This is a genomic window from Streptomyces sp. YIM 98790 (genome assembly GCF_011421595.1).
Taxonomy (GTDB): Bacteria; Actinomycetota; Actinomycetes; order Streptomycetales; family Streptomycetaceae; genus Streptomyces.
Genome location: NZ_WTLH01000003.1, coordinates 1 through 57,671 on the forward strand (window position 1 = coordinate 1; position 57,671 = coordinate 57,671).

Consider the following 57,671-nt stretch of genomic DNA (forward strand, 5'->3'; position numbering starts at 1 on the left):
GGCCTCGGTGGCGGCCGGGCTGGCGGCCGGCCTGGGTGCCGCCGTCGCGGTCGCCGCCATCGCCGCCGGAGCCTGGTGGCTGGTCGGCCCCCGCCCGGGGGCGGGCCAGGCCTCGGCACCGCGAGCGGTCCAGCTGACGGTCTACAACGCGGAGCAGGCATGCCGGCCGCTGCGGGTCATCGAGTGCGGCCTGCACCTGGCCGCCGACCCCTACGGGGTGTACGCCGATCCGGACAACCACGCCGGGCGGGTGTGGCACGGCGACCGGGTGGCGGCCCGCTGCGTGGTCCCGGACGGCACCCTGCTGACCGACGAAAGCGGCGTCTCCTCCCGGCGCTGGTATCTGGTCACCACCGGGGACGGCTCGGCCGGCTGGCTGCCCGGAGCCCGCACCCGCAACACCGTCGAGGTGCGCACCTGCACCGAGAAGGAGATCGCGGCGGCCGTTCCCTGACTCCCGGGCCCCGGATATTCGCTTCCGCCCGCGCCCCCGCCCGGGGTAGCTTCCCCGCGTCCGTCCGCACCGGGCGGGCCCCGCGGAGCGGGAGCCGGCGAGCATCAGGGAGGAACCCGATGGGGCGTCACCTCGGAGACATCGAGTCGCTGTACGGCCACGAACCGACCTCTGAGGACCGCCTTGCCCCGAAGGACTCTGAATCTCGGCATCCTTGCCCACGTCGACGCCGGTAAGACCAGCCTCACCGAGCGGCTGCTGTTCCACAACGGTGCCATCGAGGAACTCGGCAGCGTCGACACCGGCAGCACCCGCACCGACACCGGTGAGCTGGAGCGCGAACGCGGCATCACCATCCGCTCCGCGGTCGCGCCGTTCGTCACCGGGGATCTCCAGGTCAATCTGGTGGACACCCCGGGCCACCCGGACTTCATCGCCGAGGTGGAGCGCGCGCTGTCCGTGCTGGACGCCGCCGTGCTGGTGCTGTCCGCGGTCGAGGGGGTGCAGGCGCAGACCCGCGTCCTGATGCGCTCGCTGCGCAGACTGCGCCTGCCGACCCTGCTGTTCGTCAACAAGATCGACCGCACCGGCGCGCGCTGCGCGGACCTGCCGGCGGAGATCCGCCGCAGGCTCTCCCCGCACATCGTCCCGCTGGCCGCCGTGACCGGCGCCGGCACCCCGGCCGCCCGCGCCGTCCCGGTCCCGCTCGGGGACCACGCCGCCGAGGTCCTCGCCGAGCACGACGACACCCTGCTGGCCCGGCTGGTCGAGGGCGGACCCGCCCCCGCAGCCGCCGAGCTGCGCGGGCTGCTCGCCGACCGGACGGCCGCCGGCACGGTCCACCCGCTCCTCTTCGGTTCCGCGCTCACCGGCGAGGGCACCGGCGGCCTCACCACCGCCGTCCGCACGCTGCTGCACCCGCCGGTTCCCGAGCCGGACCGGCCGGCCTCCGGCAGGGTGTTCGCCGTCGAACGGGCAGCCGACGGGGGCAAGGTCGCCCTCCTGCGGCTGTTCTCCGGCCGGGTACGGGAGCGGCAGCGCCTCACCTTCCACCGCCGCCCGCCCGGTGGCACCGCCCAGCGGTACACCGGGAGGATCACCCGCCTCGATTCCGTCTCCGCCCCGGCGCCCGCGCCCGCTCCCGGTACGGGCCGGGGGCCGGAGGCGGGGCCGGCCGTCCGGGAGCTTGCCGCGGGCGGCATCGCCCGTCTGCACGGGCTGCACGGCATCCGGGTCGGCGACCGCCTGGGCCCGCCACCGGTCCGCGCCGGGGCCGGCGGCGGGGACGGCGGCGGGGACGGCGGCGGCGACGGTTTCGGGGACGGGGAGCAGCACTTTCCCCCGCCCGCCCTGGAAACCGTGGTCCGGCCGCGCCGCCCGGGCGAGGAGCCCCGGCTGCACACCGCGCTGACGGCCCTGGCCGACGAGGACCCGCTCATCCGCACCCGCGCCACGGCGGACGGCGGCCTCTCCGTCCAGCTCTACGGCGAGGTGCAGCGCGAGGTCGTCGCCGAACGGCTGCTGCGCGACTTCGGTGTCGAGGCGGACTTCGCACCGGCCACCCCGGTCTGCTTCGAGCGGCCCGCCGGTACCGGCGAGGCGCTCACCGAGATGGACCGCCGCGGCAACCACGACTTCTGGGCCACCGTCGGGCTCCGCGTGGCACCGGCCGAGCCCGGCTCCGGCGTCACCTTCGTGCACGCCGCCGAGTGGGGCATCATGCCGCGCGCCTTCCACCGGGCCGTCGAGGAATCGGCGCTGCGCACCCTGGAGCAGGGACTGTACGGCTGGGAGGTCACCGACTGCACGGTCACCCTGACCCGCGTCCGCCATCACGCGCCCAGCAGCACGGCCGCCGACTTCCGCGGGCTGACCCCGATGGTGCTGATGCGAGCCCTGCGCTCCGCCGGCACCCGGGTCCACGAACCCTGCCAGTCCGTGGAGATCGAACTGCCGGACGACACCCTCGGCGCCGTCCTCCGCCTGCTCGGCGCGCTGGGCGCCGATCTGCTCCAGGACGTCGGCCAGGGCGCCGTCCGGCTGCTCACCGCCGAGCTCCCCGGCCGCCTCGCCCAGCGCCTGACCAGGGAACTGCCCGCCCTGACCCGCGGTGAGGGGGTGCTGTGGTCACGGCCCGGCGGGGACCGTCCGGTACGCGGCCCGCTCCCCCGCCGCGCCCGCACCGACGGCAACCCCCTCCACCGGGAGGCGTATCTGCGCCACCTCGCCGCTCCCGGACTCGCGGACAACCGCCGCTGTCAGTCCCCGCGGCTACCGTGATCGTCATGGCTTCCCTTCCCTACGACCGCTACTGCCACGAGGTCACGGCCCAGGCGGCGCTGCTGGACGGCCTGCTGGCCGGTGCCCCTCCGCAGACGCCCGTGCCCACCTGCCCGGGCTGGACGCTGGCCGAGCTCTCCGTCCACATCCGGGGCAACCTCGCCACCCTGGAGCAGGCCGTGCGCGGCTCCGCCCCCGGCGAGGTCCCGCCCCGGCTGGCCGACTGCGCCGAGCGCTTCGCCGCCGCTTTCCGTTCCGCCGGGGCGGAGGCCGTGGCCGAGGCCTGGGGTCTGAAGCAGCCGGCACGCTCCTGGGCCCGCCGTGCCGCCCACGATCTGGCCGTCCACCGCGCCGACGCCGCCCTCGCGCTCGGCGCCCCGTTCGAGCTCGCGGGCGATCTCGCGGCCGACGGCCTGGACGAGCTGCTGGACATGTTCGCCGGCCAGGATCTGCCCGGCCTGCGGGAGCTGGCCGGGCAGACCCTCCATCTGCACGCCACCGATGCCGATGACGCGGAGTGGCTGATCACCTTCACCCCGCCGGGCTTCACCTGGCGCCGCGCCCACGAGAAGGCGGCCACCGCGGTCCGTGCTCCGCTGACCAGCCTCCTGCTGCTCTGCTACCGCCGCCGCCCGCCCGGCCACGAGTCCGTCCAGCTCCTCGGCGCCCCCGCCCCCCTGTCCGGCCTGCTCGACAGCATCGCCCTCACCTGACCCGAGACCTGCCCGCTATGCCCGGTTCACCACTTGACATCCAGATTTGTCGTACTACCGTGGAAAGAGCCTACGGGGCGAGCGAGGGAGCTCGGCCGAAGCGGGCATCGACGGGGTCCGAACCCGGAGAGAACCGCGGAGACCGGGCTGAGAGGCCGGAAGGCCGAAAGGCCGGACGGCGACCTCCAGAACCTGATCCGGACAATGCCGGCGCAGGGAGCCCACCTCGTAGGCCCTTCGTCGTCCGCGCGGCGCCGAGAACGTTCCGGCGCGGATGCGTGCAGCAGAAGGCGGCGGCGTTCGCAGACGGCGGATGTTCCGGCGCAGCCCAGACGTGCGCGTTCCTGCTTACATGCAGGCCGTCGTCGGTCCGGCCGTGCCCCCGCCAGCAACCACCATAAGTGCCGGGCCAGTCCTGCCTTCACAAGGAAGGAACTGGGCTGTCCCGCCCAGGAGACATAAAGCTGCTCACGGGCACGAGTGCAGGCAACGAACAGCAGGCAGCGTTCGCTCATCGGATCCGTCTCGTACTGGATGCGATCGGTCTCCGCAGGGGTGACGGCTTTCGGGAATGGAAGGGCGCTGTCAAGCGCTCCGTGCACTGCGACGCAGCGGTACTCCAGCCCTTTGAATGCATGCATGGTGCCCACCGAGACGGTCTCAAGGTTCTTCGTGGATTCCGAGCGCAGCGTACGGACCGGGATGGTCTCCTCCTTCAGCCGCGAGACCACCGCGTCGACCCCCTTGTTGAAGCGCGTCGCGACACCGATCTCGCCCAGCGAGACTCCTGCGGCCCTCCATGCCCGGATCTGCTTCGCCAGGGCTTCGAGTTCCTCCTCGGCCGTGCGCGCCGCGAACCCCAGCGGGACAGAGCCGTGCAGCGCCGACTGGTAATCGAAGAGCGTTTCGTTCCGCTCCGCAGCGGACAGCTCCCCCACCGGCCGCCCGGCAAGCAGGGCCACGGACCAGCGCAGAATCTCCTGGGTGCTGCGGTAGTTCTTGCGCATCCTGGTGGAGCGGCCCGTGATCTTGATGCCCAGTGTCTTGAGAGACACGCGCGAGTCGTAGATCCGCTGGTGCGGGTCGCCGGCGATGAAGAGGTCGTCGGGACGCTCCGCCACGGCGGCTCGCAGCACCCGCCACTGGGCCGGGTGCAGGTCCTGCACCTCGTCGACCACCACATGGCGGTGGCAGGGACCGCCCGCCTCCAGGGCCCGGGCAGCATCGGCCGCCCGCTGCAGATAGGTGCAGCGCTGGTCTCGGGCCAGAGCGGCGCTGAACCTCTCCACCGCACGCCACAGCTCGGGCCGGCGCCGCTGCGGAACCTGGCTTCCCCTGCCCCGCCGCTGCGCGGCACGGTAGGTTCCTCGTCCCTGATGTCCTGGGCGAGAACGATGTGCCGGTACTCCTGCGCCAGAAACTCCGGTCTCCACGGCAGCCCGCAGTCCTGGGCGACCCGCCTCCAGTAGCGCAGTTCCTCACTGCCCCACAGCGGCTTCAGTTCCGGACGCCCGGCGGCGATGAGCACCCGGTGGGCGAAGGAGTCCACGGTGTGGATGTCCACCCGTTCCCGCAGCACCGGATCGTCCACCAACTGTGTCAGCCGCTGCGCAACGCCACCACCAGCGCGTTGGTGTAACTGGTGAGCAGTATGCGTCCCCGTCGCGCAGGTGCCCGAGCAGATACCGGACCCGGTGCAGCGCAACGACGGTCTTGCCGGTTCCCGGACCGCCGGAGACCTGTGCGGGGCCCGAGTAGCTGGTGCGGTAGGCGACCGGGTGCTGTGTGGGATGGAGGAAGACGCGCCAGGCGGCGAATGGCTTCTCCAGGATGTCCCGCAGCTCCTCCGGGGCGTGACCAGTGCGATCCGGGATCGCGTGTGCCGGATCGCGGTCTCGTAGTCGGCCGGATCGACCGGCCCGGCCGCTGCCGCCGGAACCCGGTGGCCACGATGTCCCGCCACACCTCCTCCACCGTGAATCCCTCGGCGAGGTATTGCAGCACCTCGCACTGATCGGGCGGAAGGTACGGGGCGGAGAGTTCCAGTTGTTCCTTGTCGGTGAGGGACATGGCACGGCGCAGGGTGTCCTCGTCGATGCCCAGGGAGGCCAGTGCCTTGTCCGGGAGGTGGTCGAAGAGGCGGTGTCCGGGCGGCCCGATGGCGAGGTGCTCGGTGGCCGGGGCGAGCGCGTCCAGCGTCCCGACGTCGCGGATCTCCACTGCCCGGGTCACGGTGTTGATGCTTGCCCGCTGCTTCTTCGCCCAGGCGATGGCATCGTCGTGCGGCAGAACCTTGAGCAGCACGAACAACTCTCCGGTCTCCGGTGCCAGCACCACACCGCGCCAGAAGCGGTCTATCCGGACGGTGCGGATGTGCGGATCACGTGCACTCTTCAGCTGTTCGAGCCGCACCCCGCTCCCCTCGGCCATCAGCTGGGGCAGGCTCAGCTCCTCGAACTTCTTCCAGAGATCGAACACTCCGTTCTTGGCCTTCTTCTCCAGCTTGTGCAGCTCCTGGCAGAAGCCGATGTCGAGGGCGAGTCGCGGCACAGGGCCTCCCGTTCTCCCGTTCCCGTAGGCCGGCCGCCTCCTGAGCCGGCGCGCGCTGGGCGGCACACGCTCATGCTCCGGCGGCACCCCTGCCTCCGCGGCCGTCCGGGCTGCCGATACTGCCTGTCCCGCCGGTGAGTTCGATACGGATCAGCAGGTCGCGGATCTCCCGGGCCTCCGGGTGCTCCGGTCCGTGGTCGGCGGTCAGTTCGGCCAGCAGGGCCCGGAAGACGTGGGCGGCCTCGCGGATGCGATGTGCGGCGAGCAGCAGGTCACCGATCCGGCGGCGCAGCTCGCCGACGCTGCCACCGCCGGGCGTCCCGCCGCGCTGCTCCGCGAGCGACAGCAGCGCCCGGTACTCGGCCAGCGCGTCCTCGGTCTCGCCGAGAGCGGCCAGGCAGACCGCCGCCTGCTGCCGGTACTCCACAGCCCGCTCGCTCTCCGGACCGTCGATCCGCGACCAGGACGCGATCAGGGCCCGGAAGGCCACCAGTCCCCGGCGGTAGTCACGGCCGAGCACCAGGGCCGCGGCGTGGGTCTCCCGGATCTCGAGCATCCGAGGATGGTCCGGCCCGACCGGCGAGGCGGCGATGACCTCCTCCAGCACACCCACTGCCTGCGAGAAACGCTCCTCGTCGATCAGGGCGAACGCGTGCTCCTCGGCCTCCTTGAGCTCCGCCATCGCCACGGCGGGCGGCTGCTCGGGAGGCGTCGACGGCTCTGGCCCGGGCAGGGCCGACGCGGCGGGCCGCACGGGCTGCTGCCTGGGGGCGAGCGGGCGGCGGTAGGGCCGGGTGGGGTCCGGGACACCCGTCACAGCAGGCGCCACCGGCTCGGCGGCCTGTCCCGGTCCGGGCAGGTACGGGCTGAGCCGCCGGTGCACCTCCTCCGCCGAGGCCGGCCGGTCCTCCGGCGCCTTGGCCAGCAGATCGAGGACCAGGTCCTCCAGTTCCGGCGGCACCCCGGGGTTGAGGACGCGCAACGGCACGGGTTCCTCGTGCACATGCTGGAGGGCCGGGTCACTGGTGCCGTCGAAGACCTTGCCGCCGCTGAGCATCTCGTGCAGCAGGCAGCCGAGCGCGTACAGGTCGCTGCGCGGGCTGACCCCCACGCCGTGGAACTGCTCGGGTGACATGTAGTCGCGGGTGCCGACCATCTGACCGGTATCGGTGATCTGCGTGACGTCCGTGCCCAGCACGGCGGCCACGCCGAAGTCGAGCACCTTCACATGGCCGGTGTCATCGATCATCACATTGCCCGGCTTGAGATCGCGGTGCACCACCGGCACCGCGTGGGCGAAGGAGAGCACCGAGCAGATCTGGGCGGCGATCGACACCGCCCACGCCAGCGGCAACGGCTCGCCGTGCTCTGCCAGGATGTCCCCGAGGGACCGGCCGCGGACCAGCTGCATCACCAGATAGAGCTCGTCCAGCGCGTTCTCGTCCGCCGGGTCGCGGTCGATGGCCGCGTCGTAGACGGCGGGCACACCGGGATGCTCGATCCTGGCGGTGACCCTCGCCTCCCGTTTGAACCGCTGGGCCAGCTCTGCCCGTTGACCAGGGGTCCGCGCCTTCTCCGCGCGGATCCGCTTGACCGCGACCGGACGGTCCAGCACGGTGTCGTAGCCCTCCCAGACCACGCCCATCCCCCCGCCGTCCAGCGGCGCGCTCAGCTCATAACGGTTCGCGATCCGCCGCGACCGATACTCCATCGCCGGCCCTTCCCCGAGATCGTCCGGCGGCCAGTCTGCCCCGGTCCGACCCACAGGTCCAGAAAGCGACAGCACCACATTTCACGCCGCGTGCACAACCGGGACCACGCCGTAGGATGTACGGCCACGCGGCACGCACGGCAAGGGGGCACGGCAGAGCATGAACGGCGGCGCATCGGGAAACAGGCGGCCCCCGGTCCGGGTCGGGCACGTGCGTCAGGCACTGCTCCGTGACTACCGGGGGCTGATTCACGAGGACGATCTGAAGGGTTATGACCAGCACGGACGGGAGCAGCGATTCCTGTCCCGGGCCCTGACCGCGGCGGCGATCCGGCTGGTGACGGGCTGCGACCACGCCGCCGCCGGTCAGGCAGTGATCGACGGCGAGCTGGACCAGGGCATCGATGGTGTCGCCGTCAGCGACAACTCCCGGGACGTGTGGCTCGTCCAGGCCAAGTGGAGCGACCGGGGCACCGGCAAGCTGGACCTGGACGCGGCCCGGGCACTGACCAACGGGTTCCGGCTGATCGAGCAGCACAGCTTCGACCGCTTCAACGACCGGCTGGACGATGTGATCGCCGCCCGGGTGAACGCGGCGCTCAGCGACCCCCGGCTGCGGGTGATCATGGTAATCGCGGTCATGGGCCCCGGTGTCCTGTCGGACGAGGTGACCGCCCACCTGGAGGACGTGCGCAAGGACTTCAACGACCTCGGCCCGCTCCTGGAGTACCGGGTGCTCGGCGCCGAGGACTTCCACCGCCAACTGCGCGAGGACTACGCGCCCGACCCCATCGACGTCAGTCTCCGGATGTCCTCCTGGATCAAGCGGGACACCCCCTTCGAGGCGTGGCAGGGCACGGTCGCCGCCGATGAGATCGGCCAGTGGTATGCCGAGCACGAGGGCCGCCTGTACGGAGAGAACGTCCGTTCCTCGCTCGGTCTCACCCGCATCAACCGGGGCATCAAGCAGACGCTGCTGAAGGAGCCGGAGAACTTCTGGTACTTCAACAACGGCATCACCGTCCTGTGCGACGAGATCAAACCGGAGTGGCTGGGACGGCGTCACCCCAACGAGCCCGTCAGGCTCCACTTGAAGGGCGTCAGCGTGGTCAACGGTGCCCAGACGGTGACGGCCATCCATGACGCCTTGCGGGAGAACCCCGACACGGTGATGGACGCGGACGTCACCGTCCGGGTGTTCTCGCTGGGCGACCGACGCGCGGACTACGCACCCAGGATCACCGAGACCACCAATACCCAGAACGACGTCTCGGAGCGGGACTTCATCGCTCTGGATCCGACGCAGGCACTGATCCAGGAGGAGTTCCGGCTCTTCCTGGACAAGCGGTACGTCTTCAAGCGCGGCGAAGCCGATCCGTCACCCGACACCGGGTGCTCCGTGGTGCAGGCAGCCACCGCGCTGGCCTGCGCCTACCGCTCCCCCGAGCTGGCCGCCCGCGCCAAGACGGACACCGATCTGCTCTGGGAACGCGGCCCCAAGGGCGCGTATCCCCGCCTGTTCGGCGAGAACCCGGGCGCCCTGCGGATCTGGCGGTCCGTACAGGTGTACCGGCAGGTCGGCGCCGCGCTGGAAGCAGAACGCAAGGGGCTGCACGGCCGGGCGGCCGACATGGCCCGGCGCGGCGACCTGCTGGTGACCCACCTGGTGTTCCAGCTCCTGGACCTGGAGGAGATCGACGACCCCGCGGCCGGCTGGGAACCCGTTCTGGCCCGGATTCCCGCACTGACCGCCCAGGTGCTGTCCTGGGTGATCCATCACGCGGACGCCGCATTCGAGAACTCTTTCCTGACCAAGACCTTCGGCAGCGAGGAACGCTGCAAATACCTGGCCGGACTGGTGCTGGCCGATGTGCGCCGCGGCGGCACCGTGCCGGTACTGCCCGAGGACTACCGGCCGCCGGCCCGCCGGCCACGCAGGCCGCGCCGCCCGAACGCCGTGCCGACCCTGGTGAGCGCGGGCCGGCTGCCGAACGGCTACCCGCTGCGCTACCAGCCCAAGTCGGAGGGCGAACGGGCCGCCATGGCGGCCTGGATCGCCCAGGACCCGCGCCGGGCACGGGCGACCTGGATCAACGACCGGATCAAGTGCCTGCTGTGGGAGTACGACGAGGAGGTCTACTCCGCCAGCGGCCTGGTCACCCGCATGTGGGAGCTGGCCCGCTACGAGAACGCGCCCGCCGCGGTACAGGGCCCGTCCCGTTGGAGCGACGGCGAGAAGACCCTCTGGGAGCTCGCACTCGACGTCCTCGCGGACGAGGACGATCCCGAGGTCGACGACGCCTGAGCCGGTCACCGGCGGCAGCCTGGGCAACGGGTTTGTCACCGGCCTCGTTCCCCGTTCCCGGCAGGGGGCGTTCTCCCCGTGCCCGGCGCTTCGGCGACGGCCCTCCCGTCCGGCTCCGGTTCCCGCCGGGAGACCTCCGCCCACACCGTCTTGCCCGGCACCGGGCCGGCCCAGCGCAGCACGCCCCAGCAGTCGGCCAGCGCCGTGACCAGCTTCAGCCCTCGGCCCGACTCGCAGTCCGACCCGGCTGCGCAAGGCGGGAGGAGCGGCAGCCGGTCACCGCGCCGGTCGCTGACCTCGATGCGAACCCGGGGAGCCGATGTGACGAGTATCCCGACTCGGAAGTCCCGCCCCGGCACGAAGCCATGAGTGACGGCATTGGCGGCCAGTTCCGCGACAATCGTGACAGCGGCCTGCGAGGTCTCACTGTCGTATGGAATGCCCCACTCGTGGAGCTGCTGCTCCACGAGGATGCGCGCCAGACGCGCACCCCGAGGTGTGGGGCTGAAGTGCTGAAGGAAGAGCCGCAGATCGAAGGCATGGTGGGCGGAGGGGGGCGGAGGGACGTGCATGAGACCTGAGGTTCCCGCGGCCGTGCGGCCCTCACCAGCCACCCGGACCGTACGCTCTGTTCAGGTACGCATACCCTGAGTGCCCAGTACGGGCCTCGTCGGACCCCGGCTCTCCTTACCGTACGTTGAGATACGCGAAGCGCTTGGTTACGTTGGGGCGACGCCACATGGCAAGGCACCGCTATGGGGGGAGAGCGTGATGGGTCGTGCGTCGGACTGGTCACCTGTGGATATGGACGGGGACCCGACTCCCGGAGATCCGTCCCGTATCGAGCAACTGGGCAACAAGTTCACCACCTTCGCCGATGACGTCTACGACGCGCTTCAGAAGGTCCGCACCCTGGGCGAGGACGGCACCCTGGCCGCCTTCGTCGGAGAGTCGGCCGACGCTTACCGGGAGAAGTTCGACAAGGTCCCGCCGAATCTGGAGAAGCTGCACACGTCCTACGACCTGGCCGGGCAGGCGCTGCTGACCTACGCCCCCAAGCTGGAGGAGGCGCAGCGGGATGCGGACCGGGCGCTGACGGATGCGGAGGACGCGCGGGCCGAGCTGTCCACCGCCCAGTCGTGGCTGGAACGGGCGACCTCGACGCTGGAGGACGCCGAGGAGGAGGCGGAGCCGCCGGACGAGGGTGAGGTCTCCGCCGAGGTCCGCCGCGCCCTGTCCGACGCCCAGCTCGACGCCGGCAACGCCCAGACGGCCGTGGACGACGCCCGCGAGAAGCTCAACGCCGCGATCGCCCTGGCCCAGCAGGCGCGTGAGGCCCGTGAAGAGGCCGCGGAACGCTGCAAGCGTGACCTCGAAGAAGCCTCCGACGCGGGGATGCAGAACAAGAAGTGGTGGCAGAAGGCCGTCGACTGGGTGGTGGACAACTGGGACACCATCGTCCAGGTGGCCAAGATCATCGCCGCCGTCGCCAGCATTGTCGCCCTGGTGCTCGGCGGGCCGGTGGTATGGGCTGTTCTCCTGGCCGCGTCTCTGGTCATCCTGGCCGATACATTGATCAAATACGCCAACGGCGAGGCCACGCTGTGGGATGTCGGCTTCGCCGTGCTGGACTGCATCCCCGGCGGAAGGATCATCGGCCGGGGAGCCTCAGCCGCCCGGACCGCCGCCCGCAACACAGCGCAGAGCGTGCGCCGCGAAGGGACCGACCTGGCCCAGAACAGCCGGCCGATGGCCAACCGATTCACCTCCACGGACCCGGTCGACTTCGCCACCGGAGAAGTGGTGCTGCCCGCCATGGATGTCGAACTCCCCGGTGTGCTTCCTCTCACGCTGGAACGGCACCACTTGTCCACCTACCGCCACGGCCGGTGGTTCGGCTCCTCCTGGGCCTCCACCCTCGACCAGCGGCTGGTCCTCGAGGAGTACGGCGTACGGTTCCTCTCCGCCGACGGCATGGATCTCCATTACCCGGTGCCGCTGCCGGACCCGGAGACCCCGGTGATGCCGGTCATGGGCCCGCGCTGGGGCCTGGCCTGGGACGGCCGTGCGGGCTCGCCGCTCACCATCCGGCAGGGCGCCGCAGGCCGCACCCTGCACTTCGCTCCGGTGCCGGGCCGACCGGGCAACGAACTTCCCCTGGTCGCCGTCACCGACCGCAATGGCAACCGCATCGACTTCCGCTACACCGCGGCCGGGGACCCCGCCGAAGTCGCCCACTCCGGCGGCTACCGCATCGGCGTCGCCGTCTACGACGGCCGTGTCACCGCGCTGCGCCTGCTGTCCGACCCGGCCGAGCCCCTGCTCCTGGCGTACGACTACGACCACCTCGGCAACCTGGCCAAGGTCTACGACTCGACCGGCGTGCCTGTCCAGTTCGCGTACGACAACGAACACCGCCTGGTCCGGTGGGAGGACCGCGGCGGGTTCTGGTACCGCTACGAGTACGACGGAGCCGGCCGCTGCATCTTCGGCACCGGAACGGACCGGGCCCTGGAGTGCCGCTACACCTACGATCCGGACAACCACCGCACCACGGCGATCAACTCCCTCGGACACGCCACTGTTTACCAGTTCAACGCCGGCTTCCAGCTCGTCGCCGAAACGGACCCGCTGGGCAACACGACCCGCCGGGAGTGGGACCCCTACGACCGTCCTCTGGCCGTCACCGATCCTCTCGGCCGCACCACACACTACGAGTACGACGACGGCGGCCAGATCGCCGTCGTCACCCGGCCGGACGGCGCACAGACCCGCATCGAGTACAACGAACTCGGCCTGCCCACCGAAATCGTCGAGCCCGGCGGGGCCGCCTGGCGGCAGGCGTACGACCGACGGGGCAATCTCGTCGCCGTCGTCGACCCTGCCGGACACCGCACCCGCTATACCTACGACAGCCACGGCGCCCCCGCCTCCGTCACCGACGTCACCGGCAACACCACCACCTTCCGCCACGACGCGGCAGGGCTGCCGTCCGCCATCACGGACCCGCTCGGGGAGACGACCCGCTACCGGCGGGACGCCTTCGGGCGCCCGGTGGAGATCACCGACCCCCTCGGCAACATCACAAGGCTCACCTGGTCGCCGGAAGGAAAGATCCTGCGCCGGGTGGACGCTCTCGGCTCCGCCGAAACCTGGGAATGGGACGCCAAGGGAACCTGCCGGGCACACACCGACGAGAACGGCGGAGTCACCCGCTTCACTTACGGTCCGTTCGGCATACTCACCGGCCGGACCGGCGCCGACGGGGCCCAGTACATCTTCGGCTACGACACGGAACTCAATCTCCTCCGCGTCACCGGCCCGGAGGGCCGCTCCTGGGAGTACACCTACGACGCCGCGGACCGCCTGACCGCCGAGAGCGATCCTGACGGCCGCACCACCGCCTACCTCCTGGACAGCGCCGGCCGGCCGGTCACCGTCACCAACGCCGCCGGGCAGACCGTCACCCACACCTACGACGCCGCGGACCGCCTGATCCGGAAGGAGACATCGGACGGCACCGCGGCAACCTACGACTACGACACGGCGGGGCGCATCGTCCACGCCACGGCACCGGGGGTGACGCTGACGCGGCGCTACGACGCCATGGGCAATCCGGTGTCCGAGACCATCAACGGCCGTACCCTCACCCTCGCCTACGACCCCCACGGCCGCCCGCTCTCCCGGACGACCCCCACCGGCCACACCAGCACATGGACCTACGACGCCGCGGGCCAGCCGCTCAGCCTGGCCGCCGGCCGGACCGCCCTCACGTTCGCCTACGACCCCATGGGCCGCGAAACCACCAGAACCATGGGCGGTTCCCTCGCCCTCACCCAGCAGTGGGACCCCGTGGGCAGGCTGACTGGGCAGACGCTGACCGCTGCGGACGGCCCCGGCCGCAGCGACGGCCGCAACCGGCGGCTCCTGCACCACCGCTCCTACCGCTACCGTACCGACCACTACCTCACCGCCCTCACCGACGGCACGGACACCACCCGCTTCACGCTGGACGGCAGCGGCCGGATCACCGAGGTCACCGGCCCGGACCGCACCGAGAAGTACCTCTACGACACCGCCGGCAATCAACTCCTGGCCCACTGCTCCGGGTCGGTGGGCCAGATGTCCGCCGAGGCGACGGGCGAGCGGGCCTATGCGGGCGGCCTCGTCACGCGGGCCGGCAGCATCCGCTACCGGCATGACGAGGCAGGCCGTACCGTGCTGCGCCAGCAGGTCCGGATCTCCCGCAAACCCGACACCTGGCGGTACACCTGGGACGCGGAGAACCGCCTCACGGCCGTCACCACGCCGGACGGCAGCCAGTGGCGGTACCTCTACGACCCCTTCGGACGCCGCATCGCAAAGCAGCGTCTCGGGACCGACGGTGCCACCGTTGTCGAACAGACCGATTTCACCTGGCACGACACCACCCTGGTGGAACAGACCACCACGGGCCCCGAGGCCGCCGGGCCGGTGACGCTGGCCTGGGACCACGCCGGGCTGCACCCGCTGGCCCAGAGCGAGTACGGCCCGGCGGAGCCGGATTCCCCGTCCGGCACCGATGCCCGCTTCTACGCCATCGTCACCGACCTGGTCGGCACCCCCACCCAACTGCTCGACGAGCACGGGGAAACGGTATGGCGCGCCCGTTCGACGGTGTGGGGCATCACCGAGGCCGCGTCCCGATCAGGCGGCGCCGCCACTCCCCTGCGATTTCCCGGCCAGTACGCCGACGAGGAGACCGGCTGGCACTACAACTACAACCGCCACTACGACCCCCGCACCGGCCGCTATACAAGCCCGGACCCGCTGGGCCTCCTTGCCGGCCCCCAGCCCTACGCCTATCCCCACAACCCCCACACGTGGTGCGACCCACTGGGCCTCACAGGCAACGACCTGCGCCCCGGTTACACGTCCTCCCCCGCCCTCGTGGGAGACCCCTACCACCCCGATACGGTGGCGGAGCGCAGCGCACGGAACCAGGACTTCTACGGCCCGCTCGACAGCACGCCACAGCAGAGCACCGCGGACCGCGCGCGGGAGCTCGGCTATCCTCGGAGAATTCCGCCACAGCGGGCACCCTTCGACTCCCACGGCCAGCCGGTCTTCACCAACGGGAAGAGATACATCACCCCGGACATCGACGGACACAACGTGTCGAATGGCTGGAAAGTCTTCGACCGCAAGGGCCGACGCATCGGGACTTACGACGCGAATCTCAACTATGTCAAAAAGTGAAGTGTTTTCCATCGAACTGGACGCCGACACTCTTTTCCGGGACCCCGACTCCGAGGGACCCGAAGCCGTCGGGACGATCCGGATCGGTGAGTTCACCGAAGCGTTCCGCGCCAGCCTTGCCTACTGGTCGGCCGACGACTACCGCAGGAGCTGGCGGCTCGCCTACCACCGGCTGGAAAGCGCGGACGACGCGATCTCCTGTCTGATCACCTCCATCACCGATCCGGCGACCAGCAACTTCGTCTTCTGCTGGCCGCTGTACCGCGAGGGGGAACAGGTCTTCGTCCAGAACTCCGTCATCTTCCTCGACGAACTCACCGAAGCCTTCGACCCGGAGGCCCCCTGGGCCTCGGTCGGCCCCCGGGAGACCATCACGGAGGACGGCGACGAGATCTCCGAGTGGCACACCAGCATGGACGCACTGCGGGCCTTTTTCCGGCGTCCTGCTGTTCGCTGAGGGATGGCACACCGCGCCGCCCCGGCGTCGATCGCGCTCGCCGGCCCGTCACCACCCACACCGCCCGTACGCCGGGTCGGCGTACGGGCGCAGGCGGTGGACAGTATGGGCGACACTCCGCGATCATGTCAGCGCTCAGTGTTATCTCCCCGAACTGCACCGGAGGTGGTCCGGACCATGGCGGGCAGCGGTGAACCGGAGACCTCGGACAGCCTCAAGGCGTTCGGAGCCCTCCTCAAGGTCTTCCGCGAACGTGCGGGGCTGACACAGGAACAACTCGCCCCGCTGGTCGGGTACTCCGTGCAGACCGTCGCCTCCATCGAACAGGGCCGTCGCTTCCCGCAGCGCGACTTCGTCGAGCGGGCGGAGGAGGTCCTGGACGCCTTCGGCGCCCTGCGCGCCGCCGCCCGCCACATCTCGCGCCGCCCCGGCATCGCCACCTGGTTCCGCGAATGGGCCAACCTGGAGGAAGAGGCCCTCAACCTGTGGACGTACGAATGCCGGGTGGTACCGGGACTGTTGCAGTCCGAGCCTTACGCGCGCGCGGTCTTTCGAAGCCGTGTTCCCGCACTCAGTGATGAGGAGATCGACAACCGCGTGACAGCCCGGGTCGACCGCCAACGGCTCCTGCGCGAGCGGGCGAGCACGGGCTACAGCTTCATCCTCGAAGAAGGGCTGTTCCTTCGCCGGACAGGCGGAGTGGAGGTGACCGGCGGGCTCCTCGACCACGTACTTGCGTGTGCGCAACTGCGCAACGTGCAGGTTCAGATCATGCCTCAGCAGCAGGAGGATCACTCCGGGCTCGGCGGTCCGATGCAGCTCCTGGAAACGCCGGACAACCGGTGGCTGGCTTACACGGAGGGACAGTTCTTCGGGCACTTGAACACCGACGCAAAACAGATCAGCGCAATGATTCAGGGCTATGCCAAGATGCGCTCACAGGCTCTCAGCCTCAGGGACTCCATGAGCCTGCTGAAGCGACTGCGAGGAGAGCTATGAGCACCGGTGAGCTGGTCTGGTTCAAGAGCAGCTACAGCGGCCCCGAGGGAGACAGTTGCGTCGAGGTTGCGACCTCCCGCCCCGGCATGGTCCACGTCCGGGATTCGAAGGACGAGCACAGCCCGCACCTGACCCTCTCGCCCGCCGCCTGGCAGACATTCCTCACCTGCACGGTGCGTTGAACAGCCCGGTCCTCGCCCCTCATCGCGGTGCGAGGACCGAACCGTCAGTTCGTGTCAGGCAGGTTGTGCCGGCGGCGGATGAGCCGGTACGCCGCTCGGCGGGCCTCCTGGTCGAGCTTGCCCTGGAACTCGGCGTCCGAGAAGTAGCGCTCGGTGAACTTGGTGTCCGCCTCGGCCCGTTCGATCATGATGTCCCGGAAGCGGCTCTGGAACGGCAGTTCGAAGTCGCCCTCGTTGCGGCTCGCCACCGCCGCAGCCTCCAGGCCGGGGTCCTCTGCGGCGGCGACGATCCGTTCCTCGTACATCAGCCGGTCGGCTTCGCTGAGACCCAGACCGTGCCGCTCGTTGAAGTCCTCGATGATCTCCGAGAGCAGCGCCTTGCTCGGTTCCTTGTAGGTACCGGTGCTGCTGTCGAAGCCGGGAAGGGCCTGGGCGTCGTCCTCGTCGAGGCTGAGATCGTGCTTCCCGTCCTCGCTGACCCGCATGTGGGTGAGGTCCAGTTCCCCGATGTCCACGGACGGGTCGTACGGCGGCGGGGGCAGGATGTTGGCCAGGTGCTTGCCGTAGAGGTAGAGCCGTTCCAGTTCGGTGTCCGGCCGTGGCATGAGCTGGGAGAGGAAACCGTACTTGCGCAGGTAGTCGCGCAGGTCGGACCGGAAGTCCTCGGCGGCGTCCCGGTCCTGCTGCTGGAGCTGCTCGAAGCGGACCTTCGCCGCGTCGGTGTGCCGGTAGAGCGCCGCGTGCTGCTTCTCCCAGGCCCGGTTGCCCGCCACGCTGTCCGTCGCCCCGGCGTCGGTGGCCGGCTGTGAACGTACATACGCCTCGATGAACGCCTTCAGTTCCTCCTCGCGCAGAAGCTGGTGGTTCATCACCGCGCGCTGTGCCGCATAGAGCAGGTTGGGGTCGGCCCGTTGGGTGCGGGCCTCGGTGAAGTAGGGCCGGAAGGCGTCCTGTATGGCGTCGGCCTTGTTGGCGAAGTCCAGGACGAACAGGTCGTCCTGGCTCTTGAGGGGGTGGGTGCGGTTGATCCGGGAGAGCGTCTGCACCGCCGCCACGTCCGTCAGCGGCTTCTCCACGTACATGCTGGTGAGCAGCGGCTGGTCGAACCCGGTCTGGTACTTCTCGGCGACGATCAGGATGCGGTACTCGGTGCGCGACGGGGCGCCGCCGGGCCGGCCGGTGCGCAGAGCGGCATGGCGGTCGTCCGCCCGGGTGTAGGCGAACGCCTCCGGGAGTTCCTTATCGGGGATGCCGTTGAGCTGTGCTTCGGTGACCCGTTCGTCGTCCAGCTCCAGCTCGCCGGAGAACGCGACGAGCACGCCCAGGTCTTCGCAGCCGAGGTCCTTGGTCGCCTGCTGCACCGCGCGGTACATCCGTACGGCGTGTTCGCGGGAGCGGGTGACGACCATGGCCTTGGCCCGGCCGCCGAGGCGTGAGCGGCCGTGGCGCTGGAAGTGGTCGACGATGACCTCGGCGTGCTGGGCGAGGGTGGCGGGGTTGAGGTAGACGAAGCGTCCGAGTTCGGCCTTGGCCTTGTCGGGGTCCACCTCGATCTGCTCGGCGCCTTCCTTCTGCACCTTCCACTGGGTGGTGTAGGTGGTGTAGTTGCGCAGCGGGTCGAGGATGAAGCCCTCTTCGATGGCCTGCTTCATCGAGTAGATGTGGAAGGCCCGCATCTCGTCGGCCACGGGGTCGTGGATGCCGAAAAGGTTGAGCGTCTTCTGCTTCGGGGTGGCCGTGAAGGCGAAGTAGGTGAGGTTCGGGTGCATCTGGCGGGCGGCGGCCGAGGAGGTCAGGAAGTCCTCGTCGTCGCCGTCCTTGTCCTCGGCACCCAGGCCGCGCAGCACCTTGCGGAGTTTGCTGACGGAGTCGCCGGACTGGCCGGAGTGCGCCTCGTCGACGATGACGGCGATCCGCTTGTCGGACAGTGACTGCACGCCTTCCAGCACATAGGGGAAGGTCTGCACGGTCACGATGACGATCTTGGTGGCCGTGTTGGCCAGCGCCTTCGCCACCTCCTGCGACTTGGACCCGCCTGAGCCGGTGATCCGCTCCACCACACCGGGCGTGTGGTCGAACTGGTAGATCGTGTCCTGAAGCTGCCGGTCCAGCACCGAGCGGTCGGTGATCACCACGATCTTGTGGAAGACCGGCTTGTTCGGCTCGATCCGCCCTGCGATGACGGCCTGCTCGTCCAGGGCACCGGGCTCAGCAGAGCCGTGCAGAGTCGACAGCCGGTGAGCGAGCCACGCGATGGTATTGGACTTCCCGGAGCCGGCCGAGTGCATGACCAGGTAGTTGTTCCCCGAGCCGTGCCGGGCCGCATCCTCGGTGAGCCGCCGGACGGCGTGCCACTGGTGGTAGCGGGGGAAGATCAGCGTCCGGTCGTGGACACTCGTCCGCCGTCCCCCGGCAGAGCCCTGGCCGCCCTTCTTCAGCTTCGGGTCCTCCACGTGCAGGAACCGCTTCAGCAGATCCAGCCAGGCATCCGGCTGCCAGACCTCCTCCCACAGGTACGCGGTCCGGTATGCCGGGCCACCGGGGGCAAGCGGCGGATTACCGGCACCACCGGAGTTCCCCGGCCCCGCCGAACCCTGATTGAAGGGCAGAAAGCTGGTCTTCTGTCCTTTCAGCTTCGTCGTGAGGAACACCAGTTCCTCGTCCACGGCGAAGTGCACGAGCGCGCGCTTGGCAAACAGCAGGTCCTTGGGGTCCCGGTCCTGCCGGTACTGCCGGATGGCGTCCTTCACCGTCTGCGGGTGCGCACTGGCCGAGCTCTTCAGCTCGGCCGTGGCCACGGGGATGCCATTGACGAAGAGGACGAGGTCGAGGGTGTTGCCGTGCTCGGCGGAATACCGGAGCTGCCGCGTGACGGACAGCCGGTTCCGCCGGTAGTTGTCCAGCGCGTCCTCGGCAACCGTGTGCGCGGGTCGGAAGTAGGCCATCTCCACCCGCAGGCCCCGGTCCTTCACCCCGTTGCGCAGCACATCGAGCGCACCGCGCGCATCGATCTCCTGCGCCACCAACCGCTTGAACTCCCGCATCGCGGCATCGGGATCACCACCCGCGAGATCCTTCAGCGCCTCCAGCACATCCGGCTGCGTCGCCCCGATGAACTCCCACAGATGCGCGGTGTCCAACCCGAGCTCGGGGTCATAGTCCCCCTGCTGCCCGGACTGCCACCCGATCCCCAGCAGCGCCCCGGTAACCGCATCCTCAAACGCCCCCTCCGAGCGAGCCCGCACCCCACCACTCACGACACCTCAACCCCCCGCGCCGTCGTCACATCCATCTGCCCCGTGACCGCAGCAGTAATCAGCGCCTGCCGCCTCTCCGTCAAGAGCCGACGCTGTTCTTCAATCAACCGGACCATTTCTTTCATCTCCGACTCTACCGCCAGAGCCTCCCGGACCATGTGATCTTGCTCGCGGGGGCCAAGAGGCCATCGAACTCGAAAATTCCCAAGGTCCTCCATCCCCAGCGTAGGCTGCGCCGTATCCGAGGCAGTGGCCCTAACCGCCTGCTCTTCAAAAGCAGATGACTTAATCCAAGCAGTCAGCAAACGAGAGCTCACGCCTTCGTGGACGCGCAGGGAAGCAACAGCCCTGGCAATATTTGCACCAGCCACCTCTTCGGGAGCAATGGCCACCCGCCCCAGGGTACCTACCACGCTCATCAATACGTCTCCACGGCGTACAACCGTACGCGAGTACTGCCGTGAAAGCTCGACAGGAATCTTGGGAACATCCTTGATTCGCCCAGGAAGGTCCAGTAGATCATTAACCCGAATAAAAGGAACACCCTCATCGGTAAAATGTGGCACCAAAACACCGTATCGCGGGCGCACTGAGAACAAGTACTTCAGGCGGGTCTCTTTCACGCAGCTGCTTGGCGCAAAGATCCCATCCAATGCCGCACGGAGCCTTTCAGGAACAACAGCCGACTGCCGCGCACGCACCTCGTCCAATCTACCGATGTGTGCCAGTTCCAAGTCAAGGAAGTCAGCGATGCGGCACTGCTCCTCCAAATCAGGAACACGAACGGGAAGATTCCTAAGGAAACCGTCTGGCACCCTCTGCTGCCCAGCAACACCGTACATCTCAGCCTCGCCGAATTTCAGGAAGGAATGAGTATTCACAAGATAGAAAAGAAAGCGAGGGTCGATTCTCGGCCCAGCCCGCAGGACGTGCAACTCGGTCGTCCCTGCCCCAACACCGTTATGGAGCCCATTAACCAGCACCGCCCGGCCAGCCTCGAACGTCGGAGTAATTTTCGGAACAAGAACGTCGCCATCCTGAAACCTGGTGAATCCGGCGGCTACTGCACTTTTCACCCTACGGTGCGTTAGATCAAGCCTCTGTCCTGGCCAGATGCATTCCATAGGCAAAAAGGTAAGTTCCGCATCGGCCGACAGGCGATCAAAGCGCGGGCAAGGGGGATTAATTCTTGCCAGATGACGAAGGCGCACATTTTCAGTCACTTTGCCACCTTACCGATGAGCTGCTGAATCTCTAGCTCGAGCAACTTTAGTTCTGCATCGATAGCAACCAGAGGCCTCGGGGGCTCGTATACGTAGAAGTGACGAGTGAAGGGAATTTCGTAGCCGATCTTGATCTTGTCGTGGTCCACCCAGGCATCGGGCACATGAGGAAGAACTTCCCGTTCCATGTAGGCGGCGATGTCCTCGTCGAGCGGAACGTTTTCGAAGTCACGCAGGTCGGGGTCCGGCTCGGGTTCGCCCTTCTTCGTCTGGACCTCGCCCTCCGGGCAACGCACTCCGACCACGTCCCGCAGAGCCTTGGCAAAAGATGAACCTGACGGCCACAGCAGGCCAGACTTGACCAGGGCGCGGCGGATGGCGTCCCAGGCTTCGGCCTTGGTGGACCACTGCTGGCCCACCAGCGGCTTGAAGGCGCTCACGAACTGCTCGATGTCGCCGAAGGCCCTGGCGATGGGCTTGGACTCGCAAATCTCGTCCAGCGTCTCCTCGGTGACCTCGAAGCGCAGCTTCAGGGGGCGCTCCACGGTGATGCGCTGGTAGCCGAAGTCTCGATTGCGGAAGACCTTCACCTTGCCGTGCAACTCATGCTCGGGATCGGATGCGGCGGTCAGCGCCTCCCCGTACAGCCGGGTGATCTCGTCGATCTGCTCGTCGCTGATCTGCTTGCGCTTGTCGCCGAGGGACTTCCGCATCTTGACGCAGTAGTCGCGGGCGTCGATCAGCATGACCTTGCCCTTATGGGCCGGGTCCTTGCGGTTGGTGAGAATCCAGAAGTAGGTCGAGATACCGGTATTGTAGAAGAGCTGGTCGGGCAGGGCGACGATCGCCTCAAGCCAGTCGTTCTCCAGAATCCATCGCCGGATCTCCGACTCCCCGGAGCCGGCCGCGCCCGTGAACAGGGGCGAGCCGTTGAAGACGATGGCCAGGCGGCTGCCGCCCTCGTGAACCGGCTTCATCTTGGAGATCATGTGCTGGAGGAAGAGCAGTGAGCCGTCGTTGATACGCGGGGTACCCGCACCGAAGCGGCCTCGGTATCCGAGGTTGTCCCGCTCGTCCTCGACGGCCTTCTTGACCTTCTTCCACTCCACGCCGAACGGCGGATTGGAGAGCATGTAGTCGAACTTGCGATCGGCGAGCAGGTCCTCGCTGAAGGAGTTGCCGAGCTTGATGTTCTCCGCGTAGTGGTTCTTGATCATCATGTCGGAGCGGCAGATGGCCCAGGACTCGGGGTTCAGCTCCTGTCCGAAGACGTAGACGTTGCCCTGCGGGTTGTGCTGGAGGACAAACTCCTCAGCCGCCGACAGCATGCCGCCGGTCCCACAGGCCGGGTCGTAGACGGACCGGCTCATGTTGGGGACCTTGATCTCCTCCATGTCCGGCGCGAGGAGCAGGTTCACCATCAGCTTGATGACCTCGCGCGGGGTGAAGTGCTCACCTGCTGTCTCGTTGGACTCCTCCGCGAACTTCCGGATCAGTTCCTCGAAGGCATAGCCCATCTCATGGTTGGAGACGACGCTGGGGTGCAGGTCGAAGTCGGCGAACTTGGACAGCACCAGGTGCAGCAGCTTGACCTCGGCCAGATGGTCGATCTGCTCAGCGAAGCGGAACTTGTCGAAGACCAGCCGGGCGTTCTCCGAGAAGCCCCGCACATAACGGTGCAGGTCGGCCCGCGCGTCCTCGTGGGCGCCGGCGATCGAGGCCAGGGTGTGGGCGGTCCGGTTGTAGAAGGCGTATCCGGCCTCCTTGGGCAGGAACGGCTCCGGGCTGACGCCCTTGGCCTGCCAGCGTTCCTGTGCCTTGAGCACCGCCTCCCGTGTCGGCTCCAGCACGCACTCCAGGCGGCGCAGCACGGCGAACGGCAGGATGACCTTGCCGTAGTCGGCGCGTTTGTAGTCGCCCCGGAGGAGGTCGGCGACCTGCCAGATCTCGTTCGCCAGGTTCTTGGGCGTGGTATCGCTCACGGTTTGGGGTGGTCCTTCGCGGTGGTCGGCTCTGCGGTCGGGTGGTCGTGTCGGTGGTCGGTCTTCGGTGGTCCGACGTCAGCGGTCGGTGGTCACGGTGTGGGTGACAGTTCGCCGGCCGCCGGAGTGAGGGCTGCGGCGATGCTGTCAGTGGAGTAACGGGCAAGAGCCTGCCCGAGGTCATGGGCTGTGCGCAGGATTCTGGCGAACTCCGCATACCGCCGGAAAGCTGCCCCGTACATCCGCTGCCGTTCGATGGGCAGCAGCGGGATGCGGATGCGGCGCGGGTCGGTGCGGCTGCTACTGCTGCCGCTGCTGGACGTCCCGGTGAGGCGGTGGTTGCCGCCGCTGCCGCCGGAGAGGCAGCCGGCCAGGTACCAGGGGTCGAGCAGTTCGGGCTCCAGAGTGCGCACCAGGTGAACTCCGGGGGTGAGGTACGCCCCGGCGTCCTCCTCGGTGGCGACCCGGGCGGCAAGCCGGCCAGCCAGCACCGGGATCAGCACGTCTCCCGCGCGCACCGGCGCGTTGCTCAGCGGATCGCCTGGCGGTGGGCCGGTGTCGGAGGCGGCGCGGGAGAGCAGGATGTCCTCCGCCGTGAGGTAGCGCGCCCGGTCGCCGGTCGCCGACCCGGCACCGGTACCCGACCCGGGCCCGGAACCCGAGTCCGTTTCGCTCGGGCGTCCCGCCACGGAGGTGGGACGGCGCCAGTGCACGGTTCCACGCTTGATCAGGTCGTTCAGAGAGACGATGCGCCGTTCCTCCGGCTCTTCCGCTCCTACTGTGCCCCCGGCCTCCTCGGGAAGGTCGAGTGCGTCGGGTACCGCCCGGTTCAGTGCGTGCAGGGCGCGCTCGAAGTCCGCGCGGACGGCCTTCAGTTGCTCGGCCAGTGCGTCCGGTTGGGCGGGCAGCGGCAGATGCCGGGCCGGGGTGAGGTCGGCCTCGCCGTCCAGGAGGTCGATCAGCCGGACGGCACGGGCTACGCCGGGGCGCTCCGTGAAGCTCTCCGGACTGGCCGTGTACTCCGTCCACAGCTCGGCGATCCTCGCGCAGACCCGCTGCCCGTCCACGGTCTCGCCCGGTCCGTACTCGTGTGCGGAGTCGATCAGCAGCAGGTGCTCGGGAACCGCCTCGCCTTCCGCCGGGCGGCGCAGTACCCAGATCTGGAGGGCCAGCGCGTAGTGCGCGGCGAAGCCGGTGGGCAGGGAGATGACCGCGCGCAGCGCGCCGTGCCGGAGCAGGGCGGTGCGGATGCGGCGGCCGGAGGGTCTGAACGCCACGCCGGGCGGCAGCATCATCACCACGGGTGCTCCGGGGGCAGCGTGGGCCAGGGCCCGCTGCACCCAGGCCAGTTCGGATTCGGCGCGCGGCGGTTGTCCGTAGATCCAGTCGGGGTCGTGCGCGAGTTCCTCGTGGCCCCAGTTGCGCTCCGCGAAGGGCGGGTAGCAGATGACGGCGTCCGCGCGGCCGGGCCGGTAGGCGGAGCGGCGCAGGAAGTCCCCGGTGTGCACGTCGAAGGAGGTACGCCGGCTGCTGCCGTCCCCGGCCCGGCGGAAGGCGAGCCGCAGTGCCGCGAGCCGGGCGAGCGAGGGCTGGATCTCCTGTCCCTGGAGGCGGCGCGGGCCTCTTGCCGCCGCGGCCAGCAGGATGGTGCCGCTGCCGCAGGCCGGATCGAGTACCGTACCGGTGGCCTGTTCCCCGGCCAGGTGCACCATCAGGTCGGCCAGTTCGGGACGGGTGGCGGTGAAACCCGCCCGTGGGCCCTCGTCCAGGAAACGCTCACACAGCAAGCGGAACGTTTCTTCAGGGCCGTCCTCGGCCGCCGTCCGCTCCGCCTCGCCGAGCAGGGCGAGTTGCCTCGGCCCCAGTTCCGCATCGGGCAGACGGGCCACCAGATCGGTCACTCCGGCTCCGGTCGCCCGGTCCGACAGGAACTCGTGCTCGGCCTGCTCCAGCAGGCCGGCCACCGCGTCCCGTGCCGCGGGCAACCGGGTGCCTGGGTTCCGCCACTGGTGCAGGAGCAGAAGACCGACCAGGGCCAGGGCGTCCTCCGGCGCCATCTCCCCACGCACCGCATCGAACGCCTGCCAGAGCCGTTGCGCGGCCGGAACGGCGGTGGCCTTGCCCTGCCGTCTCAGCCATGCCTCGACCTCGGTGAGGTCGAAACGCGGGCTGCGGTCGGTACCTCCGACGGGCCCGGGGAAGTCCTCGTACCGCCGCCGCCAGTTGCTCACCGCGGTGGGCTGAACCCCGGCAATCCGGGCGATGTCGGCAGACGTCACCTCCAGCCGCTCCACGCTCATGACCTGCTTCCTTTCCCCGTGCCCCCCTTCGGTCACACCGCAGCCGACTCTACGCGACAGCACTCCCGTCAGCCAAGTACACGGGCGGGATTGCGGGTACTCACGAGATTTGGTTGACCCCCTTCACAAGATGTGCTCTCCTTGTGTGCACTCGCCGCCCGTGGGATCGGCGGACACCGAGGAACGTCCGGGGAGGGGTGTGACGGCTTCCGGCCGCGCACCGCGCCGAGCACGGCGATCACTGGGGAGGGAGCGGCGTGCCGCAGCAGTGGGAGATACCGCAGGGCATGACCGGCGATGCCCGGCTCATCCGCATCGGGGCATCCCTGGCCGGCGACGAGCAGTACGCCTGCCCGGCCCGCGATGCCGTCAAGGCCCGGCCGGGAGTCCGGCCGCTGCACTGGCCGGCCGGGGGCCGGGAGCGCTACGAGGATTTCCTCCTCGGCCCGGTCATGGCCGCCCTGGACCGGATCGAGTTCAACGGCGCGCTTCCCGAGGACGTGCTGCGCTCCCCGGCCCGCGAGGGGAAGCCGCTGCATGAGATGCAGCTCGCCTTCGTACGTCACGCCGTGCGCGCCTTCCACCGGCGCGACCGGCCGGCGCAGGCCCCGCCGGTGGGGCCCGTACGGCTGCCCTGGGTGGTCCAGCGGGAGCAGCACGGCACGACCTGGGAACACTGGGCCTGGGGCCGCCGGTACGAGAACCCCGAACAGGGGGTGCGGGAGTTCGTCTTCCTCCGCTACGGCCGGGCCGGGCAGCGGGAACGGGAGGACGCGCAGATCGCCATCGCCGCTTTCGCTGCCGCCTTCGGCAGCCCGGCCCGGATTCCGGTCCCCCGCTGGAAGCCCTACCGGCTGGGCCCCGCCCCGGCACCGGTCCGCTGGGTAAGGGTGGCCGAGGTGGGGCTGCGGGACGGCTCGTACAAGCTGCTGTGGCAGGGCACGCCACAGGCCGCCCAGCAGCACTACGCCGAGCACGGACGTGCCGAGGCGGCGCGCCTGGCGCGCGGGACCGAGGCCGTCCCCGGTTCGGCCTGCGCCGACTGCAAACGGCTGTCCGCCTGCCAGACGGTGCCGAGGATTCCCGGTGTGCTGGGCCTGGGCGGCTTCCGCGAGCCGCCGCCCCTGCGCGAGGTGTCGGTCAGCACTCTGCGGTACCACCGGGAATGCCCGGCGCGGGCGTTCGCCTCCGCCTGCAAGCTGCCCCGGGCCGAGGACGAGTACGACGAGCGGAACCGGCTGGGCAAGGCCGTGCACCGGGTGCTGGAGCTGGCGCACTCCGGGCGGCAGGGGACGCCGCCCGGTGGTCCGGCCGGCGACGCGTGCGGCCGGGACGGGGTGCCGCAACCGGACCAGCCCTGGGGCGAGGAGCCGAACCGGGTGACGGGCGAGGCGGCCCGGATCGGTGCCGCGATGCTCCGGCACCACCTGGACGTGTGCCCGTTCCACTCACGCGAGGTGACTCAGGTGCGGGCCGAGCGCCAGTTCGCCGTGCATGACACGGCGGCGAATGTCATCGTCATCGCCACGCCCGATCTGCTGTACCTGGACGCCGGTTCCTGGGTGTGGCGGGAGATCAAGACCACTCAGCGGCGGATGCCCCGGAAGGAAGATCCGGTGCTCGCCTACCCACAGATCGCCCTGGCCACGGTGCTGCTGGCCGAGGGTGCCCTGGGCGGGGACCGGGACGGCTCGCGGGTGGAGCTGGAGACCCTGCACCCCGACTACGGGGATGTGGAGATCATCGAACCCGCCCACGAGCCCGAACGTGTCGCCACCGCCCGCCGGGTGCTGCGGGAATGGGCGGGGCCCTGGCGCGCGGACGAGCTGTTCCCCGCCCGGCCCGCCCCTGAGACCTGCCGTAGCTGTCCGGTGTCCCAGTGGTGCCCGGCGTCCATGCGTACGGCGCCCGCGGACGGGGGTGCGGCATGACGGCGAGGGCTCCGGGCACGGCCACCGAGAACGGTGCCGGAGACGAAGACGCGGCCGGAACCGGAGCCGAGAACTTCTTCGCCGGTGAACCACTGCTGCGGCTGGTGGCCACCGCCATGGTGCGGCTGTCCCAGCAGCGCACCGTCGGCGACCCGGTGTACGAAGACAGCGTCCAGCAGGCGTACAACCACATCGTGCTGCACTGCCTGCGGCGCGGCGCGGAACCGCCCGGCAGCGTGCCGGAGCTGGCCCGCTGGGCGGCGGAGAAGCCCCTGGGCGCGTGGGATTTCGGTCTGCCCGAGGAGCTGGCGCCCGAGGCCGGCACCCATCTGGTGGACGCCGCCACCGGCAGCCCCACCCAGAGCTGTCTGGAGTGGGCCGTCTCGGCCCGGGACCCGGCCGCCGAGCAGTTCGAGAACCTGCTGATGAAGGAGGCGCTGGCGGAGAGCCGGGCGGCCGACGCACCCGAGGCGTACGTCGCTTTCCGGCGACTGCTGATCGAGAAGCCCGTGCTGACCGAGACGGAGCTGGCCGCCCTGAGCGCCAATCTGGACCTCGGCCTGCTGCACGAGACGGTGAAGCGCTGCTACGAGCGCGCACCCGCCTCCTGCCTGCGCGACGGGCGGTACACCGCATGCGGCCGGTGCGGCTGCCTGCTGGTGCCGGTCCCCCACGGCGGATTCCGCTGTGAACTCGACGTGTGCCGCCGGTCGCCGGTGCGGCAGGGCATCTCGTGGACGCCGGCGGACGGCGGCGGGCTGCGCCATCTCAGCCGCCCGCTGCGGACCTTCATCACCGGTCCCGGGCTGGCCGAGACAGCGCTGGAGTCCGCCCTGGCCAGGGCCGGGCTGACCGCGGAGATGTGGCCGCGCTTCGACACCTACGACCTGCGCGTCACCTTTCCGGACGGCCAGGTGTGGGCGATCGACGTGAAGGACCGGGCCAACCCGGCGCTGCTGGGCAGGGACACCCGCCCGCTGCGCCAGGACCCGCCGTACGACCGCGGCCTGCTGGTCGTACCGCAGTACCGGTTCACCGAGCGGGACGGCTACCGGGAGGTGTTCCGGCATCACGTGCCGGAGGAAGCGGCCGACCGGATCGAGCTGCTCTCCGACCGGGAGCTGCTCCGGCAGGTCCGCACCCGGCTGCGTGGCCGGAAACGCCCGGAGCGGACACGGAAGAACAGCACGACCGGCACAAGGGGAACCACGGGCAAGGGAGCGGAAGATGCGTGACCGCAGCGGCTGGCACCGGCGCCTTGCCCGGGAGCTGCGCGACGTGTGGCCCGAGAGCAATGGCGGCTTCGACACCGGCGACCTGCTGGACGTGGAGCTGGGGCTGTACCTGCTGGAGACGGTGATGCCGGCCCGCACCGCCCTCGACGCCTGGACCCTGTTCGGCGGCTACCCGTACGGAGAGGTGTTCGGGGATGTGCGCACCGAGGAGCAGCGGCTCCGGATCCGGCGCGGCCGGCACTACCTGTGGGAGATGCGCAGGCCCCGCGAATGGGCACTGGCCCTGGACGCCTATCGGCGGATGCCGCAGGCCCTTCGCGGCTACGAGCTCGACGGCACGGACCGGGCACCGGTGCGCAGGTCACCGTCACGGGCGGCGGGTCGTTTCGCGGAGTTCGAGCGGCTGCTGACCCACCCGCCCGAGTTCCTGCGGGTCCCGATGCCGGTCGCCGGTGCCGGGGAGCACCGGTTCGCGGGGCGTGACCGCAATCACTCGGTGGACATCACCCGGGATCTGCTGCCCGCGCCGGAGCCGGAGCCGCACCGGCTGGACGAACTGCCGCCGGGCGGGGGCAAACCGATCGAGGTGACGTGGGAGGAGCTGGCGGCCACGGCCCGCCGGATGGACGAGCTGGAAGCCGGACTGCCCGACGGGCGGCGCGGCGGCTGGGAACGGCGGCTGGACCGGGTGCGGCTGCTGGTGCGCAATGAGGCGGAGGAAGCCTTCACCGCGAGCGATGCGCTCCGCGTCGACGGGCTGCTCCATCTGGTGGGCATGGTCGGCGCGGGCAAGAGCACCCTCCGCGACATCCTCACCTTCTGGGCCGCGACCGAACGCGGCCTGCGCATCACCGTCGTGGTGAGCGATGTGGCGGAGACTCTGGCCGTCGTGGGTCTGTTCCAGCGCCTTGGGGTGCGGGCGGCCCCGGTTCTGGGGCACTCGACCCGGGAGCGGCACATCCAGCGTCTGCACCGGCGGATCGCCACCTCGGGCGCGGAGACCGTGCTCACGCATCGCCATCCCGGGTTCGTGCATCTCAGCAGCGCCTGCCCGCTGGACGCGCTGCGCGGCCTGGAGGCCGACCGGGCGCTGCGCATCGCCGACGCGCCGTGCACGGCCCTGTTTCCGGTGGTACGCCCGCGGCGGCCGGACTCCCGTGCGCTGGTGGCCACCGGATCCGGAGCAGAGCCCGGGCAGGGGGAGGAGGAGCCGGAGCCGTCCGGAAATCCCCCGCGGCGTCACGCCTGCCCGCTGTGGAGCCGCTGCCCGCGGCACCACGCCGCGCGGGAACTCGTCGATGCCCGGGTATGGGTGGCCACCCCAGCAAGCCTGGTGCACAGCACCGTGCCGCGGCCCCTCCAGGAGGAGCGGCTGCGCTACCTGGAGCTGGCCTGCCGGATGAGCGACCTGATCGTGGTCGACGAGGCCGACCGGGTGCAGATGCATCTGGACAACGCCTTCGCACCGACCGCGACGCTGGTGGGCAGGGCGTCGAACTCGTGGCTCGACCAGGTCGCGGGGCACAAGCTGACCGAACTCGCGCGCCGTGGGCGGCTCCAGCTCTCCGCCCGGGAAGTCGAGGACTGGGTCGGTGCGGTCGACACGGTGATCGCTGCGACCGACCGGATCTACGCCCGGCTGGTCCAGGACGGTGCGCTGCGGACCTGGATCACCCAGGACTACTTCAGCGCCCTCACCCTGCATCAGTGGCTGATCAACGCCTGGTTCCCGGATCTGCGGGCGCGCAACCCGGCACCCACGCCGGCGGGCACGACCGCCGAGGAGCGGATGCGGGCGCGGCAGCGCATCGACGGCGTCCTGGACCGGTTCCGGGACGACCCGTTGCAGCAGCACCCGGTCGAGGATCCGGAGGACGAGCAGACCCGGCTGGTCAACGAACTGGTCAGGCTGACCCTTGAACTGCTGCACGCACCGCATGGTTCGGGCAGCCGGGAACGTGTGCGCACGGTGCTGGAGACCCTGGTGGCCGGCGACCCGGCGATCATGGAGGCCGCAGAGGAGCATGCCCCACGGCTGGAGTTCACCCTGCTGCTGGCGGCCCTGCACCACCGTCTGGACTTCATGACGGTGCTGTGGCAGCGCGTCGAGGCCGCGCTCAATCTGGATGCGGCGTCCAACGCGCTCTCCCGCCGCCCCGCCCGGGACTACGAGCCACTGCTGCCCGAATCCCCCATGGGCAATGTGCTCGGATTCCAGTTCCAGCTCGACGAACGCCGCCAGGGCGGCGGGCAGAGCGGCGAACTGCGCTTCTTCCGGTGCAACGGTGTGGGCCGGGAACTGCTGCTGGAACTGCCCCGGCTGCCGCGCGCCGACGGCCGCCCCGGGCCGCACGTCCTGCTGTTGTCCGCGACGAGCTGGGCGGGAGAGTCCAGCCGGTACCACGTCCACGCGCCGGTGGGGGCCGTGCTGCGGCCCCATCCGGACGAGGTGGCGGCCATCCTGCGCACGGAGTTCCGCAAGCACTTCCTCTACTGGCCCGGGACAGGCACCGCCATCCGGCTGTCCGGCTGCGAGCCCGAGCAACGTCCCCAGGCGCTCCAGCAGATGCTGCACCAGCTCGCCGAGCCCGACCGCACCCTCGCCGGAGCCGTCAGTCCATTGCAGCAGGAACTGGACGACATTGACGACCCGGACCGCAAGCGGCTGCTGCTGCTGGTCGGCAGCTACGCGGAGGCGGAGCGGGCGGCGGAATACCTGGGCACGATCCCGGAATGGTCCGGACGGGTGATCCGGCTGGTCTCCGACGACGCCGACCTGGACACCGCCTGGACCGGTCCCGGCCACGGCGGCCGGGCCGGAACCCTGCGCCGTGGGGATGTCGCCCGGTTCGCCCAGGGCGACGGAGATGTGCTGATCGCCCCGCTGCTGGCAGTGGAGCGGGGGCACAACATCGTGATCCCCGGCGGCAAGGCGGCCATCGGCACCGTCTGGTTTCTCGCCCGGCCCCACCCGCGCCCGGATGACATCTCCCTGGCCGTACAGGCCATCAACGACTGGGCGGTGCGGCAGTTGCGGGATCCGGCGGGCGAGTTCCGCCAGGCCGCGCTGGCGGCCGGCACGCCTCACCTGGCCGGCCGGGACTTCCGCAGCCGCGCCCGGCACAAGTGGAACCGCTTCCTGACCCGGCGGCTGTCCTGGACCAGCTTGCCAGATCAGGAGAAGGCCGCCTTCACCTGGGACCAGCTCGTGGTGATGTGGCAGGTCATCGGCCGGCTCGTGCGCGGCGGAGTACCGGCGCGGGTGGTGTTCGTCGACGCGGCGTTCTCCCCCCGCGAGGCCGGACTCCAGGCCGAGGACACCCCGGCGACCAGCCTGCTGGCAGGCATGCGCCACCTGCTGGCCCCCTACTTCGACGACGACTCCGGCCCTCCCGCCATCGACAAGTCACTGGTCACCGCGCTTTACGAACCGCTGTACCGGGCGCTGGCCGACATGGACTGACAGTCCGTCCGACGCTCTCCGAGGAAAACGCACCATGACACACGACCGCATCCAGCCCGCCGCCTACGTTCCCGATCCGGAGGCCGGACCTCTTTTCGTCCCCTACCACGGGCTGGCCTTCCCCTCCGCATGGCGGGAGCCGCTGCTCCGCCTGTACCGGCACGGCAAGCCCGATAAGTCGGAAGGACGGCACCAGCAGGTGCCGGTCTCGCGGCTCAACCGGCTGATCGCCGCCGTTGCCCCCGACCTGATCTCTGTCGCCTCCAAGGCGCCGCTGGACGACGGCAGGCCCTGGCTCTACACCACCGCGCCCTACCCGGCGTCGGTGATGAAGACCTTCCTGCACGCCTGGCTGCGAGACATGCAACCTGCACCCGAGGCTCACAGTCTGGTCAAGGAAACCGCACAAGCCCTGGACATCGACTCCCTGAAGTGGGAGCTGTTCAGCGTGAACCTGCTGGAACAGGAGCTGTCCGAGGGGGGCCGCACCGCGCTGCCCGCGCCGCACCTGTTCCGCCTGCTCCCGGAGACCCTGGCGGCCCGCATCGCCCAGCACCCCCCGTACGAGCACTGCGGGAAGAAGCTGGAATTCCGGCAGGTGGCCGGGGTCCCCGGCGACAACGGAGCAACCCTGGTCTCCTGGCCCCCGCTCAAGTACCCGGATCGGGGCAAGACCTGGAGGTACTCGGCATACCTGCGGGTCTCCCTGCGCACGGTGCCGTTCGACCCGGTGCCCCGCGTCCACCTCAGCACCGGCATCAGCCGCTGGGTACGGGAAAAGGTCTGGCTGCCGTTCCGCAGCAGCGCATCGGTGTACCTGCTCGCTGACGAGAGCATGCTCGCCGACGCCCCGGCTCCCACGCGCTTCGCTGTGGCCTCCCTCACCTGGCGGCCGGAGACCGGCCCTCAGTGGAAACAGGGTGGCCCGGAGGGGATGCTCAGGCGCATCTCCGTGGAGGAAGACTTTCCCCGGCCCGAACGGCTGGTCAAGGAACCCGAGCACTGGCTGAACCAGCCGGACGGCATCACCGCGGCCGTGCTGCACCACACCCGGATGGGTGCGCACGGAGTGGGCGCGGGGCTGATGCCCACCGAGCGCAGGCGGCTGACCGAATGGGCGGCGGAGGCCCTGCAACCGGATTTCATGCCCGTCGGCGAACTGCGCCGGAGCACCTACCTGCGCAAGCATGACCCGCTGCCGCGACTGGAGGAGAAGCTCTCCGAGAGGAAGAGCAAGAAGGCCGACAAGGACGCCACAGAGGAGGAACGGGGGGAAATCGAGCGGCAGAACGCCGAGATCGCGGCATACAACGCCAAGGTGGGCGAGCAGAATGCCGTGATCGAGCAGCGGAACGGCGACCGCCGCCGCGAGCTGCTGGCCGGAGTCATGGGCAGTGAGCTCTCGGTCCTGGCCCTGCACCAGACCGACACCATGCGCGGTCTTCTGCTGGTCAAGGCGGAGGCATACCTGGGGCTGGCCCCGTTCCGTACCCAATCGGGACCCGGGACCTGGGCATGGGAGGCGCCCGAGCTGACGCTACGGATGCACATCTTCCCGCTGGGCAGACTCGGTGCCCCCCTGGGGAACGGCACGGTTCCTCGCCGGGGCGCCGAGTGGGACGCGGTTGTGGCGGGGCGGCGGCGTGAGGTGGCCGCGTTTCTCACCGCCCGGGTCAAGGAAACCGGCAGGGCACCGCAACTGGTCTTCGTGGAGCTGGAGGACTGGCGGAAGAAGCAGGTGGGAAAGAAGACTCCGCCGCCAACCACCGATCCGAAGTCCGCCATCCGCCTCGGCTGTGCGGATGCCGGACTGGTCAGCCAGTTCCTCGGCCTGCCCGATGATGTCGCCGCCCCCGGGAAAGACACCTCCGCACACCGGGCGAAGGCGGCCTGGGCGGACGGTATCCGGCAGCTCGGGGTGAGGGTCACCCGCCCTCACTCAGTGCCGTCCGGAATGATCCCCGAACAGCTCAACCAGCTTGCCTTCTGGCTGGTCAAGCGGCGCGTGAGCGGCCATAACCCGCATGCTCAGTTCACTCCGATCGCCGTCCTGCTGCGGCCGGGCCAGCAGCAGGTGATGGGCCGAAGTCCACAGACCGGTGGCTGGGTTCCGTACCCGGAGCTACTCAAAGGGCTGGTGGGCCAGGTACGCGGGGACGACCTGAAGTACCGCGACCAGCAGGAGCGGCTCACCGCCATCTTTGTCAGGCAGATTCTGGGCTCCTTCCGGGGCGAGCCCACGCTGGTGCTCACTCATGCGCAGAACATCCGGGAGCGTTGGCCGTCATTGCAGAACGGCAAGGTACGGCCGGACACCGTGCAGTTCGGAGGGGACTCGCCCAAGCGACTGGCCTCGCTGGGCAAGAAGCTCCGGCTGGTGCGCGTGGCCGATGCCGCCCGGGACGAGACCGCCCAGTGGTGGTCACCGGTCAACCGGAAGAGGAACGGCATCACGGAGGAACTTGCCGGCTTCGCCCAGGGACTGTGGCTGCCCCACAATGCCGAGCCCGGCGGGCGGATCTTCTACAGCGTCGGTGAGAAGCCGGGAACCAATACCCTGCACCGGGAGCTCAGCAAGCTGACCGAGCACCGTGATGCCAACGGCAAGTCCCTCCTCAGGCCCTCGGCCTCCGCCTCCCAGCCGGACCTGCTGGAAGTCGCGCTGGTAGGCCTCCAGGAGAACGACCGCCCCGAACCGTGGGCCATGTTCGTCCACCAGCAGCGCATCACCGACGACTACACCGATCCGCTGGCGCTCCCCCTGGTGCTGCACCTGGCCCGTCTCACGAGGGATTACGCCGAGCCGTACGAGGCGCCGGAGGCGCCGGGCGAAGCACAGCAGTCCGCGGACGAGGGCGAACAGCTCGCCTTCGATTTCGGCATCGAAGACTCCGACGGCGAATGAGGAATCCCCTGCATGGATGAACGGCAAGGCCCGCGGCGCGTCGCGGGAGCGGTGAGAGACGTGGCGGCTCTGGTCACCGGCCGGCCGGGCGGCATGACGGCGGGTGAGCTGACGCAGGCCGCGCAGGCGAGGTACCCCCGGCTCCCGGCCGCCCGGGTGGGCAGGCTGCTGGCCCAGGCGCTGGAGGCCGGTCTGCTGCGCGAGGACGCGGGCAGGCTGTATCCCGCCACGGTGGATTCCCGCGCCGACGAGCCGGCCGATGAGCCGGCGGCCGGGTCGGCCCCGGCCGCCGGTCCCGGGGCACGGCCGCCGGGGCTGCGGGGGGTCGCCGTGGACCTGGAGAGCGTGGTACGCACCACGGCGGTAGAGCCCTACACCGAGCGGCGCATCTTCCAGATCGGGGCGGTGCGGATCGGCACCGACGACACCTGGGCCCTCGGCTGTCCGTCGTTCGAGCGGTTCGTCGAACTGCCGGACGACTCCTGGGAGATCCGCAGCGACGCGCTGCGCGCCCGGCACGCCGAGGGCAGGGTGCCGGTGGAGCAAGCGCTGGCGGAACTGCGGGAATTCTGCGAGGGCACGGACCTGCTGGTGGCGCACAACGGGACGACTGCCGACTTCGCGCTGCTGGACGAGACCTGCGCGCGGGCGGAGGCACCCCCGCTTCCCGGGGAACGGGTGGACTCGCTCTATCTGGCGCACGCGCTGTGGCCGCTGGCCGGCAGCCATCGGCTCGGTGCGCTGGCCGACACCCACAGCCTGAACCGCTCCGATCTCACCTGGCACGACGCGGCCGATGATGCGCGGCTGCTGGCCCGATTGCTGGACCACGCCGCAGCGGAGTACGCGGCGTGGGACGAGGAGCAGCGGGATCTGGTCGCCTCGGTCTGTCCCGACTCCCCGGCCTGGCGGCTGCTCGGCCATCTCGCCGGCCGTCACGCGGGCCTGCCGCCCGGCACCCCGCTGGGCGCCCCCGCACGCGTCGGCCATGGCGAGGTGGCGGTCTTCCTGGCCCGGCGGATGGCTGGTCATCCGCGTCGCCGGATCACCGGCCGGCCCCGCCGGTCCCCCATCCCGGTCGGCGAGGAGTTGCGGACCAACGGCCGGGTGGACCCGACCCTGCTGGCCGGGGTGCTGCACGGCGGTACGGCCAGGCCGCGCCCGCCGCAGCAGCAGATGGCCGACGCACTGCACACCTGGATCGGGAGCGGTGTGCCGGCCATGGTGGAGGCACCCACCGGGACCGGAAAGAGCCTCGCCGTCCTGGCCGCCGCACTGGACTGGCTGGCGGGCGACCCTTCCCGCACCGCGGTGGTCGCCACCTACACCAAGCAGCTCCAGAACCAGCTGGCCCGGGACCTGACGATGCTGGAGAAGGCGGTCCCGGGCCTGCTGGACAGTGCCGATGTGGTGAAGGGCAGCGCCAACCGGCTCTCGCTGCGCGCCCTGACACGGGTACTGGCCGATGCCACGGCCGCCACCGCCGTTGCGGCGGCCGGCCGTCCCGGGGCCGGGGGCGGACGCGGTGGCCGGCTGCGCTTCCTGCATCGGACCGCCTTCCGCGAGCTGGCGGTGTACCTGCTGCTGCGGCTGATCGCCGCGCCCGGCCCTCCCGAGTCCTGGACGGCCCGGTCGGTGGACCCGGCGGACCTGCCCGCGCCCTTCTCCGCCTGGTGCGGGCGGGTGCTTCCGCTGTGGCTGGATGCCCTGTCACAGAGCGGCGGGGACTTTCCCGCCTCGGGCGCCACCCAGCTCAGCGCCCATACCGACACCGTGCGGGAGGCGCTGGCCGCCCGCCGGCTGGTGCTGGCCAACCATGCGGTGCTGCTGTCCCATCTGGAGGATCTGCGCGCGCTGTCCGGTGACGTCCTGCTGGTGGCCGACGAGGCCCATCTGCTGGAGGACGCGGCCACCTCGGCACTCACCACGGAGCTGGACTACGGCACGGTCGAAAGCCTCCTCGCCGAGTTCGACGCCTGGCTCCGGGAGGCCAGGGCAGGCGAGGCCCGGGACCGCGTACGCGCGGCGGTGGAGGAGCTGGCGACCCTGCTCGACCTGGAAATCCTGCCCCGCACCGCCGGAGAGGCGTTCGACGCGCTGGGCGGAACGGACGCATCCGCCGTGGGCTCCCGGGCGGTCACGCTGACCAGCCCGTACGGGGGCACGGCCGGGCTGGCACAGGTGCGCAGGCTGCTGTACCAGGTGCGGCGGCTGGCGGATGTCCTCGGCGGTACCGTCCGGGCGCTGGCGGGCTACGCCCAGGCCCACGCGCGCACGCTGGACTTCTTCGCTCTGGAACGGCTGCACGCGTTGCGGGCCCTGGCGGACGAGCTGGAGGACGCGGCCCGACGACTGATCACCGATGCCGATGAGGTGCTGGCCCCCGTGGTCGTGGCCGGCCCCGCCACGAGCCCTGACCGAAGCCGGGTGGACGATGCCGGAGGCGACCGGGAGGAGGAGAGCGAGCCGGCGGCGTCCGCAGGAGTCCTGCTGCCCAACCGGGTGGTGCATGCCGAAGAACTGGAGGTACCGCAGCCCGGCATGCGCCGCTACCGGTTCCGGCTCGGCTCCAGCCCTGTCGAACTGCCGGCCGACCCGCTCTGGCAGCGGTTTCTCACCGCGTTCCCCAGGACCTACTACGTATCGGCCACCCTGCGCGTCTCCGGGCAGTGGACCTTTGTCAAGGAGCGGCTCGGTCTGCCGGACCGGCTGACCACGCTGGACCTGCCCACCCCGTTCCGCCTGGCCGACCATGCCGAGCTGGTCTGCTTCTCGGACTTCCCGTCCTGGACCGAGCAGACCGAGGGCGCCATGCGCACCACTGCGCATCAACTCGCCGGGCTCGCGACTCAGCTGACCTCCCGGCGGGCGGACGGCCATGGCTGGGAGGGCGGTGCCCTGGTGCTGACCACGGCACGTGCCACGGCCGGCGGGATCACGGAACGGCTGACGCAGGAGCTGCGGCACCGGGACCACGAAGCCCCGGTGCTGGGCGCCCTCACCCTGGGGAACGCCCGGGCGTTCCGGGAGTTCGCCGACCCGGAGGACGGCGGTGGCTTCCTGGTCGGCACCAAGGGCCTGTGGCAGGGGGTGGACGTCTCCGACGAGCGGCGGCTGCGGCTGGTCTGGATCAACAAGCTGCCGTTCGCGCCGTTCGCCGCCCCGGTGGTGGAGGCCCGCCGGGCGGCCGTGCGTGCCCGGGCGGAGGCGGCGGAGGCCGAGGATCCGGACGCCTACGCCACCGAGCACTACTATCTGCCGCTGGCGGCCCTGCAGCTGCGCCAGGCGGTCGGACGGCTGATCCGCTCGGAGCGGCACCGTGGCGTGGTGGTGATCAGCGACCGCAAGCTCGCCGGGCACACGGCCCTGCGCCGTGCCTACCGCCGGGCGTTCCTGGGCAGCCTGGACGACGGGCTGCTTCGTCCGGATCCTGTCACCGGGGAGACCGGTGGCGGCAATGTGGTGTCCATGCACGAGGGCTGGGCACGGATCTGGGACTTCTACGCCCGGCACGGCCTGCTCACAGCCGGGAAGGCCGCGGAACTGTGCTCTCCCCAAGCCCTTCAGGAACAGACCCTGCTGCCGCAGACCCGGCAGATCAGGGAACTGGAGCTCACGCCGCAGGAGATGGACCGGCTTCGGGCCGAGGGAGGCCAGGAGCCGGCAGCGGAGGTGCTGCGCCGCTGTGCCCTGGTGGGCGGCCTGCTGCGGTTCGCGGACGATCCGTCCGCCTTCCGGCTCAAGGACGCCCAGCGGGCGGTGATCTCGGCCGTGGCGGAGGGCCGCAATGTCCTCGGCCTGCTGCCCACGGGCTTCGGCAAGAGCTTCACCTTCCAGTTGCCGGCGCTGGTGCTGCCCGGCGTGACGCTGGTGGTCAGCCCGCTGGTCGCCCTCATGCAGGACCAGGCGCTGGAGCTGAACCGGTCGATCGGCGGTGCCGTCCGTGCCCTGATCGCGCCCCTGCGCGAGTCCAGCAGCCGCGCCGGGAAGACGGAGGTCGCCGAGCAGTTGACGGGGGTGCGGGACCACGGCATCAAACTGCTGTATGTGAGCCCGGAGCGGCTGTGCCAGCGGCGTTTCCGGGAGCTGGTGCGGGAGGCCGTCAAAACTGGGCGGATCAGCCGGATCGCCCTGGACGAGGCACATACCGTTGTACAGTGGGACGATTTCCGGCCAAGTATGCGACGGGTCGAGCGTCTCCTCGCCGAACTGCGGCACGAGGCCGGGCTTCCGGTCACCGCCCTGACGGCCACCGCCAATCGCACCGTGCACGCCGGGCTGCGGCAGGGAGTCTTCGGGCTGCCTCCCGATCCGCCTGCCGGGAACAGCCCCGCCGCGCACCGGGAGGCGACGCGACCGGGAGTGGCGGGCTCACTGGTCACCGTGCGGGAGAACCCCATCCGGCCGGAGCTCGCCGTCTTCCGCCGCAGCATGAAACGCAGCGGACCGGCCACTGTCGCCGGCCTGGTGGAGGAGGTGGCCGACGCCGTCACCGGGCACGCGGTGTTCTACTGCCTCACCGTCAAAGAGGCGGTGACACTGCACGCCCGCCTGCGCGAGTACCTGGGCGAGACACGGGTGCGGGTCCGCCGCTTCCACGGACGGCTCACCGCGGCGGAGAAGGGGGCGGTGCTGACCGAGTTCCGCGAGGCCCCACGGGAGGGCGAGGAGGGCTTCGCGCCCCTGCTCGTGGTGGCCACCTCCGCCTTCGGGCTGGGCATCGACCGGGAGGACATCCGCACGGTCTTCTGTGTCTCGGCGCCGACCGATCTGGCCGCGCTCTACCAGCAACTGGGACGGGCGGGGCGGGACGTCGCCGGCACCGGAGCCGCCGTGGGGCCCCGGGCACCCGCCAACACGGCGCTGTCCCTGCTGACCACCCGCGGGCTGCGCACTGTCTCCTTCCTGACGGGCCAGGATCTGCCGCCCTCGCTGCTGATGCGCATGGGACGTGCGGTGCTGCGGTGCGGAACGGTGCTGGACGCCGTCGGCCTGGCGGACGGTCTCATCGGCCAAGACCTGGCCGAGGGCAGGATCGGCGAAGCGCAGGCCAGGTCGTCCCGGACCGCGGAGTCCTACGCCACCGGCGTGATGCGGGTCCTGGCGGCCCTGGCCGACACCGAGGCCCTCTCCGACCTGGGGGATTTCCCGCCGGAGTGCGCCGTCCGGCCGGGTGAGCTGCCGGCCCGAGAACCGGATGCGGAGGAGGGGAGCGGGCGGGAGGAGGAGGACGCCGTGGTGCACCAGGTCGTCGCCTCGGTGCTGGACCTGCCGGCGCGCCGCCCGGCGGGCGGAGGCGACCTGCACCGCGGCAGGCTTGACGTGGCCGCACTGGACCGCCGGCTTGCCGCCCGGGTCGCGGGCTACCGGGACCTCGCCGACAGCCCGGCGGGCACCTGGCAGCTCCTGGCCGACTTGCACGACCGCGGACTGCTCGATGTCTCGGCCGCCCCCAGCCGGCACTGGGTGACCGGCATCGAGATCCACCGCCGTGACCTGCCGCCGGGCTTCCTCGCCCGCCTGTCCGGCAGGAGAGCACGCGCGGCCGAGGAGATCGCCCTGCTCGAGGACTTCCACACCGACACCTCCACCTGCGCCCACCGCAAGTTCGCCGACTACTTCGGTGTGGCGGAGCTGCCCGAAGGCTGCTGCACCACGGCTGCCAACCGCTGCTCCGCGTGCTGGGATTCCGGGCAGTGGCCGCCCGGGGAGAGCGAGCCCGCCACCGGATGCGCGCTGCGGACCGCACGGCCCCGCCCGGCCTCCGGCGGCCTCGACACCGCCCACGGACAGCAGCGGCTCGACGACCAGGTCCTCCGGCTGGTGTGGGCCATGCGGCGAGGGGTCCACGCCAACGACGTGTGCCGGACGCTGCGCGGCGAGGACAGCTACTACCTGCCGGACCGAGGCGGCCGGGGCAGACGGATCCCGGTGCCCAGGCCGTTGGTCACCAGCCGGTTCTTCGGCGCCCGGGCGGATGTCTCGGCCGGGGATGTGCAGGCAAGCCTGGAACGGCTGGCCGCAAGAGGACAGGTGGCGCTGGAGGGGGCACGCTGGTCCGTCCGCCGCGGCAACGGCAGCAGACCGACGGCGGGTTCCGTCGTCCCCGCTCCCGCCCGGAGAGGAGCCCAGGCATGAACGAGCACCGGTCCGGGGAGACCTCGCCCGTGCCGCCGGACGGGGTGTGGCGGCCCTACGACGATCCGCCGCTGCTGACCCCCGAACTGGCGCAAGGACTGGCGGACGACAGGCGCGTCGCCGCGCTGCGCCGCTACCTGCTGTCCCTGGTGACCGCCCGGGCGGCCCCGGTGCACGTCGCGGTGGCGTTCAACGGAGCCTTCTTCGGCTTCGACACGCTGGCCGGAGGCTATCCGGGCGGGCCGCTGGAGTTCGACCGCTTCCCCGAGGTGGCACACGGTTCCGTGACCGGAGCCCTCCCGGTCGGCGCCATGGTGCGGGTGGGAACCGGCGCCGCCCTCGTTCCTGGGGAAGTGATGTACAAGGAGGGGGCTCATCCCGACTGCGGCCCGGAGGGCGATGTTCCCGCCTGGCTGTCCGGCGCACCCGCCGATGCGGTGGGTCCGGGCCGCCGGGACCGGACGGAGGCGGCCGGGCCCGTCGAGTCCCGCGAGCGTCTGGTGGTCGACACCGACGCCTTTGGTGCCGGGCTGGTCCGACCTGCACAGGTGAACCGCCTCCGCCGCAAGAACCGGCTGGACGAATTCGGGCACCTGACCGTCACGGCCCGCCATCCGCGGGAGCGGGCCGACGGCTCGGAGCTGGAGCACTACATGCATCACATGCTGACCACGGGCCGGGAGCTCCTGCTCAGCGAGCTGGCCCCGATGCCGCTGACCGCGTTCCTGCCGCCCGGCAGCCACGACGGCGAGGCGCTGGAGATGGCCCTCCGGGGCCTGCTCACCACCGTGAGCCAGGTGCTGCGCTCCCTCGAGAGCGAAACCCGCATGTGGGGCTACTACGCCTTCACCAGGAAGTCCTTCACCGCACGCATGCAGGACGGCGGGCCGATGGGCGGCCAGGTGCTCGAATCCGTGGTGATCTCGGCGGCCAAGGCCGCCGTGCCCCGGGACCGGAACAGCACCGCCCCTGCCGTCTACACCGCGCTCGGCACCGCACTCCGCTCCCGGCAGGACGGAGCGCCGCTTCTCCAGGGTGTGGCGTATCCGCTGGCGGTCTGCCATGCCCATGCCCTTGCGGCGGATCTGGTGACTCGGGAGACCGATGAGACGACCGGGCTGCTGCACAGTCCGGAAGGTGTGCGGCTACGCCTGGACGACCGCTGGCAGGGTGGTGGTGTCTGGCGTGCCGAGTACCGGCCCCCGGACAGCCGGGAGCCGGTGCACGACGACGCCGGGCTTCCGGTGGATGTGCCCCTGGGCCAGGGATGGTGGGACAGTCTGCCACGCACGGCCGAACGTCCGAAGGAGACCCCCGCGGTCGTCCCGCACCCGGAATCGGGACCGGAGCTTCCACCGACCGGCCAGGACGAGCCGGCCAACGGCGCGCTGCCGTCACCGTCCGGTGCCATGACGGACGCCACTCCCCGACGCCAACTGCCGGGACCGGACCAGCAGCGTGCTTACGAGTGGCCGGAGGACGAAGACCTGGACGACTGCCGTCTGGTGTCCGTGGCCGACAGTCAGATCTCCTGGAGCCAGTCACTGCGTCTGAGCCACACGGTGGAGGGCTTCCTGCCCATCCCCGCCAGAATCCTGGAGAAGGCGCCGGGCCTCCCTGGGGAAACATCGCTGCGTCTGGTCCTGCGGCACGAGGGCCACCGGCTCGACCCCGATGACGCCGACCATGACACCACGCTGGAGAGCCACCGGGGGCAGTACCGGCTGACCGGGTTCGAGTGGCCGCTGATGTTCTACCCGGGTCTGTGCCTGCGAATGACCCACCGTCATGGCAGCCGTGTCATCAACGCAGAGACCATGCTGCTGTCGGCCCCGGAGATGGTGGACGGAGAACTGATCGAGCACTGCTACGACCGCCGCGTGCTCACCCGGGACGGAGCCTGCCACAGCCGTCGCTCGTCGCTGCATACGGCTGACCTGTCTCCCGAAAGACTCTTGCTGGGGACCGTGCGGCGGCTGGGCCTCCTGGACAACTACGGCCGGGCCATGCTCCCCGGCGACCGGCTGCTGAACGCCGTCCGCCAGGTCTTCCCCGGGACACGAGGGGAGCAGGGAGCACTGAACTCAGCCCTCGACCGGATGCTGGCGGACGGAATCCTCGTCACGGAGCACGGCAGCGAGGACGGCTGTGGCCGCCTCCACTATCCGCCGCGGCCACGGGAGAAGCTGGTGCCGCTGGTGTGCTACGTACCGGAACGGAGACCCGTGTCCTCGTCCGTCACAGCCGGACGCCACGGAGGCGCCGGAGACCGGTCAACCGGCAGGAGAAGCGGCCACCAGGTCACCGGACACCTCAGGAAGCTTCCGCCGGGTCAGCGAGCCAGTGACGGACAGCGTGCCGCATACCGCAGGGACCGTGAGCTTCTGGGCATGACCGACGCCGAATTGCCTCCCCGCCACACCTACGTTCCGCCCCACCAGCGCAGTGGCTGACCCACAGCCAGTCGTCACCTCGTTTTCCTCGCACCACCGTCCGACCCGCACCACCGCACACGCACGGAGCTCATGTGACAGCACGCCCCCGGCCAACGCCGTCCGGACCGGATTCCGGCCCCGCCCGCAAGTCCCCTCCCGCCCCTGAGGTCACCGCCGCACGCGAAGCTCTCACCCAGGCCGTGACGGCCATCCCGCGGCAGCTGCCCACGGCTGCCGGGGAGATCTCCCCGGAGGATGTCGAGCACGCTCTCCATTCCGCCTCGGCGCACCATCGTCGCCACACCCTCGCCTCCATGGGGATCCGGGTCAACGCGACGAGGGTGAGCCCGGCGCTCTGCCGTGACTTCCTCGCCAGACTGCAACGCGCCCCCTTGGAAACCCGTCTCATCCCCGCCGCCCGGCACCTGACGCATCCCCTGGTGGGCGACCTCGTCGAAACGGCCTACGCAAGTCCGCACCTGCGCTCCCGGATACTGCGTCCGGTGACGGACTTCTGGAGCCCCGCCCTGCTCCGTCTCGCGCTGCTGGCACACGCCTCGCTGTACAGCACCCAGGCGGAGATCTGGCTCTGGGCCTGCGACCAGCAGTGGTTCACGAACTCCTGCGAACGCCAGGAAGAGCTGCAGAACCTGCGCCGGGCCGCACTTCGGGTGCACAACCTCGACGGCTCCGCGGAATTCCGGGAGGACGGACGGAAGGAAGTCCGCGACGAGGAAACCCCCGCCGCCTCCGAGGACCTGCCGGATGCCGGAAACCTCGGCAGCCTTGCCGACGCCCTGGAACGGCTGGACGCCTGCCTGGCCCAGGCCAGGAAAGCCGCGGACCGCACGGCGGATGCGCTGGAGCGCGAGAACTGCCCGGATCCCGGCGATGTCCACGCCGTGCAGCAGCTCGTCAACGCGTTCGACCACGCCAGGCGGCTGGTGAGCACCATGGCCGCTGCGGATGCCGACCAGGACGAGGACGTCCCCGCACAGCAGGAGAACCGGAGCTTGTCGGCACTACGCCAGCAGGCCCGGTCCGTGCAACACCACCACGCCGATGAGTCCCTCCGGGAGGAACTTGGTGCCCTGGCCGGTCTGGAAGCCACCGCGGAGGACGCGGGCCTGAAGCCGGCCGTGGAGGCAGCCCGTGACTCGGCCGCCGAGCTGCGCGCCAGGCGTACCTGGGACGACGCGGAACGACAGGCAGCACGCTCGCTGCGGGCACTGATCACCATGATCGGACTTGAACCTTCCGCCCCGGACTACTCCGATCGGCTCGTGGAGCTTCAGCCGCAGTTCGTCCAGGGATCCAGTCCTGCATGGATGAGGCTGGGCTACGACTGCCGTCGACTGGCCCTCAACCGGCCCGGCGAGAGCACGGCCGACGGTCCAGTGGAAGAGCTGCTGGACACCGAGGAGCCTGGGGAGAAGGAAGCCCGCACCCACGAGTCGCCCACTGTGGCCGTCCGGCCTCCGGCCGCTCCGGAGAAACTGACAAAGCGCGTCGAGACCGCCGCCGTCACCACCGCCGAGCGCGCACACGACGGCCACGACGACGACAACCCGGCCGCCCGGCCGCCTGAGCCACCCCGCAGCAGCGATATACCCGCCCCGGCCGGTCCCCCTGCCCCGGCGTCCCCGGCCGGCGCCGCGGACCGGGGCGCCACCCAGGTCTCCGGCTCGGGCGGCGCCGCCTCTTCTCCCCCGGCCCACACCCCTCTCGCGGCATTCATCGCCGCGGAACGCTACAGCCTGGCTTCGGCGTTGGCCGAGGCAACCGCGGAGTCCACCACTCGCATCGCCGTACTGCGGATCTGCGCATGGTCCATGGGACTGGCCTCGGACACCGGGAGCTGCGCCGGACAGCTGCGGGCCGCGGTACAGGAGCTGGACGTGCCGACTGTCGCCGCAGATCCGGTGGACCGGTTGCTCGCCGCCACCGCACTGCTGCACACGGCTGTCCTCACCGGCGATCCCGGGGCGGGCGGGCTGCTGGACGCCCTTGCCGACCGGCTACCGCCGCGCCTCGGCGATGCGGCACGCGCCGTGGGGCGGCGGGCGCAGCGCGGCATCCTCACCGACTGTCCCGTGCTGTCGGTCGCGGCCGACACCGCGGGGCTGGAGACAGAACTCGCCGAAGCCCGGACCGAGTGCCGTCTTCTCCTCACTGGCATCCCCAAGTTCGGATTCCGGCCGGCCAGCGCCATCGCCAGGAATCTGCTGGCGCCCGAGGGACGCGTGGGCAGGCTGCTCTCCCTCGTCGCCGAGGACCGGCGAGAACAGCACCAGGAGATCGGAGAGGAGGTCCGCACCTTCACCGATCCCGCCCTGGTCCGCGGTCTCGTCGACGAGGTCTACTGGCAGGTCGTGAAGTCGGGCAACCGGCCCCTGGAAGGCAGGAACCGCAATGACCTGGTGCGCGCGGTGCTGGAACGGATGCGCCCAGTGCAGGCGTGGGTGTCCTGCGTGCGCCAGCTCCAGGCCAAGGGCAGCTGGGCGGCCCAGGAGGCCCGCGCCATGCTGGACGAAGTGCTGTCCGCCAAGGACGAGACGTTGGCACAGCTTGCCGAGGGGGAGGCCGAGAGCGACCCGCTGCGGCGGGCTGCGGCGCAGGCAGCGGGGGCGAGGCTGCGGCACGTCTGCTCGCTGCTGGAAGGCAGGCGCGAGGCTCCTGCCCAGGAGTTGCCCGCCGGCCTGGCCCGCGCCGGGGAGCTTCTGAAGATCCCCGGCTTCCACTACGACGAGTCGTCGGGCGAGGTACTCGGGAAACCGACCATGCAGGCCGTGTGCGATGCCGCGGACCGAACCTGGGAGCAGGCCGCGCGGGCCCACGTGGCCGCGGAACGCTTCGACACCGCGCATCAGCTGCTGGAGCTTGCCGGACGGGGACTGCTGCCCGGTATCGCCGACGACGTTCTGCCCGACAACCTGGACACGGTGATCCGCAACAGCGGCAAGCTGGTGGCCGAGGAACTGGCACGAGCGGCCGAGGTCCTCGAGAGGCGGCTTCGGACATCCCGCGTGCACAATGTCGTCGACGAGACTACGGAACGAGCGCTCGAACATCGTCTGCGCGATGCCGAGCCCACCCCCGACCGCAACCTCGCCGCGGTGAGGTCGGAGCAGGCGGCACTCAATGCGGAGCTGAACCGGGCCTGGGAACGTGAGAGGGCCCGGTTCCGGGCCCGGCTGGAGGAGCTTCCCGATGCCGCCGAGGCCGACCGGGAACGGGTGCGGAAGCTGCTGCGGGACGGAGATCTGCTCACCGCGGAGCAGATCCTGAACTCGCTGGCCAAGGGCGAGGGCATTCCGGCACTCCCCGACCGCGGGGAGTTCTTCCACCGGTTCTTTCCCGCTGTCCCCGATGCGCTGGTGGACGGCATCACTCAGAAGCTGGTCGAGACCGTCCGTGCCCGTGGGGCGTTCGCGGGGCTGCCGCAGTTGTCCTTCTCCCGGCTGTCCCGGGAGAACGCGATGACGACCGCCGACGCCTTGGAAGCCTGGCGGCAGATGGCCCTGCGGGAGGGCAAGGAGCGCAGGGAAGGGCTCAAGGAAAGCGAACTGCTTGCCCCCGCCCTGCGGCTGCTGGGTCTGCGCAATCCCCGTCCGGTGCGACAGGACCGCCTGCCGTTCGGCAAGGACCACCGCTTCCTCGTCCTGCCGGGCCCGGAGCCCCTGGGGGATGCCCCGGTTCCGGAGTTCGGCTCCGCCCGTGGGCACCGCCTGCACATTCTGCTGGTCTGGGGCGAGCCCGAACCCAAACGGCTGCAGAGCTGGATCGAGGACGACAAGGGGGGAGCCGGTCTGATCGTGGCGCACTTCGGCACCCTCGCCGTCGGGCGGCGCGCCGAACTCGCCGCCCTCGCCGTCGGCAATCCGAGACCCGTCATCGTGCTCGACGATGCCGCCCTGGCGTATCTGGCGGCACATGGTGACGGCCAGTGGGACTCCACGCTCCGGGTGCTGCTTCCCTTCTCGGCGGTCAACCCCTACCTGAGCAAGAAGCGCGCCCAGGTGCCGAGGGAGATGTTCTTCGGGCGCCGCACCGAACTGGAGGAGATCAGCTCGCCCAGGGGCTCCCAGGTTGTCTACGGCGGCCGCGGGCTGGGCAAGTCGGCGCTGCTCCAGGAAGCCGGAAACCGCTTCCTGGAGCAGAACCCCCGCGCTCGCTGCCGCATCTCGCTGAGTCTGGACAGCGCCGGTTTCGGCACCCTGTCACCCGCCGAGCAGATCTGGGGGCTGATCGGCCAGGAGCTGGAACGGGCCGAGGTGCTGTCGGTTTCCAAGAAGGCCCGTCGGCTCGCCGGTTCCGACCACGCGCAGGTGGAGGCCTGCATCGTGGACTGGCTGGAGGGTGACAGCGACCGGGAACTGCTCGTCCTGCTCGACGAGGCGGACAAGTTCTTCGACAGCGATGCCCCGGAGTTCCTGCAAACCCGCAGGCTGCGCGACCTCGGCCGGTCGACCAGGGACCGGGTCAAGGTGGTCTTCGCCGGCCTGCGCTCGGTGCAGCGTTTCACCGCGGCCGCCAACTCGCCGTTCAGCCACCTGGCGCAGGAGCCGGTGGTGGTGGGCCCGCTGAAGCCCGCGGATGCCGCCGAACTGCTCGTGCAGCCCTTGGCGGCGCTGGGCTACCGGTTCGAGGACGACGATGTGGTCCACTCGGTCCTCGGCCACTGTTCGTACCAGCCCTACCTGATCCAGATGTTCGCTCATCGTCTGGTCCGGGACCTCCACCGGCGGCGGCGCATGGCGTCCGATTCCGGGCTGTCTCTCCGGCCTCCGTACACCATCCTGCGCAGCGATGTCAGCTCCGTGCAGTCCGACGAGCGGCTCCGGGAGTCGATCACCGATACCTTCCGGGACACCCTCCGTCTCGACCCCCGGTACACGGTCATCGCCAATGCCACCGCCTACCACGCGTATCAGCACACCCTCGAGGCGACGATGAGGGAGTCCGAACTCCGGGCCGCTTGCCTCGACTGGTGGCCGAACGGCTTCCGCAATCTCAACCCGGACGAGTTCCGTGCCTATTTGATCGAACTGGAAGGGCTGGGAGTACTGGCCCGGGACCGGGATCGCCGGGGCTGGCATCTGAGCAGCACCAACGCCCTGGGCATGATCGGCGGACTGAGCAGCGTGGAGAACGAACTCATGTCCGCCGCCGACCAGCCGGAACCGGAGCGGTTCGCCGCCGCCGAACCACGGCACCGGCTGACGGACGGCACCTTCCTGCCCCTGACCGCCGAGCAGGTGACGGATCTCCTGCGACGCAAGACGACGCAGGCGCGGGTCGTGCTCGGAACGCCTGCCACGGGAGTGGATGTGGTGGCGGACCGGCTGCGCCGATGTGCGGCGGACAACGGCTGGCATGCACCGACAGTCGCGGGTCGCGGGGCCTTCCGGCAGGCCCTCGTCGAAGGCAGGCCGGGCGAGCGTCGGGTGATCATCGACGATCTGACGGGCAAGTCACCGGCTGCCGATTCCTGCCAGGAGGCGGTGGAGTGGGCGCTGACGCGGCTGCCGACGGGGCCGGATGTCCACCGGTCTGCGGTGGTGGTCGCCGGTCCCGGTCAGTGGCCTCTCTGGACCGCGGTACTCGGCCCGGACTGCCCCGAGAGTCTGGGCGTGGTGCTGCTACGGCGCTACACCGAGCACGGCCTTCGGGCCAGGGCGGTGGAGCAGCAGCAGTTCACTTCCGAATCCGCTTTTCCCCGCCTGCTGGAATTGACCGGCGGCTGGCCGCTGCTGGTGGACAGGGCCATGGCGACCGGGAAGGAGAGCCAAGGACTGGAAGAATTCCAGGAGTGGCTGGACTCCCGCCAGGGAGCGGAGGAGTTCCTCACCGCCTGCGGAGTCGGAGGCGGTTCGGTGCTGCGCCCTGCGTTCGCCACTCTGGCCGGGTTCTTCCAGCAAGGTGAAGGCAACCTGCCGTTCGTCGACCTCGCCGAACTCGTCGAGGAGTACGGAACGGCTCCGGAAGCGACAACGGCACCACAGACCGTGCAGATGTTGCACTCCATGGGTCTTTTCCGGCGGGACGGTACCGACAGCCACGGTGTGGACCAGTACATCGTCGATCCTGTCGTGCTGCGCTGCTGGCGGAACTCCACGCTCTGACCAGGCTCAGCAAACGCCCGGGCCGACTGCCGCCGAACCTTCTTCGGCCCGGGCACGGCGACTCCGGCCGGCCCTGATCGCAGAGACCATCTGTGCTCTGTTGTCACAGCATTGCCCTCAGGGCCGGCAGTCCCGGCTTCCAGGTTGTCCTGCCCGTGCCCGGCCGGAGCTCAGGCGGCGAGGGTGGGCTTGAGGAGGACCTTGGTCCAGCCGGATTCGCGGCGGTCGAACTTCTCGTAGGCGCTGGGGGCTTCGGCCAGGGGGAGGCGGTGGGAGACGACGAAGGAGGGTTCTGCGCGCCCGGCGACGATCAGGTCCCGCAGCTGGCGGTTGTACGCCTTGACGTCGGCCTGGCCGGTGCCCATGCGCAGGCCCTTCTCGAAGAACCGGCCCATGGCGAGGAGGAGCCGGCCGTGCTCGGCGGCGTCCGTGGGGGCACCCGGGTCGGAGGTGACGTACAGGCCGACGACGCCCAGCATGCCGGTGGGGCGGACGGCCTCGATCAGGGTGTTGAGCACGACCGCGGGCTGTTCCTCGCCCTCGCTCACCGTGGCCTGGTAGCCGACGGCGTCGATGCCCTTGTCGGTGCCCTCGCCGCCGGTGTGCTCCTTGATCTGCTCGGCAGGGTCGCCCTCGGCCAGGCTGACCGGGACGGCGCCGATGCGTTCGGCGAGGCGCAGCCGGTCGGGCCGGCGGTCGACCACGAAGACCCGTGAGGCACCGCGCAGCATCGCCGAGTAGGCGGCCATCAGGCCGACCGGTCCGGCGCCGGAGACGCAGACCGTCTCGCCCGGGGAGACCTGGGCCAGCTCGGTGGCGTGGTAGCCGGTGGGGAAGATGTCGGCCAGCAGCGCGAAATCGTCCTCGTGTTCCTCCCCCGGCGGCAGTTTGAGGCAGTTGAAGTCGGCGAACGGTACCCGCAGGTACTCGGCCTGCCCGCCCCGGTAGGGCCCCATGGAGACATAGCCGTAGGCGCCGCCGGCGAACCCCTCGTTCACGGTGAGGCAGAAGCCGGTGCGGTCGGCCAGGCAGTTCTTGCAGAATCCGCAGGCCACATTGAAGGGCAGGACGACCCGGTCCCCCTTCTTGATCCGGGCGACCCCGGACCCGGTCTCCACCACGACGCCCATGTTCTCGTGGCCGAAGACGATGCCCGGCTCGGCGCCGGTGCGGCCCTCGTACATGTGCAGGTCCGAGCCGCAGATCGCCGTGGTGGTGATCTTGATGATCACATCGGTGGGGGCTTCGAGCCGGGGGTCGGGCACCTCTTCCACGGCCACCTGGTGCGGTTCCTTGTAGACCACCGCTTTCATGCCGCGCTCCTCGTCGTCCGGATTGATCACTGCTGCCTTCCGGCACGCCGGGTAACCGGTGGGACGGGCCGCAAACGGCGGGGGTGACGGGGTGGCCGGGGTCGCCTTGAATGGGCGGGTGGACAGGAACAACATTCAGGGGCAGTGGGTGGAACTGCGGCCGGCGGGCACGGGGGACGCACCCGCCTTCCGGGCGGCGCTGGGGACCCCGGAGGTGGCGCGCTGGTGGCGCTGGCCGGACATGGAGAAGGAGGTCGCCGCCCAGCGCGGGCCGGACGAGGACATACTGGCGGTGACGGTCGGCGGCGAGGTCGCGGGCATGATCCAGTGGTACGAGGAGACCGAGCCGGAGTACCACCACGCCGGGATGGATCTCTTCCTCCACCCGGCCTGGCACGGGCGCGGCCTGGGCACCGACACCGTGCGGACCATGGCACGGTGGCTGATCGGGGAGCGCGGACACCACCGGCTGGTCATCGACCCGGACGCCCGGAACGAGCAGGCCATCCGCTGCTACGAACGAGTGGGCTTCCGGCGGGTCGGGCTGCTGCGCAAGTACTGGCTGGACCACACGACCGGCGAGTGGAGCGACGGCCTGCTGCTGGACCTGCTGGCCGAGGAGCTGACCGGCCCCGGTCGCTAGGGTGGGGTGATGGAGCAGCGAATCAGCCTGGTCACGCTCGGCGTGACGGATCTGGCCCGGGCGCGGGACTTCTACCTGGCCCTGGGATGGCAGGGTCAGGAAGTGCAGGAGACGGTGTTCTTCCAGGCCGGTGGCCTGGCCCTGGTGCTGTGGGACCGGGAGAAGCTGGCCCGCGACTGCGGACTGGCGACGGACGAGCCCGGTGAGACCAGCGCCTTCGGCGGTATCGCCCTGGCGCACAACGTGCGCTCGCCGGAGGAGGTCGACGCCCTGCTCGCCACCGCCGGGCGGGCCGGGGCGCTGATCACCCGGCCCGCCGCAGAGACCTTCTACGGCGGCTACGCGGGCGTCTTCCTCGACCCGGACGGCCACGCCTGGGAGATCGCCCACAACCCCGGCTTCCCGCTCGCCGAGGACGGCTCGCTGACCGTCCCCGACCTGGGCGCGTCATGACGCGGAGGCGGGGTGGCCCCCGGTGTCCGGCGGGGGCCACCCGGGTGCGTCAGGAGGGGCGGCGGCGGATCAGGCGGTAGCCGCCGATGGCGGCCGCGGCGGCGAGGAGGCCGCCCGCGGCGGTCCAGGCCCAGCGGTCGGTCCACCAGCCGCCGAACCAGCCGCCGTCCGGCTCCGGCACGGTGGCCGGGGCGGAGTCCGCGTCCTCCTCGCGGGTGCTCTCCGATCCCGCCTCGGGGTCGGTGGCGGTGTCGGCGGAGTCGGTGTCCAGGGAGCCGGCCCGGGAGGTCAGGACCAGCGGGGCGCCCAGCCTGCCGCCCCCGTCGGCGGAGCCGCCCACGGCCTCCGTGCCGACGCTCACCTCGGCCTGGAAGGGCAGACCGAGGTCCTCCTCCGGCAGGTCGGTGGCGGTGAGCCGGATGGAGTAGGCGCCGGGCAGCGGGTCATCCGCCCAGGACTCGGCCCAGGGGCGGACGACCGGCAGGGTGCAGCTCAGCTCCAGGGTCTCGGCGGAGGTGTCGGCGCCGGCGGTGGGCCGGCCGCCGACGCAGGGCTGGAGGCGGCGCAGGCCGTCGTAGAGGTCCACCTGCCAGGTCGCGGGGCCGCTGCGCAGCGCCGGGTCGGGAAGGGTGACCGTGGCGTCCACGGTGATCCGCTGCCCGGCCCCGGCGGGGAAGGTCCAGTACAGGTAGTCGCCGGAGACGGCGGTGGCCGTGCCGGGCCGGTCCTCACCGATGACGCCGGCACTGCGGAAGTCGCCTCCGGCCGCGGCCGGTGCGGTGTCCGTCCCGGTTTCCGGCTCGTGGCTGTCGGCCAGGGCAGGGCCGGCGGTGGGCAGGAGCAGGGCGGCCGTCAGCAGGGCGAGGGCGGCGGGCCGGTGGCCGCGGCGGCCGGGGCCGGTGGGCGTGCCGGTGCCGGTGTCCGTGCCGGTGCCGGTGCCGGTGCCGGCGCGGGGGGCGTGGGCGGGAAGGGGAAGGGAAATCGGCATCAGAAGATCCTCCGGAGGGCGCCCCAGAGCAGACCGGCGAGCAGGCCGGTGACGGTCAGCACCACCAGCGGTACCCAGCCGCGGGCCAGCCCGTGGGAGGCCACGTCGGAGGGGGCGTCCGGTGCTGCGGTGAGGTCGACGGTCAGTTCCACCGGGAGGCCGGGGGTGCGCTGTACGGATTCGGGAGCGGAGAAGGAGGTGGAGAGTTCGAGGCAGATGGTGGCCTCGGCCTCCTCGGCGGCGGGGTACCGCAGGCCGGTGGAGACGACATCGATGCGGCCGTGGCCCGCTTCGCTGCCGCGGGCCAGTTCGCGGCCGTTCTCGTCCAGGGCGCGCAGCAGCACGCCGTAGTCGCGATCGACCGGCCGGTCGGCGGACACGCTGACCGCGGCGCGCAGTTCGCGCCCGGGGGCGAGCTGGACCCGGTACCAGCGGTGCTCCCCGAACTCCTCGCGGTCGCGGTAGACGCCGGCGGTCAGGAGCGGGGCGTCGGCACAGTCGGCGGAGCCCTCGATGACGGTGGGGTTCTCGATGACGATGTTGTCGGCGGTCTGGTCGACGATCTGTTTCAGGCGCTCGGTCAGCTGGTCGGTGTCCTGGACCGCGGTGTAGGTGCCGCCGGTGGCTTCGGCGATGCAGCTCAGCTGTTCGCGCACCTTGGCGTCGGCCGGGGTCAGGCCGAGTGTGTCCACGGTCAGGTGGGTTCCGGAGGCGGCGAGTTCGCGTGCCACGTCGCAGGGGTCCGGCTCCCCGCAGGAGTCCTCGCCGTCGGTGATGAGGACGATGCGGCGGGTGCCCTCGTGGTCGCCGAAGTCCTCCACCGCGCCGCGCAGCGCGTAGCCGATGGGGGTCCATCCGGTGGGGCGCAGGGTGGCCACCGCGGTCTTGGCCTCGGTGCGGTCCACCGGGCCGATGGGGTAGAGCTGGGCGCTGTCCACGCAGCCCTTGGCGATGTCGTCGCCGGGGTAGTCGGCGCCCAGGGTGCGGATGCCGAGGTGCACCTCTTCCGGGACGGCGTCGATGACCTCGTTGAACGCCTGCTGGGCTGCGGCCATCCGGGTGCCGCCGTCGATGTCCTTCTCCCGCATGGAGCCGCTGACGTCCAGCACCAGATTCACCTGGGGCGGGGGTGTGGCGGCCTCGCCGGTGCCGCCGGCGTGTTCGTCCGCATGGGCGGGAAAGGCCCAGGTCAGTACGGCCGCGAACGCCGCGAGAAGGGCGGTCGCGAGCCTTCTTCCTATGATCATTGGGCGGATGATAGGCCCCAGCGGCGGCAGCGCCAAAACGGCGTTCCTTTGGGGTGGTTGGTACCGTTGACAGCCGCCGTCGAGGCTTGCGGATGCCGTTGACGGCCCGCCCAGGGAGAGATTGACGGCGCGTCAACGCCGGTCGTCACCACGGCTGCCGCCACGGCGGTACGGCGTCGCGGCCGGCGGGTGTCAGAGGCCGGCGGGTGTCAGCGGCCGGCGGCGCGAGCGCAGAGCCGCTCCCAGAGCTTCTCCACCCGGACGTCCAGCTCCTCCAGGGTGCCGCTGTTGTCGACGGTGAAGTCGGCCGCGGCCAGCCGCTGCTCCCTGGTGGCCTGGGCCGCCATCCGGGCCCGGGCGTCCTCCTCGGTCATGCCCCTCACCCGGGTCAGCCGCTCCATCCGCACCTCGTCCGGCGCGTCCACCACCACGACCACGTCGAAGTGGCGGCCCAGCCCGTTCTCCACCAGCAGTGGCACGTCGTGCACCACCACGGCGTCCGTCGGGGCGGCGGCCTGCAGTTCGGCCGAGCGGCGCCGCACCAGCGGATGCACGATGCCGTTGAGCGCCTTGAGCCGGTCCGGGTCGGCGAACACCACGGAGGCCAGCCGCTGCCGGTCGAGCGCGCCGTCCTCGGTCAGGATGCCCGGGCCGAACTCCGCGGCAACGGCGGCCAGGCCCTCGGTACCCGGTGCGACCACCTCACGGGCGATCCGGTCGGAGTCGATGATCACGGCGCCGCGCCGGGCCAGCAGCCGCACCACCTCGCTCTTGCCGGCGCCGATGCCGCCGGTCAGTCCCACGTTCAGCATGGCGGCAGGCTACCGGTCCGTAGCATGCCGGCCGCGGCCGGTCCGGTCCCGGTTCCGGCCCCGGTCAGCCGTCCTCGCGGTCGGCGAGAAAGCGTTCGAAGACCTCGCCCAGTTCGTCGGCGGACGGCAGGTCCTGCGACTCCGCCATGAGATTGCCCCGGGTGGCGGCCCCGGCCACCGCGTCGTACTGCTGCTCCAGGCCCCGCACCACCGCGACCAGCTCCGAGTCCCCCTCGGCCAGCTCCCGCTCGATTTCGTTCTGGGTCTTCAGCGCCCGGCTGCGCAGCACATGCGCGGCCTCCGGCAGCACCAGGCCGGTGGCACCGGTGATCGCCTCCAGCACGGCGAGCGTGGCGTCCGGGTAACGGGAGCGGGCCACATAGTGCGGCACATGCGCGGCCATGCCGACCACGTCGTGCCCGGCCTCGATCAGCCGCATCTCCACCAGGGCCGCGGCGCTTCCCGGCACCTGGGCCTCGTCGAACAGGCCACGCTGCCCGGGCACCAGTTCGGCGCGGTTGCCGTGCGGCGTCAGCCCCACCGGACGGGTGTGCGGCACGCCCATCGGAATGCCGTGGAAGTTCACCGCGAGCCGGACCTTGAGCCGCTCCACGATCTGCAGCACGGCGGCCGCGAAGCGGTCCCATTCCACATCCGGTTCCGGCCCGGAGAGCAGCAGGAACGGCTGCCGGGTGGCGTCGTGCAGCAGCCGCAGTTCCAGCCGCGGCGTCTCGTAGGCCGTCCACCGGTCCTTGCGGAAGATCATGGTGGGGCGCCGCGCCCGGTAGTCGACCAGCCGGTCATGGTCGAAGCGGGCGACCGGCGTGCCCGGCCGGGCTCCCTCCAGCAGCCGCTCGACAAGCTGCGCGCCGGTCTCGCCCGCATCGATGAAGCCCTCGAAGTGGTAGAGCAGCACCGGCCCGGCGTTGTCCGAATCGGCGGCGAGCGCCTCGGCCCGCCGCAGGCCCTGGGGGTCCCACGTGTACAAGTCCTGCGGATCGTGCACTGTCACCGCACCCCTTCTGGTCTGCTTCTGGCATCCGGATCAACACGCCGCCTGGCGTGAGCATTCCCTGCCGTCACAGTACGAGGCACGACGACACCAAGGCGTTATGCAATGCGGAAGGACCCGCCCCCCGGAAGAAGGGGGGCGGGTCCTTGCGAGCCGTTCGGATCAGCGGTCCGCGGCCGGCGCGCGCCGGAGCCGGATGCTCAGCTCTGGCCGCCGGCCAGCTTCTCGCGGAGCGCCGCCAGCGCCTCGTCGGAGGCCAGCGCACCGGAGTCGTCGCCCGACTCGGAGGAGTACGAGCCGCCGCCGGACGGGACGTCCGCCGTGCCGCCGCCCGTTTCGGCCGCGGCCTGGGCCTCGGCCTCGCGGGACTTGATCACCTGGGCCTGGTGCTGCTCGAAGCGCGCCTGGGCCTCGGCGTACTGCCGCTCCCACTCCTCGCGCTGCTTCTCGTAGCCGGGCAGCCACTCGTTGGTCTCCGGGTCGAAGCCCTCGGGGTAGATGTAGTTGCCCTGGTCGTCGTAGGACGCGGCCATGCCGTAGAGCGTCGGGTCGAACTCGACCGTCATCGGGTCGGGGCCGAAGACCTCGTTAGCCTGCTTCAGCGACAGGCTGATCCGGCGGCGCTCCAGATCGATGTCGATGACCTTGACGAAGATCTCGTCGTTGACCTGGACGACCTGCTCCGGGATCTCCACGTGGCGCTCGGCCAGCTCGGAGATGTGGACCAGCCCCTCGATGCCCTCGTCCACCCGGACGAACGCGCCGAACGGCACCAGCTTGGTGACCTTGCCCGGGACCACCTGGCCGATCTGGTGCGTACGGGCGAACTGCTGCCACGGGTCTTCCTGGGTCGCCTTCAGCGACAGGGAGACACGCTCGCGGTCCATGTCGACGTCCAGCACCTCGACCGTGACCTCCTGGCCGACCTCGACGACCTCGGAGGGGTGGTCGATGTGCTTCCAGGACAGCTCGGAGACGTGCACCAGGCCGTCCACACCGCCGAGGTCGACGAAGGCGCCGAAGTTGACGATGGAGGACACGACACCCGACCGCACCTGGCCCTTCTGCAGGGTGGTGAGGAAGGTCTGGCGGACCTCGCTCTGGGTCTGCTCCAGCCAGGCACGGCGGGAGAGGACCACGTTGTTCCGGTTCTTGTCGAGCTCGATGATCTTGGCTTCGAGCTCCTTGCCCACGTAGGGCTGGAGGTCGCGGACCCGGCGCATCTCGACCAGGGAGGCGGGAAGGAAGCCGCGGAGGCCGATGTCGAGGATCAGACCGCCCTTGACCACCTCGATGACGGTACCGGTGACGATGCCGTCC

At 70.6% G+C, this 57,671-nt stretch carries 29 protein-coding genes and 2 pseudogenes (1 of these 31 running past the window's edge); 18 read left to right on the top strand and 13 right to left on the bottom strand.

Annotation, left to right across the window (positions count from 1 at the left end):
* The 3 genes and pseudogenes from GQS09_RS00900 to GQS09_RS00910 form a co-directional block, all read left to right on the top strand.
* A pseudogene (locus tag GQS09_RS00900) lies at positions 1–454 on the top strand (hypothetical protein); the annotation flags it as partial.
* Positions 455–637: 183 nt separating this feature from the next.
* Positions 638–2,734, top strand: coding sequence for a translation factor GTPase family protein (locus tag GQS09_RS00905; protein WP_165984005.1), 2,097 nt, complete (start codon positions 638–640; stop codon positions 2,732–2,734).
* A gap of 5 nt (positions 2,735–2,739) precedes the next feature.
* Positions 2,740–3,447: a maleylpyruvate isomerase family mycothiol-dependent enzyme gene (locus tag GQS09_RS00910; RefSeq protein WP_165984006.1), complete on the top strand. Its 708-nt coding sequence runs from the start codon at positions 2,740–2,742 to the stop codon at positions 3,445–3,447.
* A gap of 410 nt (positions 3,448–3,857) precedes the next feature.
* On the opposite strand, the pseudogene GQS09_RS30880 reads toward GQS09_RS00910, so the two are convergent.
* Positions 3,858–5,997 (bottom strand): annotated as a pseudogene (locus tag GQS09_RS30880) (UvrD-helicase domain-containing protein); the annotation flags it as partial.
* Between the two features lie 70 nt (positions 5,998–6,067).
* Entirely contained in the window at positions 6,068–7,708 is a 1,641-nt protein-coding gene (locus tag GQS09_RS00920) for a serine/threonine-protein kinase (protein WP_165984007.1), read from the bottom strand.
* A 211-nt stretch (positions 7,709–7,919) separates the two neighbouring features.
* Between GQS09_RS00920 and GQS09_RS00925 the strand changes: the two genes are divergently transcribed.
* Complete coding sequence (locus GQS09_RS00925) at positions 7,920–10,013, top strand: AIPR family protein (protein ID WP_313895934.1); 2,094 nt, start codon at positions 7,920–7,922, stop codon at positions 10,011–10,013.
* Between the two features lie 35 nt (positions 10,014–10,048).
* Here GQS09_RS00925 and GQS09_RS30885 read toward each other — a convergent pair whose 3' ends face one another.
* On the bottom strand, positions 10,049–10,480 hold the full coding sequence (locus tag GQS09_RS30885; RefSeq protein WP_245834062.1) for an ATP-binding protein: 432 nt from the start codon (positions 10,478–10,480) through the stop codon (positions 10,049–10,051).
* Between GQS09_RS30885 and GQS09_RS30210 the strand changes: the two genes are divergently transcribed.
* From GQS09_RS30210 to GQS09_RS00950, 5 genes are all read left to right on the top strand, one after another.
* Positions 10,463–10,594, top strand: a complete 132-nt coding sequence (locus tag GQS09_RS30210; RefSeq protein ID WP_279577676.1) for a hypothetical protein — start codon at positions 10,463–10,465, stop codon at positions 10,592–10,594. The genes GQS09_RS30885 and GQS09_RS30210 overlap by 18 nt on opposite strands.
* 223 nt (positions 10,595–10,817) lie before the next feature.
* Positions 10,818–15,251, top strand: coding sequence for an RHS repeat-associated core domain-containing protein (locus GQS09_RS00935; protein ID WP_165984009.1), 4,434 nt, complete (start codon positions 10,818–10,820; stop codon positions 15,249–15,251).
* A gap of 1 nt (position 15,252) precedes the next feature.
* Positions 15,253–15,708, top strand: a complete 456-nt coding sequence (locus GQS09_RS00940; RefSeq protein WP_313895935.1) for a hypothetical protein — start codon at positions 15,253–15,255, stop codon at positions 15,706–15,708.
* Between the two features lie 177 nt (positions 15,709–15,885).
* Complete coding sequence (locus tag GQS09_RS00945; protein WP_165984011.1) at positions 15,886–16,707, top strand: helix-turn-helix transcriptional regulator; 822 nt, start codon at positions 15,886–15,888, stop codon at positions 16,705–16,707.
* Entirely contained in the window at positions 16,704–16,889 is a 186-nt protein-coding gene (locus tag GQS09_RS00950) for a DUF397 domain-containing protein (protein ID WP_165984012.1), read from the top strand. Before GQS09_RS00945 ends, GQS09_RS00950 begins: the two co-directional genes overlap by 4 nt.
* A gap of 44 nt (positions 16,890–16,933) precedes the next feature.
* On the opposite strand, the gene GQS09_RS00955 is transcribed toward GQS09_RS00950, so the two are convergent.
* From GQS09_RS00955 to GQS09_RS00970, 4 genes are all read right to left on the bottom strand, one after another.
* A complete protein-coding gene (locus tag GQS09_RS00955) occupies positions 16,934–20,029 on the bottom strand; it encodes a type I restriction endonuclease subunit R (protein ID WP_243761004.1) in 3,096 nt (1,031 codons plus the stop codon).
* A gap of 113 nt (positions 20,030–20,142) precedes the next feature.
* Positions 20,143–21,369: a restriction endonuclease subunit S gene (locus GQS09_RS00960; RefSeq protein WP_165984014.1), complete on the bottom strand. Its 1,227-nt coding sequence runs from the start codon at positions 21,367–21,369 to the stop codon at positions 20,143–20,145.
* The gene (locus tag GQS09_RS00965) at positions 21,366–23,351 is read right to left on the bottom strand and encodes a class I SAM-dependent DNA methyltransferase (RefSeq protein ID WP_313895936.1); all 1,986 of its coding nucleotides are present in this window, start codon (positions 23,349–23,351) and stop codon (positions 21,366–21,368) included. The genes GQS09_RS00960 and GQS09_RS00965 overlap by 4 nt, the downstream gene beginning before the upstream one ends.
* A gap of 92 nt (positions 23,352–23,443) precedes the next feature.
* A complete protein-coding gene (locus GQS09_RS00970; RefSeq protein ID WP_165984015.1) occupies positions 23,444–25,651 on the bottom strand; it encodes an N-6 DNA methylase in 2,208 nt (735 codons plus the stop codon).
* A gap of 257 nt (positions 25,652–25,908) precedes the next feature.
* On the opposite strand from GQS09_RS00970, the gene GQS09_RS00975 reads away from it, so the two are divergent.
* The 7 genes from GQS09_RS00975 (at position 25,909) to GQS09_RS01005 (ending at position 49,883) form a co-directional block, all read left to right on the top strand.
* Positions 25,909–27,582 carry a PD-(D/E)XK nuclease family protein gene (locus tag GQS09_RS00975; protein WP_165984016.1) on the top strand — a complete coding sequence of 558 codons (1,674 nt, stop codon included), beginning with the start codon at positions 25,909–25,911 and terminating at the stop codon, positions 27,580–27,582.
* Positions 27,579–28,817, top strand: a complete 1,239-nt coding sequence (locus tag GQS09_RS00980) for a hypothetical protein (RefSeq protein WP_165984017.1) — start codon at positions 27,579–27,581, stop codon at positions 28,815–28,817. Before GQS09_RS00975 ends, GQS09_RS00980 begins: the two co-directional genes overlap by 4 nt.
* Positions 28,810–32,280, top strand: coding sequence for a signal recognition particle (locus GQS09_RS00985; RefSeq protein WP_165984018.1), 3,471 nt, complete (start codon positions 28,810–28,812; stop codon positions 32,278–32,280). The genes GQS09_RS00980 and GQS09_RS00985 overlap by 8 nt, the downstream gene beginning before the upstream one ends.
* A 34-nt stretch (positions 32,281–32,314) precedes the next feature.
* Positions 32,315–35,185, top strand: a complete 2,871-nt coding sequence (locus GQS09_RS00990) for a pPIWI_RE module domain-containing protein (protein ID WP_165984019.1) — start codon at positions 32,315–32,317, stop codon at positions 35,183–35,185.
* A gap of 60 nt (positions 35,186–35,245) precedes the next feature.
* On the top strand, positions 35,246–41,323 hold the full coding sequence (locus GQS09_RS00995) for a DEAD/DEAH box helicase (RefSeq protein WP_207957329.1): 6,078 nt from the start codon (positions 35,246–35,248) through the stop codon (positions 41,321–41,323).
* Entirely contained in the window at positions 41,320–43,776 is a 2,457-nt protein-coding gene (locus GQS09_RS01000; protein ID WP_165984020.1) for a hypothetical protein, read from the top strand. The genes GQS09_RS00995 and GQS09_RS01000 overlap by 4 nt, the downstream gene beginning before the upstream one ends.
* A gap of 182 nt (positions 43,777–43,958) precedes the next feature.
* Entirely contained in the window at positions 43,959–49,883 is a 5,925-nt protein-coding gene (locus GQS09_RS01005; protein ID WP_165984021.1) for a hypothetical protein, read from the top strand.
* 170 nt (positions 49,884–50,053) lie between these two features.
* Here the strand turns inward: GQS09_RS01005 and GQS09_RS01010 are convergent, their stop codons facing one another.
* Positions 50,054–51,196, bottom strand: a complete 1,143-nt coding sequence (locus GQS09_RS01010) for a glutathione-independent formaldehyde dehydrogenase (protein ID WP_165984045.1) — start codon at positions 51,194–51,196, stop codon at positions 50,054–50,056.
* Positions 51,197–51,329: 133 nt separating this feature from the next.
* Here GQS09_RS01010 and GQS09_RS01015 point away from each other — a divergent pair, with 133 nt between their 5' ends.
* Together GQS09_RS01015 and GQS09_RS01020 are read left to right on the top strand one after the other, a co-directional pair.
* Entirely contained in the window at positions 51,330–51,839 is a 510-nt protein-coding gene (locus GQS09_RS01015) for a GNAT family N-acetyltransferase (protein WP_399552374.1), read from the top strand.
* 9 nt (positions 51,840–51,848) lie between these two features.
* Positions 51,849–52,292 (top strand): VOC family protein, encoded by a 444-nt coding sequence (locus GQS09_RS01020; RefSeq protein WP_165984022.1) that lies wholly within the window; start codon positions 51,849–51,851, stop codon positions 52,290–52,292.
* A gap of 49 nt (positions 52,293–52,341) precedes the next feature.
* On the opposite strand, the gene GQS09_RS01025 is transcribed toward GQS09_RS01020, so the two are convergent.
* The 5 genes from GQS09_RS01025 to rpsA all read right to left on the bottom strand — a co-directional run.
* Entirely contained in the window at positions 52,342–53,280 is a 939-nt protein-coding gene (locus GQS09_RS01025) for a hypothetical protein (protein WP_243761005.1), read from the bottom strand.
* On the bottom strand, positions 53,280–54,527 hold the full coding sequence (locus GQS09_RS01030) for a VWA domain-containing protein (RefSeq protein ID WP_165984023.1): 1,248 nt from the start codon (positions 54,525–54,527) through the stop codon (positions 53,280–53,282). The genes GQS09_RS01025 and GQS09_RS01030 overlap by 1 nt, the downstream gene beginning before the upstream one ends.
* 209 nt (positions 54,528–54,736) lie before the next feature.
* Positions 54,737–55,339: a dephospho-CoA kinase gene (gene coaE, locus GQS09_RS01035; RefSeq protein ID WP_165984024.1), complete on the bottom strand. Its 603-nt coding sequence runs from the start codon at positions 55,337–55,339 to the stop codon at positions 54,737–54,739.
* Positions 55,340–55,403: 64 nt separating this feature from the next.
* Positions 55,404–56,345 (bottom strand): proteasome assembly chaperone family protein, encoded by a 942-nt coding sequence (locus GQS09_RS01040; RefSeq protein ID WP_165984048.1) that lies wholly within the window; start codon positions 56,343–56,345, stop codon positions 55,404–55,406.
* A gap of 206 nt (positions 56,346–56,551) precedes the next feature.
* Positions 56,552–57,671, bottom strand: partial view of a 30S ribosomal protein S1 gene (gene rpsA, locus GQS09_RS01045; RefSeq protein WP_165984025.1) — the 3' portion only. 374 nt of this gene lie beyond the right edge of the window; the window shows 1,120 of its 1,494 coding nt (coding positions 375–1,494); the start codon falls outside the window, past its right edge; it ends in the stop codon at positions 56,552–56,554.

Bases quoted from the DNA above. Each gene is read 5' to 3' on its own strand.
- GQS09_RS00910 (WP_165984006.1), top strand. From the start codon at position 2,740: ATGGCTTCCCTTCCCTACGACCGCTACTGCCACGAGGTCACGGCCCAG.
- GQS09_RS00950 (WP_165984012.1), top strand. From the start codon at position 16,704: ATGAGCACCGGTGAGCTGGTCTGGTTCAAGAGCAGCTACAGCGGCCCC.
- GQS09_RS01010 (WP_165984045.1), bottom strand. From the start codon at position 51,196: ATGAAAGCGGTGGTCTACAAGGAACCGCACCAGGTGGCCGTGGAAGAG.
- GQS09_RS00920 (WP_165984007.1), bottom strand. From the start codon at position 7,708: ATGGAGTATCGGTCGCGGCGGATCGCGAACCGTTATGAGCTGAGCGCG.
- GQS09_RS00935 (WP_165984009.1), top strand. From the start codon at position 10,818: ATGGACGGGGACCCGACTCCCGGAGATCCGTCCCGTATCGAGCAACTG.
- GQS09_RS00985 (WP_165984018.1), top strand. From the start codon at position 28,810: ATGCGTGACCGCAGCGGCTGGCACCGGCGCCTTGCCCGGGAGCTGCGC.
- GQS09_RS01000 (WP_165984020.1), top strand. From the start codon at position 41,320: ATGAACGAGCACCGGTCCGGGGAGACCTCGCCCGTGCCGCCGGACGGG.
- GQS09_RS01020 (WP_165984022.1), top strand. From the start codon at position 51,849: ATGGAGCAGCGAATCAGCCTGGTCACGCTCGGCGTGACGGATCTGGCC.
- GQS09_RS01030 (WP_165984023.1), bottom strand. From the start codon at position 54,527: ATGATCATAGGAAGAAGGCTCGCGACCGCCCTTCTCGCGGCGTTCGCG.
- GQS09_RS00990 (WP_165984019.1), top strand. From the start codon at position 32,315: ATGACACACGACCGCATCCAGCCCGCCGCCTACGTTCCCGATCCGGAG.
- GQS09_RS00945 (WP_165984011.1), top strand. From the start codon at position 15,886: ATGGCGGGCAGCGGTGAACCGGAGACCTCGGACAGCCTCAAGGCGTTC.
- GQS09_RS00970 (WP_165984015.1), bottom strand. From the start codon at position 25,651: ATGAGCGTGGAGCGGCTGGAGGTGACGTCTGCCGACATCGCCCGGATT.
- coaE (WP_165984024.1), bottom strand. From the start codon at position 55,339: ATGCTGAACGTGGGACTGACCGGCGGCATCGGCGCCGGCAAGAGCGAG.
- GQS09_RS00980 (WP_165984017.1), top strand. From the start codon at position 27,579: ATGACGGCGAGGGCTCCGGGCACGGCCACCGAGAACGGTGCCGGAGAC.
- GQS09_RS01025 (WP_243761005.1), bottom strand. From the start codon at position 53,280: ATGCCGATTTCCCTTCCCCTTCCCGCCCACGCCCCCCGCGCCGGCACC.